The organism is Balneola sp., from assembly GCA_002694685.1.
In the GTDB taxonomy this organism is placed as follows: domain Bacteria; phylum Bacteroidota; class Rhodothermia; order Balneolales; family Balneolaceae; genus Gracilimonas.
This window is the reverse complement of sequence record NZMW01000004.1, coordinates 590,471-648,141: the sequence shown is the minus strand read 5'-3', so window position 1 is coordinate 648,141 and position 57,671 is coordinate 590,471. Positions and strand designations below refer to the sequence as shown.

General features: G+C 40.6%; 50 protein-coding genes, 1 pseudogene and 1 riboswitch (2 of these 52 running past the window's edge). Of the genes and pseudogenes, 27 read left to right on the top strand and 24 right to left on the bottom strand.

Annotated features, from left to right (window positions below; genetic code table 11):
* The 3 genes from CL667_08270 to CL667_08260 form a co-directional block, all read right to left on the bottom strand.
* Positions 1–756, bottom strand: the 5' portion of a protein-coding gene (locus CL667_08270) for a hypothetical protein (protein ID MAL17693.1). It extends 417 nt beyond the left edge of the window; the window shows 756 of its 1,173 coding nt (coding positions 1–756); it begins with the start codon at positions 754–756; its stop codon lies off the left edge, out of view.
* A gap of 102 nt (positions 757–858) precedes the next feature.
* The gene (gene pgk / locus CL667_08265; protein MAL17692.1) at positions 859–2,052 is read right to left on the bottom strand and encodes a phosphoglycerate kinase; all 1,194 of its coding nucleotides are present in this window, start codon (positions 2,050–2,052) and stop codon (positions 859–861) included.
* 115 nt (positions 2,053–2,167) lie between these two features.
* Positions 2,168–3,367: a hypothetical protein gene (locus CL667_08260; GenBank protein MAL17691.1), complete on the bottom strand. Its 1,200-nt coding sequence runs from the start codon at positions 3,365–3,367 to the stop codon at positions 2,168–2,170.
* Positions 3,368–3,567: 200 nt separating this feature from the next.
* On the opposite strand from CL667_08260, the gene CL667_08255 reads away from it, so the two are divergent.
* The 4 genes from CL667_08255 to CL667_08240 all read left to right on the top strand — a co-directional run bounded on the left by CL667_08255 (position 3,568) and on the right by CL667_08240 (position 6,417).
* Positions 3,568–4,728, top strand: coding sequence for a cysteine desulfurase NifS (locus CL667_08255; protein ID MAL17690.1), 1,161 nt, complete (start codon positions 3,568–3,570; stop codon positions 4,726–4,728).
* A complete protein-coding gene (locus CL667_08250) occupies positions 4,728–5,282 on the top strand; it encodes a TIGR00730 family Rossman fold protein (protein ID MAL17689.1) in 555 nt (184 codons plus the stop codon). Before CL667_08255 ends, CL667_08250 begins: the two co-directional genes overlap by 1 nt.
* Before the next feature lie 28 nt (positions 5,283–5,310).
* Positions 5,311–5,670, top strand: coding sequence for a hypothetical protein (locus tag CL667_08245; protein ID MAL17688.1), 360 nt, complete (start codon positions 5,311–5,313; stop codon positions 5,668–5,670).
* Positions 5,671–5,976: 306 nt separating this feature from the next.
* Complete coding sequence (locus CL667_08240; protein MAL17687.1) at positions 5,977–6,417, top strand: cytochrome B; 441 nt, start codon at positions 5,977–5,979, stop codon at positions 6,415–6,417.
* 50 nt (positions 6,418–6,467) lie between these two features.
* Here the strand turns inward: CL667_08240 and CL667_08235 are convergent, their stop codons facing one another.
* Together CL667_08235 and CL667_08230 are read right to left on the bottom strand one after the other, a co-directional pair.
* Entirely contained in the window at positions 6,468–8,234 is a 1,767-nt protein-coding gene (locus CL667_08235) for a cation acetate symporter (protein MAL17686.1), read from the bottom strand.
* 2 nt (positions 8,235–8,236) lie between these two features.
* A complete protein-coding gene (locus CL667_08230) occupies positions 8,237–8,494 on the bottom strand; it encodes a hypothetical protein (protein ID MAL17685.1) in 258 nt (85 codons plus the stop codon).
* A 360-nt stretch (positions 8,495–8,854) separates the two neighbouring features.
* On the opposite strand from CL667_08230, the gene CL667_08225 reads away from it, so the two are divergent.
* From CL667_08225 to CL667_08210, 4 genes are all read left to right on the top strand, one after another.
* Entirely contained in the window at positions 8,855–9,742 is an 888-nt protein-coding gene (locus tag CL667_08225; protein MAL17684.1) for an oxidoreductase, read from the top strand.
* Between the two features lie 180 nt (positions 9,743–9,922).
* Complete coding sequence (locus tag CL667_08220; protein MAL17683.1) at positions 9,923–11,188, top strand: oxidoreductase; 1,266 nt, start codon at positions 9,923–9,925, stop codon at positions 11,186–11,188.
* Positions 11,189–11,199: 11 nt separating this feature from the next.
* Positions 11,200–11,517, top strand: a complete 318-nt coding sequence (locus tag CL667_08215; protein MAL17682.1) for a sulfur relay protein DsrC — start codon at positions 11,200–11,202, stop codon at positions 11,515–11,517.
* Positions 11,518–11,532: 15 nt separating this feature from the next.
* The gene (locus CL667_08210) at positions 11,533–12,045 is read left to right on the top strand and encodes a hypothetical protein (GenBank protein ID MAL17681.1); all 513 of its coding nucleotides are present in this window, start codon (positions 11,533–11,535) and stop codon (positions 12,043–12,045) included.
* An 86-nt stretch (positions 12,046–12,131) separates the two neighbouring features.
* On the opposite strand, the gene CL667_08205 is transcribed toward CL667_08210, so the two are convergent.
* Together CL667_08205 and CL667_08200 are read right to left on the bottom strand one after the other, a co-directional pair.
* On the bottom strand, positions 12,132–12,338 hold the full coding sequence (locus CL667_08205; GenBank protein ID MAL17680.1) for a transcriptional regulator: 207 nt from the start codon (positions 12,336–12,338) through the stop codon (positions 12,132–12,134).
* A 3-nt stretch (positions 12,339–12,341) separates the two neighbouring features.
* The gene (locus CL667_08200) at positions 12,342–12,785 is read right to left on the bottom strand and encodes a hypothetical protein (GenBank protein MAL17679.1); all 444 of its coding nucleotides are present in this window, start codon (positions 12,783–12,785) and stop codon (positions 12,342–12,344) included.
* Positions 12,786–12,923: 138 nt separating this feature from the next.
* Here CL667_08200 and CL667_08195 point away from each other — a divergent pair, with 138 nt between their 5' ends.
* Both CL667_08195 and CL667_08190 read left to right on the top strand, forming a co-directional pair.
* Positions 12,924–14,075, top strand: a complete 1,152-nt coding sequence (locus CL667_08195) for a hypothetical protein (GenBank protein ID MAL17678.1) — start codon at positions 12,924–12,926, stop codon at positions 14,073–14,075.
* A gap of 61 nt (positions 14,076–14,136) precedes the next feature.
* Positions 14,137–14,865: a phenylalanine 4-monooxygenase gene (locus tag CL667_08190; GenBank protein MAL17677.1), complete on the top strand. Its 729-nt coding sequence runs from the start codon at positions 14,137–14,139 to the stop codon at positions 14,863–14,865.
* Here the strand turns inward: CL667_08190 and CL667_08185 are convergent.
* From CL667_08185 to CL667_08170, 4 genes are all read right to left on the bottom strand, one after another.
* Positions 14,862–15,848: a cation diffusion facilitator family transporter gene (locus CL667_08185; GenBank protein ID MAL17676.1), complete on the bottom strand. Its 987-nt coding sequence runs from the start codon at positions 15,846–15,848 to the stop codon at positions 14,862–14,864. The two genes, CL667_08190 and CL667_08185, sit on opposite strands and share 4 nt — an antisense overlap.
* A gap of 59 nt (positions 15,849–15,907) precedes the next feature.
* Complete coding sequence (locus CL667_08180) at positions 15,908–16,522, bottom strand: inorganic pyrophosphatase (GenBank protein MAL17675.1); 615 nt, start codon at positions 16,520–16,522, stop codon at positions 15,908–15,910.
* Positions 16,523–16,847: 325 nt separating this feature from the next.
* Positions 16,848–20,504 carry a ribonucleoside-diphosphate reductase, adenosylcobalamin-dependent gene (locus CL667_08175; protein ID MAL17674.1) on the bottom strand — a complete coding sequence of 1,219 codons (3,657 nt, stop codon included), beginning with the start codon at positions 20,502–20,504 and terminating at the stop codon, positions 16,848–16,850.
* Positions 20,505–21,125: 621 nt separating this feature from the next.
* On the bottom strand, positions 21,126–22,982 hold the full coding sequence (locus tag CL667_08170) for a hypothetical protein (protein ID MAL17673.1): 1,857 nt from the start codon (positions 22,980–22,982) through the stop codon (positions 21,126–21,128).
* A 161-nt stretch (positions 22,983–23,143) separates the two neighbouring features.
* Positions 23,144–23,355, bottom strand: a riboswitch (cobalamin riboswitch).
* Between the two features lie 77 nt (positions 23,356–23,432).
* Here CL667_08170 and CL667_08165 point away from each other — a divergent pair.
* The gene (locus CL667_08165) at positions 23,433–24,218 is read left to right on the top strand and encodes a hypothetical protein (protein ID MAL17672.1); all 786 of its coding nucleotides are present in this window, start codon (positions 23,433–23,435) and stop codon (positions 24,216–24,218) included.
* 4 nt (positions 24,219–24,222) lie between these two features.
* Here CL667_08165 and CL667_08160 read toward each other — a convergent pair whose 3' ends face one another.
* On the bottom strand, positions 24,223–26,196 hold the full coding sequence (locus CL667_08160; GenBank protein ID MAL17671.1) for a hypothetical protein: 1,974 nt from the start codon (positions 26,194–26,196) through the stop codon (positions 24,223–24,225).
* A 223-nt stretch (positions 26,197–26,419) separates the two neighbouring features.
* Between CL667_08160 and CL667_08155 the strand changes: the two genes are divergently transcribed.
* Positions 26,420–28,090: an amidase gene (locus CL667_08155; GenBank protein MAL17670.1), complete on the top strand. Its 1,671-nt coding sequence runs from the start codon at positions 26,420–26,422 to the stop codon at positions 28,088–28,090.
* A 135-nt stretch (positions 28,091–28,225) separates the two neighbouring features.
* The gene (locus CL667_08150) at positions 28,226–28,705 is read left to right on the top strand and encodes a hypothetical protein (GenBank protein MAL17669.1); all 480 of its coding nucleotides are present in this window, start codon (positions 28,226–28,228) and stop codon (positions 28,703–28,705) included.
* 9 nt (positions 28,706–28,714) lie between these two features.
* On the opposite strand, the gene CL667_08145 is transcribed toward CL667_08150, so the two are convergent.
* Positions 28,715–29,815 (bottom strand): glucose-fructose oxidoreductase, encoded by a 1,101-nt coding sequence (locus CL667_08145; GenBank protein MAL17668.1) that lies wholly within the window; start codon positions 29,813–29,815, stop codon positions 28,715–28,717.
* A 99-nt stretch (positions 29,816–29,914) separates the two neighbouring features.
* Complete coding sequence (locus tag CL667_08140) at positions 29,915–32,254, bottom strand: hypothetical protein (GenBank protein ID MAL17667.1); 2,340 nt, start codon at positions 32,252–32,254, stop codon at positions 29,915–29,917.
* Positions 32,255–32,388: 134 nt separating this feature from the next.
* Between CL667_08140 and CL667_08135 the strand changes: the two genes are divergently transcribed.
* From CL667_08135 to CL667_08120, 4 genes are all read left to right on the top strand, one after another.
* Positions 32,389–32,880 carry a glyoxalase gene (locus CL667_08135; protein MAL17666.1) on the top strand — a complete coding sequence of 164 codons (492 nt, stop codon included), beginning with the start codon at positions 32,389–32,391 and terminating at the stop codon, positions 32,878–32,880.
* A 91-nt stretch (positions 32,881–32,971) separates the two neighbouring features.
* Entirely contained in the window at positions 32,972–33,751 is a 780-nt protein-coding gene (locus tag CL667_08130) for a S1/P1 Nuclease (protein MAL17665.1), read from the top strand.
* 290 nt (positions 33,752–34,041) lie between these two features.
* The gene (locus CL667_08125) at positions 34,042–34,251 is read left to right on the top strand and encodes a cold-shock protein (GenBank protein ID MAL17664.1); all 210 of its coding nucleotides are present in this window, start codon (positions 34,042–34,044) and stop codon (positions 34,249–34,251) included.
* Between the two features lie 127 nt (positions 34,252–34,378).
* On the top strand, positions 34,379–34,777 hold the full coding sequence (locus CL667_08120; protein MAL17663.1) for a hypothetical protein: 399 nt from the start codon (positions 34,379–34,381) through the stop codon (positions 34,775–34,777).
* Between the two features lie 56 nt (positions 34,778–34,833).
* On the opposite strand, the gene CL667_08115 is transcribed toward CL667_08120, so the two are convergent.
* The 7 genes and pseudogenes from CL667_08115 to CL667_08085 form a co-directional block, all read right to left on the bottom strand.
* Complete coding sequence (locus CL667_08115; protein ID MAL17662.1) at positions 34,834–35,220, bottom strand: hypothetical protein; 387 nt, start codon at positions 35,218–35,220, stop codon at positions 34,834–34,836.
* A gap of 65 nt (positions 35,221–35,285) precedes the next feature.
* A complete protein-coding gene (locus CL667_08110; protein ID MAL17661.1) occupies positions 35,286–35,780 on the bottom strand; it encodes a cupin in 495 nt (164 codons plus the stop codon).
* A gap of 44 nt (positions 35,781–35,824) precedes the next feature.
* Positions 35,825–36,271: a DUF4440 domain-containing protein gene (locus CL667_08105; protein MAL17660.1), complete on the bottom strand. Its 447-nt coding sequence runs from the start codon at positions 36,269–36,271 to the stop codon at positions 35,825–35,827.
* 35 nt (positions 36,272–36,306) lie between these two features.
* Positions 36,307–36,789: a DUF4440 domain-containing protein gene (locus tag CL667_08100; GenBank protein ID MAL17659.1), complete on the bottom strand. Its 483-nt coding sequence runs from the start codon at positions 36,787–36,789 to the stop codon at positions 36,307–36,309.
* Between the two features lie 418 nt (positions 36,790–37,207).
* A pseudogene (locus CL667_08095) lies at positions 37,208–38,500 on the bottom strand (sorbosone dehydrogenase).
* Between the two features lie 83 nt (positions 38,501–38,583).
* A complete protein-coding gene (locus tag CL667_08090; GenBank protein MAL17658.1) occupies positions 38,584–39,579 on the bottom strand; it encodes a gluconolaconase in 996 nt (331 codons plus the stop codon).
* Positions 39,580–39,652: 73 nt separating this feature from the next.
* Positions 39,653–40,381: a carboxymuconolactone decarboxylase gene (locus CL667_08085; protein ID MAL17657.1), complete on the bottom strand. Its 729-nt coding sequence runs from the start codon at positions 40,379–40,381 to the stop codon at positions 39,653–39,655.
* Positions 40,382–40,572: 191 nt separating this feature from the next.
* Between CL667_08085 and CL667_08080 the strand changes: the two genes are divergently transcribed.
* The gene (locus CL667_08080) at positions 40,573–41,469 is read left to right on the top strand and encodes an AraC family transcriptional regulator (GenBank protein ID MAL17656.1); all 897 of its coding nucleotides are present in this window, start codon (positions 40,573–40,575) and stop codon (positions 41,467–41,469) included.
* Positions 41,470–41,616: 147 nt separating this feature from the next.
* On the opposite strand, the gene CL667_08075 is transcribed toward CL667_08080, so the two are convergent.
* The gene (locus tag CL667_08075; GenBank protein ID MAL17655.1) at positions 41,617–43,065 is read right to left on the bottom strand and encodes a carboxypeptidase; all 1,449 of its coding nucleotides are present in this window, start codon (positions 43,063–43,065) and stop codon (positions 41,617–41,619) included.
* Between the two features lie 413 nt (positions 43,066–43,478).
* Between CL667_08075 and CL667_08070 the strand changes: the two genes are divergently transcribed.
* From CL667_08070 to CL667_08050, 5 genes are all read left to right on the top strand, one after another.
* Positions 43,479–43,688, top strand: a complete 210-nt coding sequence (locus tag CL667_08070; protein ID MAL17654.1) for a cold-shock protein — start codon at positions 43,479–43,481, stop codon at positions 43,686–43,688.
* Positions 43,689–43,766: 78 nt separating this feature from the next.
* Complete coding sequence (locus CL667_08065; protein ID MAL17653.1) at positions 43,767–44,942, top strand: hypothetical protein; 1,176 nt, start codon at positions 43,767–43,769, stop codon at positions 44,940–44,942.
* 65 nt (positions 44,943–45,007) lie between these two features.
* Positions 45,008–46,117 (top strand): acyl-CoA desaturase, encoded by a 1,110-nt coding sequence (locus tag CL667_08060; protein ID MAL17652.1) that lies wholly within the window; start codon positions 45,008–45,010, stop codon positions 46,115–46,117.
* A 73-nt stretch (positions 46,118–46,190) separates the two neighbouring features.
* Positions 46,191–48,563 (top strand): ATPase, encoded by a 2,373-nt coding sequence (locus CL667_08055; GenBank protein MAL17651.1) that lies wholly within the window; start codon positions 46,191–46,193, stop codon positions 48,561–48,563.
* Between the two features lie 101 nt (positions 48,564–48,664).
* Complete coding sequence (locus CL667_08050) at positions 48,665–49,975, top strand: hypothetical protein (protein MAL17650.1); 1,311 nt, start codon at positions 48,665–48,667, stop codon at positions 49,973–49,975.
* On the opposite strand, the gene CL667_08045 is transcribed toward CL667_08050, so the two are convergent.
* Together CL667_08045 and CL667_08040 are read right to left on the bottom strand one after the other, a co-directional pair.
* Positions 49,965–51,011: an agmatine deiminase gene (locus CL667_08045; GenBank protein MAL17649.1), complete on the bottom strand. Its 1,047-nt coding sequence runs from the start codon at positions 51,009–51,011 to the stop codon at positions 49,965–49,967. The genes CL667_08050 and CL667_08045 overlap by 11 nt on opposite strands.
* On the bottom strand, positions 51,008–51,883 hold the full coding sequence (locus CL667_08040; protein ID MAL17648.1) for an acyltransferase: 876 nt from the start codon (positions 51,881–51,883) through the stop codon (positions 51,008–51,010). The genes CL667_08045 and CL667_08040 overlap by 4 nt, the downstream gene beginning before the upstream one ends.
* A gap of 323 nt (positions 51,884–52,206) precedes the next feature.
* On the opposite strand from CL667_08040, the gene CL667_08035 reads away from it, so the two are divergent.
* From CL667_08035 to CL667_08020, 4 genes are all read left to right on the top strand, one after another.
* Positions 52,207–52,785, top strand: coding sequence for an RNA polymerase subunit sigma-70 (locus tag CL667_08035; GenBank protein MAL17647.1), 579 nt, complete (start codon positions 52,207–52,209; stop codon positions 52,783–52,785).
* 62 nt (positions 52,786–52,847) lie between these two features.
* On the top strand, positions 52,848–55,355 hold the full coding sequence (locus CL667_08030; protein MAL17646.1) for a hypothetical protein: 2,508 nt from the start codon (positions 52,848–52,850) through the stop codon (positions 55,353–55,355).
* 312 nt (positions 55,356–55,667) lie between these two features.
* Complete coding sequence (locus tag CL667_08025) at positions 55,668–57,260, top strand: phosphoenolpyruvate carboxykinase (ATP) (protein MAL17645.1); 1,593 nt, start codon at positions 55,668–55,670, stop codon at positions 57,258–57,260.
* A 53-nt stretch (positions 57,261–57,313) separates the two neighbouring features.
* Positions 57,314–57,671 carry the 5' end (the start) of a carbohydrate-binding family 9-like protein gene (locus CL667_08020; protein MAL17644.1) on the top strand. It continues 746 nt past the right edge of the window, so 358 of the gene's 1,104 nt are visible here — the first part of the coding sequence; its start codon is at positions 57,314–57,316; its stop codon lies beyond the right edge, outside the window.

Genomic DNA, 57,671 nt, shown 5'->3' with positions numbered 1-57,671 from the left:
GACATTTTGTAGGACTCTTATTTCAAAAATATTTCGATCATTTCTTTTCTGAGAAGAAATGAAGGTGAGCCCGGCACCAGCTTGTAACCTGGTGGGTAAAGGTGAAGTTGAGCTACCGCCATAATAATTGACACCTTTCCCAAAATTTGTGAGTGCTAATCCGAAACTGGGTTTCAACATCCCAACCTCAGCTTCTCGAGAAAACTCATATTGCAATCCTAAATCAAAACTCCATGAATGAACAGGATCTACATTTTGAGCTGAAATTAATGTCCCCCCGGACTCTCCACTAAATAAATGATTTATTGAAGCTCCAATCTTTAAATTACTATTTAACTCGTAGGAATAAGCGACTTTAGTAATCAATTCAGTATTTCTAAATTTGTAATTCATTCTTTCAGAAAAATAAATTGTTTTTAACTGACCACCTGTCCTAAATCCTTGTATTGAAATCCCAATCTTGGATTTGTTTAAATCATAGGTACCTGCCAATTGATAGTTATTGTAGGCAATCGCATAAGGGTGTCGAAGAGAATTAAAATCGGGTGAGACCTGAAATACACCGTCCTTACCAATACCTGCTGGATTTATAAACATACTGCCGTATCCATCTTCTAAAGAAACTGTAGCTGAACCTAAAGAGAGGCTTTTAGTGTCAACGTTTTGCGAAGACAATGAAAAGCCTGTTATCACCTGCTGAGAAAATACGGATGTTGATCCTTTCAACATCAAAAACACCATTAAGATTACTTTCATGAGAAAGGATTAGTTGAATGTAATCGTAACGGTAAATCTATAGAATGGATTGAATTGAGATTAAAAGCAGATCAGGCTTGTCCCGATCTGCTCTGTAATAAACTACTTATCTGTCAGTGAAGCAACACCGGGAAGTTCTTTTCCTTCCAGATATTCCAGACTTGCTCCTCCACCGGTAGAGACGTGAGATACATCATCACTCAGTCCGGCTTTTTTAATGGCAGCTGCTGAATCTCCACCACCAATAATGGTTGTGGCGCCAAATTTAGTAGCTTCGGCAAGAGCTTCTGCTACTGAAAACGTGCCATCCGCAAAATTCTCCATTTCAAAAACACCCATTGGGCCATTCCAAAGAACGGTTTTAGCGGCCTTGATCTGATTTCCAAAAGAGATTGATGACTGTGGCCCAATATCGAGTCCCATCCAGCCGTCTTCGATACCGTCTTCATCCACTACTTTGTGCTCGGCATCATTACTAAACTCTTTAGCTACTACGGAGTCTAACGGAAGCATGAATTTCACTCCTTTTTCTTCTGCTTTCTCCAGCAGCTCTTTTGCCAAATCCACTTTGTCTTCCTCAACTAAAGAAGTTCCAATAGACCAGCCTTTAGCTTTATAAAAAGTGTAGGTCATTCCCCCACCGATAATGATAGTATCTACTTTTGAAAGCAGATTTTCGATCACACCAATTTTGTCGGAAACTTTTGCTCCACCTAAAATAGCTACAAAAGGACGATCCGGATCGTTAATGCTTTCTTCCAAATACTTAATTTCTTTTTCTAGCAGATATCCGGAAACAGCAGGCTGAAGATAACGCGTAACTCCTGCTACAGAAGCGTGTGCCCGGTGGCTACTTCCAAAAGCATCGTTCACAAACAGATCGCCATGAGCAGCCAGTTTTTTACTGAACTCTTCGTCGTTTTTCTTTTCTTCGGCATGAAAACGAACGTTTTCTAAAACAACAATATCACCAAATTCAGCTTTTTCAATAGCAGAATCAGCTTTTTCGCCAATACAGTCATCAGCAAAATGAACTTCCGCATCAACCAAAGTGGCTAAATGCTCGGCTGCTGGTTTTAGTGAAAATTCAGAGTCATACTCCCCGGCTGGGCGGCCAAGGTGACTAGTTAGGATCAATAACCCTCCCGACTCCACTACATGTTTGATGGAAGGCAACGCCTGCACAATTCGGTTGTCATCAGTTATAGTACCGTCTTCGATAGGCACGTTGAAGTCCACGCGCATCAGTACTTTTTTTCCTTTTACTTCTACATCGTTGAGAGTGAGTTTAGCCATGAGTTAAGTAAATGATTGATTAAAATATTTCGCTGTAAAGTACCAAGATCTCTACACGAAATGAAGTTTTTATGAATAGTAATACACTGTTAACTTTTATATCTGCTTCTCAGAATCAAAGGTCTTCGAACAAAGAAAAAGGAATATTTACCTTGAATTGCATAGACGAAGTTCCCGAAAACGGATGATCGGCATCGTTGATATCTATTTCACAATAATCCAGTGTGAAGTATTTGTAATGCACCCCAATCCCAAAAGTACTGTAAGAACGAGCTCCATTTTCGGGATGTTCATAGTAATGACCGAATCGCAAACTCAACGTTTCTAAGTAAATAAGTTCGAGTCCTGTTTGTGTTTGAAGCTGATCTAGTAAGCTTAGCTCTACATAGTCCTGACCATTAAATCTTTGATAAGGTCCCCAGGATTTGAATAGCACTTCCCATGGTCCCATTGGTTCAAATTGGGTATTACCTGCTGCAACTTCCGTTTTGTACCGGGCCATTGTTTTACTGAGTGAGGCATAGCCGCCAATACTAAATGCTGTTCGATCCCATATACGCTCTTTCGTCTCCATTTTCAATCCCAGCCCTCCCCGCATCATCATCGGTAAAGGATTTTTTCCTTGTTCCCTCACATAACCAATAGGTTTCCCAAAATCGGTCAGTGACCAACCTAGCGAAGGAGTAATCAACATCTCTTTGTAGTCATAGGTGTGATCAGCATAAATTCCTACATCCACAGTAGTGAAGGTGGGTGATTTTATCTGCTGTCCATTTATAGATTGGCCAGACGATAATTTACTCTTACCAAAATTTAAACCTGCTCCGACAAATAGATCATTGGTAATTTGGTAAGAGGCTGAAAAGGTATGTACCTCCTCAAAAGAATTAAAGCTATCTTTAGGGGTGGGGCTGCTATCTCCAGTGATAAACTGTTCTCCCAGATTAAGATAGGTGTACTGATATCCCAGCGAAAACTTATCAAACCCGAATATAATCCCCGGATTCTGTAAGTATAAATCTGATGCTCCAAAACCGGGTAGCCAAGGTTTTCGAAATATTTCTCTACCATTGTTGAACGAAACAGGGCTATAAAACTCAATGGTATTCTTTCTCCCAATCGTAGCCGGATTTACATGAATACCTCCCGGACTATTAAGCATGGCCACAGTCGCTTCACCCAGGCCCCTGCTTCTTGTATCCGTGTTTATTTGCAGGAAGGGAACCGCCGTAATGGCAACTTGTGAAAGTGCGGTAATAGAAACCAAGAAAGATAGCAGAAGTGATAGACTAGTAATTCTGAAAGTAGATTTCATGAACAGCTGATATAATTAACTCTTTCTCTCGCCCATTAAATTCGCGAAAATTCACAACAAAACAATAACTTAATTGTAGATCTACTTGTAAACAATCTTTTAGGTACCGTTTTAGATTGTGTTAAAAGCTACCTCATTTCCCTGACTTTCACACTCTATTTCAGTATTTTTGGCGAGCCAACTCCGAATAAAAAATACCTATGAAAACAGTTTACTTAGATCACGCAGCAACCACTCCCCTGGATGATCGCGTACTGGAAGCCATGCTTCCATATCTTAAGAACAATTACGGTAATGCCAACTCTCCCCACCACTTAGGGCAAAAGTCGAAAGTAGTTGTTGAAGACGCTCGTGAAAAAGTGGCTGCCTTAATTGGAGCTGATCCTTCAGAAATTATTTTTACCAGTGGCGGTACTGAAAGTGATAATGCTGTCATCAAAGGTGTGCTTGCCATATCGGGTGATAAGAAAGAGGTTATTACTTCGGAGCTTGAGCATCACGCAGTTTTACACACGGTTGAGCTTGCAAAAATGCAGGGCGTTAAACCTGTCTTCGCCAAGTCTAAAGATTGCGGAACCATTACTGCTGATGCCGTTAAAGAGGTCATCACCGAAAACACTGCGCTTGTCACCATAATGCAGGTGAACAACGAAATTGGCACCATCAACCCGCTTAAAGAAATTGCTGAAGTTTGTGCAGAACACGGAGTACCGGTTCATTCAGATACCGTTCAAAGTTTGGGTAAAATTCCATTGAACGTGAAAGACCTTGGGATCAACTTTCTTAGCGGAAGTGCCCATAAAATATACGGCCCGAAAGGAACGGGTATCATGTACGTGAAAAACGGCTCGCGTTGGATTCCATGGATGAATGGCGGATCACAAGAACGCCGACGCCGTGGCGGGACTTTGAATGTCCCCGGAATTGTAGGATTTGCTAAAGCGCTGGAACTGGCTGTGGATGAAATGGATGATCATAGAAAGCACTTTGAAAATCTTCGCACCCTCCTGCTTAATGAAATGGATGAAAAACTCGATTTCAGCTACAATGTAAATGGACCGAAAGGAAACGGAGTGCCTCATATCTTAAACTTATCCTTCAGCGATAACGACGGAAAATATATTGATGGAGAAATGTTACTTCTCAACTTAGATATTGAAGGGATTTGTGTTTCCAATGGTTCTGCCTGCACTTCCGGAGCTGTTGAGCCATCACATGTTTTAAATGGAATTGGAATGGATGAAGGATTAGCGAAATCAAGTATCCGCGTTAGCTTTGGTAAACAGAATACAGAAGAAGACGTCCACTATTTTGTAGAGAAATTAGACACTGTACTCAAAAGAATGTTTTCCCTGGCTTGATGAAGAAAAATATATGTGTGTATTGCGGTTCCCGAAAAAGTAATAACCCTCGCTTTCCAGAATTAGCCCAACAAGCCGGACGTGAATTTGCTCACCGAAATTGGGGCATTGTTTATGGTGGCGGTAAAGTGGGTATGATGGGTAAATTAGCTGATGCCGCTCTTGATAAAGAAGGAGAAGTTTTTGGTGTGATCCCAACCCGGCTCAAGAAAGAAGAAGTTGCCCACATGCAGCTTACGGATCTCCACGAAACACAGGATATGCATACCCGAAAAGCTCTAATGGAATCTCTTTCGGATGCTTTTCTAATTCTCCCAGGGGGATTTGGAACCCTGGATGAGTTTTTTGAAATCCTGACCTGGCGACAATTAGGCATTCACAACAAACCCATCTTTCTCCTTAACAGTGAAGGCTATTTTGATGGTCTTGTTAAGTTCACAGAGAATGCCATTCAGCACGACTTCATCCAAAAAAGCAGTCTTGAACTCTTCAACGTCTGCTCGGATTTGGACTCATGTATTGATTCTTTGGAACGTTTTTTTGCTGAGGATTGATTCTTCTGCCGTAACCAAGATTTGATTTATGACTTCAAGCAAAGTGAAACACCCACTTCCACCCTGCCCAAAAACTCCGAACTGTATCCGTACTTCAGAAACCTTTGAAGCTGGCCTTGAAAAGGTATATGAGTCTTTTACCCATGTATTTGACGAAGAAGCCCATGAGTGGGAAGTGATTGATCCTAAGCGGATTGAATTGCATGCGGTTTATCGCATCCCTGTATTTGGCTGGAAGGATGATGTGGATGTAATCATGGAAGAATCAGGTGGAAGTACTACGGTGTACATCCGGAGTGCAAGCCGCGAAGGTGCTTACGATTTAGGTGTGAATAAGCGCAGAGCAAATCGCATTTTGAAGAAGGTTACAGAGGCCATTTCAGAATAAGACCATCTATCAGTTAAAAAGTTATTCCTGCGGAGGCAGGGATCTGGATGACTTTTATTTTTTCTATTTGCCAGACCTTTAGTCATTCTGAGGGTACTCCCGAAGAATCTTCACAAGATATTCTAACTCCCGTTCTTTTTCATACATGTGAGAGAAAGTTATAACCCTAAAGTAGTTCCACATACCGGACATTCGCCCCGGAATGACAACTAATTATTCAGTTAAAGATTACCAAACACCTATTAAGATTAAGAACAATTAGTTCGGTATATTCAAAATCAATCAAAGAAATTAAGTTATTAGATTATGTATCAAGGTTTATTACACGCACACTCCGGTCTCCGATGGGTTGTTTTAGTTTTAATTGTATGGGCTCTTTATAAGTCCATCACCGGCTGGGTTGGTAAAAAGGAATATCAAAAATCAGATCGCCTTTCAGCTTTACTGGCTCTGATTTTTACGCACATCCAGCTGCTTATTGGATTGGGACTTTACTTCATCAGCCCAAAGGTATCGTTTGAGCCCGGAGTCATGGAAAATGCTCTTTTACGCTTTTATACCGTAGAACATATGTCGATGATGATAGTAGCCATCATACTTATCACCATTGGTTTTAGCACAGCCAAACGACTTGAAGATGCAGTCGCTAAGCATAAACGAGTTGCCATCATGTACGGCATTGGGCTAGTCATTATTATTGCTTCCATCCCATGGCCATTCCGCGAATTAGGTGCCGGCTGGTTTTAGATTGAATTACCATGTGTAGGGACATTTTATGAAATGTCCCTACATATAATCTAATTCGGATACCTGATACTCTCTACCATTTCCTGTACATCTTCCGGAGGTTCTGGAAAAATCATTCCGACTGCAAAAGCGACCAGCAGATTTAATATCATGCCAAGCGTTCCTATCCCTTCCGGTGATATTCCAAACCACCAGTATTCCGGTGAGTTAAATTCGGGAAAGGCAATCTTGAAGAAGATCACATAAGCGAGCGTGAATAGAAGTCCGGCAATCATTCCGGCAATGGCTCCCTGCTTGTTCATCTTCTTGTAAAAGATCCCCAAAATGATAGCCGGGAAGAAAGATGCTGCAGCCAAACCAAAGGCTATAGCAACCACCTCCGCTACAAAGCCCGGGGGATTAATACCAAAGTATCCGGCAACAACAATCGCGCCTGCTGCTGAGATTCGGGCCCATAGCAGTTCTGCTTTATCTGAGATATCTGTTTTAATTTGTTTTTTGATCAGGTCATGCGATACCGCTGTAGAGATCACCAGCAATAAGCCTGCAGCCGTAGAAAGGGCAGCTGCCAATCCACCTGCAGCAACCAAGCCCGCAACCCAGGCCGGAAGATTGGCAATTTCGGGATTCGCTAATACCATAATATCCCGATCTACATACAGTTCATTGGAGGTTTCTGTGATCGTATTATTGACCTGTACTTCTCCAAATGGACCTCTTAAAATTTCTCCCTCGGCATTTCGCTGAATATCCGGCAACCCTTCGATGGCTTCTCCGGGTGCATAGGTAATTATTCCGTCATCATTTTTATCGACCCAGGCAAGCAGTCCCGTTTCTTCCCATGTACCAAACCATGCGGGCATTTCGGTGTACTCTTCTTCACTCACTGTTTCCATAAGATTATACTTGGCAAAAACAGCGATAGCCGGAGCTGTGGTGTACAAAATAGCAATGAAAATCAGCGCATAACCTACCGATATTCGAGCATCTTTTACTTTAGGTACGGTGAAAAAACGGACGATTACGTGTGGAAGACCGGCCGTACCAATCATCAGCGCAGCGGTTATAAAAAAGACATCCTGCATACTTTTGGTACCACTGGTGTATGCGGCGAATCCTAATTCGGTATGAAGTTGATCCAGCTTATCTAAAAGATAGGTACCGGATCCATCCGCCAAAGTTGAACCAAAACCGAGCTGAGGAATCGGGTTTCCGGTTAGTTGAAAAGAGATAAAAAAGGCCGGCACCATGAATGCAAAAATGAGCACACAATACTGGGCTACCTGTGTGTAGGTTATTCCTTTCATACCTCCTAATACGGCGTAGAAAAAGACAATCCCCATTCCAATCAAAACACCGATGTCGATGTTTACTTCCAGGAATTTGGAAAAAACCAAACCCACACCACGCATCTGCCCGGCTACATAAGTGAAGGAAACAATAAGGGCACAAACCACGGCAATGGTTCGGGCAAAGTTTGAGTAGTAGCGGTCACCAATAAAATCCGGAATGGTAAATTTACCGAACTTCCGCAGATACGGAGCCAGCAATAAAGCCAGCAGTACATAACCGCCCGTCCAGCCCATCAGATAAACAGAACCGTCATAGCCCATAAAAGAAATGAGCCCGGCCATGGATAGAAATGAAGCAGCCGACATCCAATCGGCAGCCGTAGCCATCCCGTTTGTTAGAGGACTCACATGAGATCCGGCTACATAAAAATCACTCGTAGAAGCTGCCCGGGACCAAATCGCTATCCCGATATAAATTGCAAAGGTTACTCCAACTAAAATATAGGTCCAAACTTGAACATCCATGATTAGTCCTCTTGTACATTAAATTCATTGTCCAATTTATTCATCAGGTACACGTACACAAAAATGAGGATCACGAACGTATAAATAGAGCCCTGCTGGGCAAACCAAAATCCGAGTTTAAAGCCAGCTACTCTTATTTCATTAAGAGCCGGAGCCAATAAAATTCCAAACACATAGGATACGACGAACCAAATACTGAGTAGAATCCCGAGATATTTCAGATTCTTTTTCCAGTACCCTTTTAAGTCCCGTTCTGCCATAAGATTAGACCTCCATAGTTTTATTTCGGCTTAGTATGCGGTATTTGAGGGAATGAATCAAATGACATAAAGCATTTTATAGCAAAGACTTTCCGGCTATTTAATTTCAACAGTATAATTTTACAAGGCCGATTCAACTTATTGAGCATTCCATTTTCTGGTATAAACCAACAGTCGATATTTCAGGCTATAGGTTTTTAGATTTAAGCAGTCAGCTGGTATCCTTAGCTGGGCAAAAGCAAGCAAGTACATCATCCCAGATTAGCTATAATTACTATGCTTAGGATTGTATATTTCATGACCTGCTTGAAGCATTCAAATTTGGCTAAATCAGATTAACATTTATTTAACGCAGCTTTTATGAAGTATAACACACTTGGAAAATCAGATATAGAAGTCAGTGAAATCAGTTTTGGTTGTATGTCTTTAGAGCTGGAAAAAGGTCAGCAGGCAGCAACTTCTCTTATCCGAAAGGCCTATGATTCAGGAATTAACTTTTTTGATACAGCAGATTTATATGATCAGGGATTGAATGAAGAGATGGTTGGCACAGCTTTAAATCCAATCCGCAGTGAAGTTAAAATTGCTACTAAAGTGGGGAATGTGTGGAAAGATGATGGTTCGGGATGGGACTGGAATCCAACCAAAGAACACATTTTAACCGAAGTGAACGAAAGTCTTCGGCGGCTCCAAACTGATTACATAGATTTGTATATGCTTCATGGCGGCACTATCGAAGATCCTATTGATGATATTATAGAAGCATTTGAAAAGCTTAAAAAGCATGGGAAAATCAGAGCTTATGGAATTTCATCGATTCGCCCCAACACCATTCGGGAATATGTGGAGCGGTCAAATATGGATGTGGTAATGATGCAATATAGCCTGCTGGATCGCCGATCTGAGGAAGAAAGCCTGGATTTGCTTTCTGAGAATGATATCAGCGTGATTACCAGAGGAACGTTAGCAAAAGGGTTGCTGATTGATAAGGAGCCTGCAGAATATCTTGATTACTCCAAAGAAGATGTTCATTCTATTCAGAAAGCTGCCAATGAAACAGAGAATGCTATTTCTGCATCTGTTCAGTTTGTTTTAGAACATCCTGCGGTAGCCTCATCAGTGTTAGGAATTCGAACAGAACAGCAGCTCGATGAGATTTTGAAAGCCCATAAAACCAGTATCTCCAGTAAAGAGATCGAGTCTGTTAAGCAAGTATTGGCTCCCAACAAATATACTAACCATCTATAGTATTAAAGAATAGCACTATCTACCCCTACTCCCTTTCTATACGACAGATGGGGTCACTACTTTTGTACACCCCTCCCTCAGTATTTTTGTGAAAGAAATTCATCATTACTTCACAGTTTTTGATTAAGGTATATCAGCAGGCTTCTACTACCCTCAATCTCAAATTATGGGGTAAATACCATGAAAGAGTTATTAATTCTTGGTGCCGGTACCGCAGGCACAATGATGTTGAATAAGCTGTCGAAAGCTCTGAGCCCTGAAGAGTGGCATCTCACAATAGTTGACAAGCACGAAACTCATTACTATCAGCCCGGCTTCCTTTTCATACCATTCGGGATGTACAGTAAAGAAGATGTTATAAAGCCGAAAAATAAATTTTTTCCTAAAAATTCGAATGTTATTTTTTCTGACATTGATCAGATAAAACCGCATGAGAACACGGTCTTATTAAGTAATGGAAAAGTTCTGAAGTATGATCTATTAATCATTGCGACAGGGACCGAAATCAGGCCGGATGAAATCGAAGGAATGGATGGCCCGTTATGGCACAAATCAATTTTTGATTTCTATACTATTGAGGGCGCAGTAGCTCTTGCAGATTTCCTTGAAACCTGGGAAGGCGGAAAACTGGTTCTGAATATTGCAGAGATGCCTATCAAATGTCCGGTAGCCCCCCTTGAGTTTATATTCCTTGCCGACGATTATTTCCGTAAAAAAGGAATGCGTGACAAGGTAGATTTAACACTGGTCACTCCTTTGGATGGTGCATTTACAAAACCCATTGCTTCACAAGAGCTTGGTGGATTTGTGAAAGAAAAGGGTATTAACCTGGTTACCGAATTCAACATCGGTCGTGTTGATAATGAGGAGAAAAAAATCGTTTCCTGGGACGAACGGGAAGTCGACTTCGATCTGCTGGTAAGTATCCCGACTAATATGGGAATTGAAGCCATTGAAAGAAGTGGTATGGGAGATGAACTTAATTTCATTCCTACAGATAAACACACGCTTCAATCCGAAAACTGGGAGAACATCTTTGTGATCGGTGATGCCACTGATATACCTGCTTCAAAAGCCGGTTCTGTAGCTCATTTTGCTTCAGAAATCCTCTTCGAAAACATTCTCTCTTATATTAAAGAAGAGCCCCTGACAGCCAGCTTTGATGGCCATGCGAACTGCTTTATTGAATCCGGTGATGGAAAAGGCTTACTCATCGATTTCAATTATGATACCGAGCCACTTCCAGGAAAATTTCCTATCCCCGGAATAGGTCCGTTCTCATTACTGAAAGAATCAAAAATGAATCATTTCGGTAAAATGGGATTCAAATGGATTTACTGGAATATGCTCATTAAAGGAAAAGAGCTGCCAATGGAACCCCAAATGAGTATGAAGGGAAAATATATTCCTGAGGCAGAGGAAAAAGAATTGCAAGATGTAGAATGATAAACCAAAAGATGAGGAAAGTAATGCCTGAACTAATAACACTTGAACTCGACAAAGACGGTCACCTGGCTAATCTGGACGACTGGTCACCTGAACTTGCTCAGGATCTTTCTAATCAGGAAGGTGTAGGTGAACTAAATGATCGGCACTGGGTGGTGATTAACTATATCCGTGACCAATTCCTGGAAAAAGGTGATGCTCCATCTATCCGCAAACTCACTAAACAAAGTGGAGTATCAACTAAAGAGCTGTACCAGCTATTTCCTAAGGGACCGGCTAAAAAAGCCGCAAAAATAGCCGGCTTACCTAAACCAAAAGGATGTATTTAAACAAAAGAGGCTCATATGAAAACGCACGAAACCCAAACATTAGAACGCCCTGAAGAGAAAGCTCCAGAACCTATTGAAAAAGTATCCATTATCATATCCAAGGGGTCTTTGGAAGGGGTTTATCCGGGCCTTATTATGGCAAACGGTGCTCGCATGGAAGGTATTGAAGCAACACTCTTCTTCACATTCTTCGGACTGGAAACCGTAATCGATAAACGTATGGATGACCTCAAAGTAGCAACAGTTGGTAATCCAGCTATGCATATTCCAACTATGATTGGTGGTCTGCCCGGCATGTCTTCTTTCGCTACTAAGAAAATGCAGGCCGAAATGGAAAAATTGGATATTCCTCCAGTTCGCGAATTTATAGAAATGATCCACGATACAGGAGCTGAAATCTATGTCTGCAAAGCAACGGTTGATATGTTCCACTTAGAAGAAGAAGACTTCTGTGAACAGGTTGATGGTGTGATAACAGTAGGCGAATTTTACGAAAAATCTGCCGGTGCTGAGATCATCTTTACTTAGTAATTGTCTTTGATATAAAAGCAGGTACAGATTTCCAAGCTTGGTCAGTCAGGAATATTATGTTCTTATTTGGCTTGAAGTATAGGTCAGTCCCAGTCCTCTTCCTCAAGCTCAAACAGCTCGGAAACCTCTACCTTTAGAATTTTGGCAAGTTTGAATGCTAACACGGTGGATGGAATAAACCGCTTAGTTTCTATAGCGTAAATGGTCTGCCGGGTCACTCCCACTTTTTCTGCCAAATCTGATTGTGACAAGCTATTCCGGGCCCGTTCTACTTTGATCGTATTATTCATCAATTACTCCTCACCCGGAAGTGACCACAGCTTCTTAGCTTTGTTAATTATTAAAAACAAAACAAGCTGATATTCAATAAGTCCCAAGGCACTCACTTTGAAAGAGGAATTAAAAACCATCATCACAAACATAAAGAGTGCCGTTAAAATAAATGTAAGTTGAACAGCTTCCAGTCGAAGCTTGGTTAAGAATTCATCCATCATTCTATCTTTGGAGAACAAATAGATCAATAAGCCAATTACACCAATAATTGACATCAAGTTATAAATAGGCTCGGTAATCATCACTCCAAAAACAGTGAATGCCTCGAAGGTTTCCGGGGCTGATATTCCTTCAGAAGCATTCCAGCCATCAATGAAGCCTCTTTTCATCGCGGGAATACCAGCAGCTACGAAAATGAATAGTCCAATTTTTTTGAAAACATTTGGTAAAAACTGAAATGTCATAGTTAGTACATGATGATTAAAATTCAAAACTAATGTAAAGTATAGTTTACATAATGACAACTATAATTAGATGTTCAATTTCAGTATTTACGCTTCATTCTTAATACATTAGCTTAAACACAGAATTGATCTATTTGCATGGCTATTCACTACATCGCGGAACAGGAAGAACTCGAACAACTAACAGAAGATCTCCGGCATAAAGCTGAAATTGCTATAGATCTTGAGTTCGACCGAAATCGCTATCGTTACGGCTTTAATATGTGCCTGATGCAGATTTATGATGGAGCCGACTGCTTTCTGGTTGACCCTCTAAGTGATAACCTGAATATCGAAACGATCTTCCCTCCTATTGAAAACCCGGATATTCAAAAAGTGGTTTTTGCTTTTGGGGAAGACCTCAGGCTCTTTCATTCCATGGGTTGCTTTCCCAAAAATTTATACGATTTAGATATAGCTACAAGTCTGCTAAATTTTGAACCCGCTTCGCTTACAAACCTGATTGAAGAAGTACTGGATGTAGTCGTAAACAGTTCTTCTCAGCAGAGTAACTGGTACAGGCGCCCGTTAACCGATCAGCAAAAAGAATATGCTGCTGATGATGTGCTATACCTTTTGGATTTTAAAGAAGCCGTTGAAAAACAGGCTCGGGAAAGAGCCTTAACCGAATGGATAGAGCAAGAGAATGCCGTATTTAATCACCTCGACTACAGTGATGAAGACCACAATAATCTGATTAAAGATAAAGACAAAAATGACATGACTATGTTTGAGTGGTTTGTCTATTGTCGCCTTATTGAGTTCTTTGATGAAGTTGCCCAAAGTTACAACAAGCCCGTTTATCAGTTAGTAAGTAAGAAATTGGTGAGTGATTTAGCCCAAAATCCCCACAAAGTACACCAGTGGGAAGATACCAGAGGTGTTTTTAGACAGATTAAAACAGCTGACTTCCGGTCTCAGCTTCAGTCAACACTGGATATCAGTATCAATGAAGCGGAATCTCGTGGACTTTCAAAAAGCAAGAAAGCCAGCGAGACCATGACCAAGTCTGAATATCAAGCGATGAGAAAAGAACAGCACCGAATCAATAATCTTACCAACAAGCTGCTCTCTCCTATCCAGGACCGCCTGATTCATGACTATGGCAAACATACAAAAGCTTTCATTCTGCCTAACCGCCTTACCAAAGAAATTATTTCCGGGGATACCGAACTTATGCCCGACTACAAAGTTAAGCTTTTCCGAAAATATGCCGATGAATTAGACCTTGATTTAAGTGAGTTTATTTAAGGAATTTTATCTGTTTTCCAGCCGTTAGGAAAGCTTTATTAAACTATTCATCAATTTAGAAATGCAACAACAGTATCAGAAGTATACCCAGGAAGATCAGGAAGTTTGGAATATTCTAGCTGCAAGGCAGTTGAATAATTTACCCGGAAAAGCACATCCCACCTATCTCAATTGCTTAGAAGAACTCGAAGATGTTTTGAACCCTAATTCAATCCCAAAATTTGAAGAGCTAAATTCAGTTTTAATGGATAAGCAGGGCTGGTCTATTACTGTGGTTCCCGGATTGATTCCAGTTGAACAATTTTTTGAGCTTCTAAAAAACAGAAAGTTTAGCGCTTCTACTTGGTTAAGAAATAAAAGCCAGCTTAATTATCTGGAAGAGCCTGATATGTTTCACGATATATTTGGTCACATACCCATGCTCATGAACGAGCCCTATGCTGACTTTGCCCAAAAGCTTGGAGAACTGGGAGTAAAATATATTGACGACAAAAAAACGGTAACCCAGTTACAGCGGCTTTACTGGTTTACTATTGAATTTGGGCTCATTCAATCTGGAAACGAACATTTGATATATGGAGCCGGCATTATTTCATCTTCGGGAGAAACGGATCATGTGATGAACGATGATGTGGAAGTGGTGCCCTATGATATTTTTAAAATCATTGAGCAAGATTTTATCACTTCCGAGATACAAACAAAGTACTTCTCTCAAAATGATTTTGATCAGCTTTATACCTCAATTGAAAACCTTGAGAAAGTGCTAAGCGAAGTAAACGAAACCGCTTAAGTTAGTCGATGCTTTTCGTTGGAGGCAACGTTTTCTACCGTCCATTCCAGCCGTTCCTGGAATGGATGCTTCCTCACTTCACAATTACTGACTTTACATAGTGAACAGGAAAATTCCATGCAGTAATCGGTATGCACAAACAGCTCAATACGGTTCCCGAACTTATTAGCAATTAGTTCTTCCAGACGATCTACCTCGGCATGCGCTTCTCTTACATCGAGATACCAAGGTAAGGTCAGGTGGCAATCCACATGCAACACACGGCCATATTTGATGATGCGGAGATTATGCAGATCTACCCATTTTTCTTCCCGGTTTTTTTGAAGATAGGCTACCAACTCTTCCAGTAACTGCTCATCCGACTCATCCATAATACCAGCAACAGCTGCCCGTAAAATCTTTATTCCCATTTTGATAATAAGCAGTGCAAATAGGATCGCTACAGCTCCATCCAGCCAGAGGATGTTGGTAAATCGAATCAGCAGCAAACCGCCGATAATACCAATTGTAGTGTAGGTATCGGTTTGAAGGTGTTTCCCGCTTGCCTGTAAAGCCAGAGAGTCGTTCCTCTTTCCGGTTTGATAAGCCCAGTACCCAAATCCGTAGTTGATAGCTGCTGATATCCCGATCAACACGATACCAACATCTAAGCTATTTAACGGTTCAGGGTTTATAAAACTTTGAATAGCCTCAACCACGATAAATAACCCGGCCAGAGTAATCAGCGTACCTTCAATTCCCGCAGAAATAAATTCTACTTTACCATGACCATAGGGGTGATTAGCATCACGGGGGCGAGCTGAAAGGTACAGGCTGTACAAGCCAACAAATCCACTCAGAACATTGACGATACTTTCGAGCCCATCGGTTAAAACGGCAACTGAATTGGTGAGATACCAGGCCGTCATTTTGATGGCAAATAGAAGAACAGCTACCAGTACGATAAACTTTTGTACCCGGATATTCTCTTTGCTCTTACTCAAATTGCTATCGCTAAAATTTCACCTTTGATGTTCAATCTTCTTTGTTTGGAGTTCTTCCCCTATTCCCCAAACATTTCCTCATAATCTTTTTGAGACGCCTCGATTACTTTATAAGCATGTTCCGTATCAAAAATCCCCTCCACATATACATCATTCTGATTTTTACCGGGGATAAGTTTATAAGTCCCGAAATAGTGACGAAGGCGTTCAATCAATACCGGAGGAAGGTCATTCACACTTTGGATGTCAGAATAATACGTATCGTTATCTAGCACTGAAATGATTTTGTCATCAGCTTCATCGTGATCAACCATATGCAAACCACCAATGACACGAGCACTCAAAATTACCTCATTACGGTCAATAGGGCGTTCACTCAGAACACAAATATCCAACGGATCTTCGTCTCCTTTCACATCACCATTAGAAAGCTCACCTACATGGTTCCCACAATACGTTCTGGGAATGAAGCCATATAATGATGGAGGAAGTGATGAACTTCGCTGTGGGCGATCAACCCGCATATAGCCGGTTTTCTTATCTACTTCGTATTTGATGGTATCAAACGGGGTGAGTTCAATAAAGGCATTTACTACTTGGGGAGCATCATCTCCAACTTCCAGCCCATGCCACGGATGTGGCCTCCACCGGAAAAAAGGATTGGGAAATTTCATAGTTCGATGGTGAGTGTTAGAACTTTGATGAATAGGAATTTAAAGCTATTCCTTACATCGTACAAGAAAAGCCATGTTTAATATGAACTGCATTTCCTAAGAATAGAAAACCCTGATTAATTACTAGCGCAAGCGTCCGCTTGTGAGATGTTAAATCACTTTGTAATGCCACACCTTGTCCAAGCGGACGCTTGAACTAGCTATGCATTTATCTTCCTTTAATAAAAAACCCTGATTAGCACTTCAGCCAATCAGGGTTTTATCCTGTTTTCCATGAAAATCGTAAGTGCGTATCGCAATACGCCCCAACGGTATAATTAATTAATTAAGAGCAACCAGTAGTAGAACCACAGGTGATACACTTCATACAGGTTCCGTTACGAACCATCGTCATGCTTCCGCATTCCGGGCAGGCTTCGCCGGTGTATCCCATTTGTTTGGCTTTGTCGTACTCACTTTCGTAGCTGTCGCTTTTTACGGCTTGAGTTTGTTGCTCTTCAACCGCTGTCTGGCTGGTATCTACAGCCGCAGGTGCCGGTTCTTTTTTAGGAGCCGGTTGTTGTTTCGCAACCGCATCAGCTGATCTTTCAAACTCAGAGCTGTCTACGTCAGGATTCGCATCCTGAGTAGGACGTAAGTTTCTGGTTTCGATCTGATCGGCCGGTACGTGAGCTAAGTCTTCTCTTCCGAGGTAAGTCACAGCCAGTTCACGGAAGATGTAATCAATTACAGATGTACTCATCTTCACGTGTGGGTTTCCGTTTACCATACCGCTTGGCTCAAACTTGGTGAATGTAAATGCATCCACAAATTCTTCCAGAGGTACACCATGCTGCAATCCAAGTGAAATGGAAATTGCAAAACAGTTCAGCAAGCTTCGGAAAGCAGCACCTTCACGATGCATATCGATGAAAATCTCACCAAGCTGACCGTTCTCATATTCCCCTGTTCTCAGGTAAACACTTTGTCCGCCAATTTTAACTTTCTGGGTATAACCTTCACGTCGGAATGGAAGTCGCTGACGACGAGCTACATATTTATGAATGATTCGCTCTGCTACTTCAAGGACTTTATCCTGAGCCATTGTGGTTTCCGCATCGGCAGGAGCTTCTTCATCTTCATCCACAATCTCTTCAAGCACATCGGCCATAGAGTTCAGTGGCTGACTTAATTTAGATCCGTCACGATACAGCGCATTCGCTTTCAACATCATCTCCCAGGAATCCATGTAAGCGTCCTTCATATCTTCGATAGTCGCTTCGTTTGGCAGGTTGATGGTTTTTGAAATAGCGCCGGAAAGGAAAGGCTGAGCTGCAGCCATCATTCGGATATGTCCTTTAGCTGAGATGAACCGGGTTCCGATTCGACCACAACGGTTAGCACAGTCAAATACGGCATAATCTTCTTCTTTCAGATGCGGAGCACCTTCAACCGTCATGGTACCACAAACATAATCGTTGGCATCCTGAACTTGTTCCTGGCTAAATCCGAGGAAGCGGAGCATGTCAAAGTTCATGTCATTGAGTTGCTCATCAGAAATCTCGAGCACTTCTTTACAGAAGTCTTCACCGAGCGTCCACTGATTGAAGGCAAACTTGATATCAAAACTTCCAGGCAGTGCTTCATTAACGGCATCAATCTGCTTTTTGGTGAAGCCTTTCTCACCCAGAGTATCCGCATTAATATGAGGACAACCTTCGAGAGAACCGGTTCCTTTAGCGTAGTTGATAATATCCTGAGATTCCTTAGCAGAATAACCAAGGTTCTTAAGCGCTTTAGGGACGGCTTGATTAATAATCTTGAAGTATCCGCCACCGGCTAATTTCTTGAATTTCACTAGTGCGAAATCAGGCTCAACACCGGTTGTATCACAATCCATCACCAAACCAATGGTTCCGGTCGGTGCCAATACGGTCACCTGTGCATTACGATATCCGTGCTTTTTACCAAGCTTAACGGCTTTATCAGATGCTTTTTTAGCGGCTTTCACTAAATAATCCGGACAGATAGAAGCGTCGATTCCCATCGGCTTCACGGTCAGTCCTTCGTACTCTTCAGGGTCAGCATTGTAAGCTGCACGTTTGTGGTTGCGAAGTACTTTGAGCATATGCTCTTTGTTTCGCTCATAACCTTCAAACGATCCTAACTCCTTCGCCATTTCGGCAGAAGTTGCATAGGAGGTCATGTGCATAGTTGCGGTAATTGCCCCTGCAACAGCAGCACCTTCTTCACTGTCGTATGGAAGTCCTTGTACCATCAGTGCAGCACCAATGTTGGCATATCCAAGACCGAGCGTACGGAATTTGTAAGACAGGTCTGCAATTTCCTTAGATGGAAACTGAGCCATGAGTACAGAAATTTCCAGTACTACTGTCCAGATTCGGGACGCATATTCCAGCGATTCAATATCGAATTCTTTATAGTCGCCATCCCCTTTGAAATATTTCATCAGGTTGAGGGAAGCCAGGTTACATGCGGTATTGTCGAGGAACATGTACTCAGAGCAAGGGTTACTTGCATTGATCGGACCATCTTCGGGGCATGTATGCCATTCGTTGATGGTGTCATGATACTGTGTTCCCGGATCGGCGCAAGACCAAGCTGCATAAGCAATGTCATCCCAAAGCTCACGAGCTTTCATCGTTTTCATTGGTTTTGGATCACGCCCTTCTTCTTCGGCATCATCCAATTCCACACGACCATATAAGTGCCAGTCTTTATCTTCCTTCACTGCTTTCATAAAGGAGTTCGGCACGCGAACCGAGTTATTTGAATTCTGACCGCTTACTGTAGAGTACGCTTCAGAATTCCAATCGGTATCATAGGTATCAAATTCTAAATCAGTGAAGCCTTGTGCAGCAAGCTGAATTACACGCTCGATATAATTAAGAGGTACTTGCTCTCTTTTAGCTTTACGGATTTGGTTAGCCAGTTCTTTGTTTTTCAGCGGATCACGGCTCATAGCTCCGTTGAAAGTACGGCCTTCAATCTCTACCGGTGTATGGCAAAGGTTGATAATTTTCTTAAGGTGCTTCTGCACATTTTTAGATCCGGCTACAAGAGCTGCAACTTTCTGCTCTTCACGAACTTTCCAGTTGATGTACTCTTCAATATCCGGGTGATCCAGATCAAGCGTTACCATTTTGGCAGCCCGACGTGTTGTACCGCCTGACTTGATAGCGCCGGCAGCACGGTCACCTATTTTCAGGAAGCTCATTAAACCGGAGCTTCTTCCTCCGCCGCTAAGTGGCTCTTCAGATCCACGGATTTTAGAGAAGTTACTTCCTGTACCTGAGCCATATTTAAACAAGCGAGCTTCACGAACCCAAAGATCCATGATACCGCCTTCATTTACTAAATCATCATCTACACTCTGGATAAAGCACGCATGGGGTTGTGGATGGGTGTATGCATCTTCAGACTTTTTCAATTCGCCTGTTTTACCATCCACATAATAATGCCCTTGTGCCGGGCCATTAATTCCGTATGCCCAATGTAATCCGGTATTGAACCACTGTGGACTGTTTGGTGCTGCCATCTGATTGGCAAGCATGTTTGCCAGCTCGCTGTAAAATACTTTCGCATCATCTTCACTGTCAAAGTAGTCATGTTTCCAGCCCCAGTAAGTCCAACATCCCGCCAAACGATGGAAAACCTGCTTGCTGTCTATCTCATGCGTATATCTTTCTTCTTCCGGAAGTTCTTGTAAAGCTTTCTCATCAGCTTCAGATCGCTGAAGCCATTTCGGCACGCCTTTCTCTTTAACCTTTTTCAATTTCGCCGGTACTCCCGCCTTACGGAAATATTTTTGAGCGATTACATCTGTTGATACCTGCGACCAGCTTTCAGGAACAACCACATTTTCCATATGGAATACCTGGGAACCGTCGGGGTTTTTAATTTCAGAGGTGCGTGTTGCGAATTCGATAGCGTCAAATGGAGTCTTCCACTCAGACTTAGTATAGAAGCGAGTAAATTTCATTGGCGTACTTCGTTAGTGTATTAATGTTGTGTTGAAACCTTCGTAGATGAGAGACAATATTATTCGTAATCCCGATACCTTATCTCCTAAAGAAGTACGAATTAATATAGACGAGACAAGGTGTTTGGGCAAGAAAAAAATCAATTACTTTTCCACAATATTTAGGACTTATCCACATCTGTTAAATCACAATTTGAAAGCATGCATGATTAAGCAATATTATTATATTAATTATTATAAATAATCATATATACTAGATTAACAGAAAATAAGCTTGTGCTTATAAGCATTCATAAAAATACATATGAGCATATTTGTTCTGGTTTTATATTTGACTCCCTCTGAATAGTTATCCACATCTGGAATTCCAGAAAAACCCATTATTCTAGATTTTTATAAATATTTTTATCCTTTAATTAGTAATTAATTTATTAATTATAAGGAACATCTTTTATGTAATTTACCTTACTAAAAAACATATATCTCTAATTACAATTTTAGAGAGACATTGTAAAAACCATTGCGGGCTAATGCCTAGAGGGGTATAGCAAAACCAATCAAAAATTTACCGGGTGTCTTTCTTAACTGACAACACCCGGTAAAAGAGAAAAGCTGAATTATTTAGAAATTGAACTTTACACCACCTTTAAATTGAAAACCGGGAGTATTAAAACCGTAAACTTCGGTGTAATCTGCGTCCAATAAATTGTCCAGTGATACAAAAACAGTGAGCTGATCCTGAAGCAGTTTGTACTGAGCATTTGCATTCAGCAATACATAACTATCCAGTTCAACTTCCTCCGTAACAAAAGTGGCATTGTTGAAAAAGAGGTCCGCTCTTGCCCCTACAAATTGACCGCTCACATTGAAGAATAGTTTTGGACTTAATTGCTGTGTGATATTAGCTCCAAAATTATGGTCAGGTCGACGAATGAGGTTATCCGTTTCTTCCCCGCCTTCAGTAATAGCACCATCCAGGTAGTTATAAAAGAACCCTAAGGTTGTTTGGTAGAAACGGTATGAAGCAGACAGTTCCACTCCAGAATCATTCTGCTCATTCACGTTGATATATCCGAGTGTTCCGTCGTAAGAGATCAAATCATCTATGGTTCGCTGGAAATAAATTACCGAGGCAGATAAGCTTCCATCCAAAGATCGATACTCAATACCGGCGTCAAGGGTAAGGCTTTGCTGGGGCTTCAGGTCAGTATTGGCACCAAATGGTCCAAACAGTTCGTTAAGTGTTGGGGCCTTAAAGCCTGAACTAACTGATGCCAGTAGTTTAACCTGGCTGTTTACATTATAAACCGGAGCCACATTGTAGGTCCAGTTACTTCCATATTCTGAGTGATTATTGAGACGCAAACCCAACTCTCCATTTAAGCCAAATCCGGATTTCAAGAATACGGTGGCGTATGGACTGAGGATCTGTGAACCTTCATCAATTCCATCAAGCTGGAAGTCGAGATTTTGAATATTAAAACCAGCAAGAAATCGAACGTTATCAAATTTGTTGTAGGTGGCATACAAATCAGAATCGAACAAACTCGCTTCAGGGTTAAAGACCCCAAAAGCATCAGTAAATTTTCGTTCTGTTTGAGTCAATGTAGCCGACTCTTTAATTTCAAAATCACCTTTTCTAAACGTCAGGCGTGCACCCGTATTCAAGAGAGTCGCTTCGTACCGGTTATCGGCATCTGAGAAAGCACCTCCGTCATAATCTCCATCATATTCGGAGTAATTCAGAAACGGAGTGACCGTCAAACCTTCCAGCGGTTTCAACGAAACCTGACTGTTAACAGCATTACGTTCGAAACCATCCTTAGTGAAAATATTTCCCTGGGTTGGTTCAGCTTCAGAAATTCCATCTGTTTGTATCCTGCTTAGGCTTACGGAATAATCTACCAAGGCTGAACTTCCATTCACCCCTACACCCCACTCATTGGTTTTAAAAGAGCCATAAGATATTTTTCCTGTTGTATTGAAAGATCCTTGCTCACTTTTTTTAGTGATGATATTAACCACTCCAGCTATGGCATCAGAGCCATAAAGGGTACTCATACTTCCTTTCACAATTTCGATACGCTCTACACTCTCCAGAGGCAGGAGCCTTAAATCGAAAGCCCCGCCTTCCCCGGAAGGATCGGTGACCGGAAAGCCATCTATCAGAATAAGAGTAAACTGCGTAGATGCCCCCCTTAAATACACCGATTTATCTTTACCTGGATTTGAATTGGCCCCATTTATGATAATCCCATTTTGCTGGTTCAGTAATTCTGAAATTGAAGAGCCGGCATGCCTCTCTATTTCTTCACGGTCAATAACGGTTACCGGCTTTGTTGTTTCGCGGGCCGGAGTCGGGGTTTTAGATGCAGTAACTACAACTTCTCCTAAATTTAAAGTGTCTGCTACCTGCGCAAAACTTGTTTGGGATGCCGCCAGGATAATAATAACTGATAGTGTGGATAAGAACTTCATGTGTTGTTTCTTTTCTTTGGTTTTGAATATGATTAGGCGGGTAAAGCTTTTGAGAACCAAATACAGTCATTCCACAGAATAGCAAATCATGAAATAAAACCAAGGTATAGTTCAGTGCTAAAAGCATAAATCTTAACTGCACATCTTTTTACCCGAAAGAGGCGCGTCGGTTAAATGATGGCAGGTCTCCTGGCTTATCCGGGGGCAGCGCCTTCCCGTCCCATTAGGAACAGTGGCAAAGGTGAGGCTGCATTCATTCGCAAATCGCGAATTCGGATTACAGTTGCGGGAACAGCTCTCGTATTTCACGAGATTCCCTTTTAACTCTGGTTGATGATATAATCAAACCGAGACCATCATTAATTCGTAACAAAAGTAACGAGTTTATCTTAAAATACAAACGAACTTATAGTTTTATAAGTTATTCATAGCCAATCAATTATTTCATCCATGATTTTCTTAAAGCAAGTATTTCATCTACTCCTCCCACTACTTTTAGTAGTGGGACTAAGCTTAACTCAGCATTCGGATGTGATTGCACAAAACACAAAATCTGAAAGCTCTGTCATAACCATTCCTGTTTCAAAAGTTGACCCCTCTTCTGTTAAAGCAGAACCTGCTGATGGGGAAAATTGGCGGCTATTTACACTTCCAAAGAAAGACCACACAAAGTACGAGCCTGTTACCGAAGACGGTGAAACTTTTATCAAGTCAACCAGCAATAACAGTGCATCAGGCCTGCTCTATATGACAGATATCGATCCAAAACAGTACCCGATAATGGAATGGACCTGGAAAACTGATGGGGTTCTGGAGAATGGAAATATGTCTAAGAAAGGCGGTGATGATTATTCGGCAAGAATCTACGTAACCTTTAAATACGATAAAGCTGACCTTCCCCTGGGTGAAAGAATTAAATATGGAACCCTCAAAACATTTACGAGTTTCGAAATCCCCCTCCGTTCGTTGAATTACGTATGGGCCAACACGCAGCCTGTCGGCACATTCCAGGAGAATGTATTCACTAACTGGGTTTATATGATAGCCGTGGAATCAGGAAATGAGAAAGCCGGGCAGTGGGTTACTTCCAGAGTCAATATTTATGAAGACTACAAAAAAGCCTTCGGTGAAGAGCCAAAGAATATTGAGAGTATTACCATTATGACAGATTCAGATAATACCGAAGGCTCAGCAAACGGGTATTTCAAAAACATTTATTTTAAGGAGAGTAAATAAATTGTCAAACTTCAGCCTCATTTAGTGGCAGAAGAACAATAAATTCACTTCCACTACCTTCTTCCGACTGTACTTTAATTGTACCTCCGTGTAATTCTATTAACTCATTGCATAGTATCAGTCCAAGTCCGGTTCCTTTCTCTTTACTTGTTCCCAACCTTTTTGGGCGATATGATTTGTTAAATAAGTTCTCGATAACATCAGCACTCATACCTATTCCAAAATCTTTGATACGGAATTCAGCAGTATTGGAATCTATTTTTTTGCCCTTTATTACTATCTGACTTTCAGTTCTTGAAAACTTAACGGCATTGGAGATCAAGTTTCTAAAAACAGTTCCCAGCATATCCTGATCGCCATGAACTTCTATGTCACCCACTTCATTTACAATCTCAATATTCTTTTTTATCAATGATGGCTTTACAAAAGACTCACAATCCACTATTAGACTGCTAATATTTACCAACTTATTATTACTGGGCATGAAGGTGTTTTGTGCTTTAATCCACTTCAATAGATTTTCCATAAGCTGATTTGCATTTCTTGCAGAGTTAATGGCCAATTTCAGCTTATACCAATATTCTTCCTCCAAATCTAAAGACTCAAAATCTTCCTTTAAAACCTCAAGTAATCCAATAATACCATTAAATCCACCCCTCAGGTCGTGCGCTATTATTGAGTACAGCTTTTCTTTTTCCTCATCGTTCTTCTCTAACCTCTTATTCTGTTCAATGATCTTTTGCTCAGCTTCAACTTGTTTGGTAATATCCTGAAAGGTTCCCCTAAGTTTTTTGACTTTACCATCTACCAAAGACGCATATCCGATAGCTCTCACCCATTTCTTTACACCTTTAGCTGAAGTAAACCTCAACTGGAGATCGTAGCTCTCTCCTGTTTCAATAGTTTTTTGCAGTGCCTTTTCTACTAACGCTTTAGACTCTCCTTCAAAGTAACTCAAGCCTTCATCTACCATTATCTCCGCACCTATTTCTTTATCATGGATTCGGTAGACCTCCTCTGTCCAATACAATTTCCCAGAATCTACATCAAACTCCCAGCCTCCCACAGATGCCATTTTCTGAGATTCATTTAACATAAACTCCGTTCTCTTACTTTCTGTGATGTCCCTTGAAGTCGTCTGAATTGCAGTGACTTCTCCCATAGAGTTAATTACGGGTTCCGCTGAGGCGTGTACCCAAATATAGTCTCCATTTTTTTGCCTCATCCTATATTCAATATCTCCAACAGGGGTTCCTTCCATTACTTTTTTATGATTGAGCTGTGCCCTTTGTTCAATATCATCAGGATGAATCAAGTCGTATGGAGAAGTATTAATAAGCTCATCAGCGCTGTACCCCAAAATTTCTATAGAAGACTCCGAAACAAAAGTATAGGTGCCATCAGGCTTGTGAAGGCAGATTAATTCTGAAGAATTTTTTGATAAAACCTCATAGGCCTCTTTTTCTGAAATCAGATTTTCTTCCAAATTCTTACGGTAAATAACACCGCCAGCCCACTCACCTAAAAGGATAATTAAATCGTGATCAGCTTTACTAAATCCCTCTTTTTTTGGTTTAGAACTCGAGAAATTTATGGTTCCATATAATTTCCCATCAACCATAATTGGCACTCCAATGTATGCCTCAAGCTGAAAAGCATTGTAACAGGGGTGCATGTTATATTCGCTTTTCTTCATATTAGCCACAGAAAAAACACCCTCTGACTCTAAAGTTATACTGCAGTAGGTATTCCCCAGTTCAAAATTTTGCCCTTTATATAAATCTACTCCTTCGGGACTAAAGTGTTCAACGATGTACTTATTGGCCCAAATACTGCTAATAATTCCTATTTCTAACCCAAGCAATTCACAGGTTGACTCTAACGCGTAATATAATTGTTCATCAAGCTTCTTATTGTTTTGTGATACGATGTCAATAAGTAGCTTGGTTCTCTTTTCACCATAATGCTTATCTAGCATATTTTCTGGTCTTTAAATAAAAATTATCTACTCTTTCCTCTAAACTTCGATTAATATAGTATTAAATAAGGCCTGATAGAATTGTAGCGTAATTGAAGCCCAATCTTTTAATATTCTTATCTACTTAGAAAAAATATTTAAACGTTGACTAACTGTCAGTTTCTGTTAATAATGCACTACTTTAAAATAAGGCAGTATTATTCATTTAGGTTAGAAAAACATCATGAAAAAGATAAATAAAATCATGCTCTTTGGCGGGGGCATAGTCTTGGGATTTGTGTTGGCGTTCACGCTCATTCAGGATAAAGAGGCACCCATCACTTCCACAATGGTTCAGGATGCAGCTTCCATTATTGGGCTTGAATTTACACAAGCCGAAAGAGACACCATGATTGATGAGCTTGAGGATACCCGGGAGAATCTGCAAACTATCCGAAATATGAAGCTGAATAATTCGATTCCTCCTGCTTTAACTTTTAATCCAATTCCGGTTGGTAAAAGATTTAATTTCCAACAAAAATCCCAAGTTTGGGACCTGCCTGGTGATGTAGTTCTTCCCGAAAATAAAGATGAACTTGCCTTCTATACCATTGGCGAGTTAGCCTCCCTCATCAAAGACAGAAAAATTACTTCTGTAGAACTTACTGAGTTTTTCCTGAATCGCATCGAAGAGTATGATGATGAGTTAGAAGCCATCGTAACTGTAACCAGAGAAAGAGCATTACAACAGGCTCAACAAATGGATGTAGAGCTGGAGCAGGGAGTTTACCGAGGCCCTTTGCATGGAATTCCCTATGGAGCTAAAGATCTATTAGCAGTAGAAGGATATAAGACAACCTGGGGCGCTACTCCTTATAAAGATCAAATGATAAATGAGACCGCTACGGTCGTACAAAAGCTGGATGCTGCCGGAGCCGTACTCATTGCCAAAACAACTCTTGGCGCTTTAGCCTACGGTGATATTTGGTTCGGTGGCCGCACGAACAATCCATGGGACTTAGAACAAGGCTCAAGTGGCTCTTCTGCGGGATCTGCTTCAGGTACGGCTGCAGGATTATTCCCTTTCGCTATCGGCACTGAAACCCTTGGCTCTATTGTATCTCCATCTACCAGAAATGGCACAACAGGCCTCCGCCCTACCTACGGCCGGGTAAGCCGAACCGGGGCTATGGCTTTGAGCTGGACGATGGATAAAATCGGCCCTATTACCCGTAGTGTAGAAGATGCTGCCCTAGTGTTCAATGCTATTTATGGTCCAGACGGAAAGGACCAGACCATTATCGACCTCCCCTTTAATTACAATGCTGATCTTGATATCAAGACGCTTAAAATTGGTTATCTAAAATCTACTTTCGAACGTGACTATTGGAACAAAGAACGGGACAGCCTTGTACTTGCAACAATGAGAGACCTTGGCGTAGAGCTCATCCCTTTTGAACTTCCGGAATTTAATGCCGGAGCGCTGAGTCTGATTTTAACTGCTGAAGGCGCAGCTGCTTTTGATCAACTTACCCTTTCAAATCAGGATGATTTAATGAAATGGCAGGAACCTAATGCGTGGCCAAATTCTTTCAGAGCGGCTCATTTCATTCCAGCTACTGAGTACATTAATGCCAACCGGGCTCGTTATGAGTTAATCCAAAAAATGGATTCGGTTATGCAAAAGGTTGACGTGTACATATCTCCTTCATTTGGTGGAGGAAACTTATTGGTTACTAATTTAACAGGTCACCCAAGTGTTGTACTTCCTAATGGTTTTACCGATGATATGCACCCAACCAGTATCACATTTATGGGAGACTTGTTTAAAGAAGCGGAAGTGCTTTCAGTAGCCAAAGCTTATCAGGATGCGACAGATCACCACAAAAAACACCCCCCTTTATTCTCAAACTAATTAAGAATGAAACACTATACTTAAGCTGAATATTTTACGCTAAGTTATTATAATTAAGTAAAATACTTTTAATTACTTTGTGTTTTAAGTAATTCTTTCAGAGATTAAAAGCACTTGCTAAGTCAATCGGGTAGAATGGGTAACAGATTTATTGTTTTAAAACCAAATAGTCTGGTAAAAGCAGGTTATTACATTACAGCGCCTTTTTTCATTGCCGTTTCTATCTATCTGTTATACTCTTTCTTTTCGCGTGGAATCGGAACCAGCTCTCTCTTAATCCTTGACCTCTCTCTCGTTATTGCTTCTTTCCTAACGCTTTTAAGTTATGCACTTTCTTTGCCAGTCTTTCACCGTTTTCAGATTGTATTTCAGGATGACAAAGTTCAACAAACGGCACTCCTTAATAAGTCAATTCCTTATAGTGATATTAAAGTCATAATTGTAGGTAACGGAGGGATTGAAATTCATGGGAAAAATTTCTTCGACAAAATATCGATCGGTGACCTTTACCTGAACTTTGAAGAGGCAAGAGATTTCCTTTCAGAAAAAGTGAAGGATGAGAAAAACATTCGTTACAAGGGGAATTCAAGATATATTCAAGAATTCAAAAGCTGATTGTGATAATCACAGATCAATCCACTCCCCTCCTCTTTTGGATGATTCCATAATTGCTTCCACTATTCGTATATCCCGCAATCCATCCTCACCCGGCACCAATGGTTTGCTGTTTTCTTTGATACCTAAAGCATCATTATCCATCTGCCGAGCTTGCTGATGATTTGGATCAGCGGGCAACTTAATCCCGTCACTAGTTTCTCCCCGAACACCGCTATAGCTTTGCATTGGTCTGAGTTTATACCATCCTTCTTCGGCATCTACATCCAAGTAATTAGTCGACTTACCAAAGCTCGTTTCTCCGAATGCTGTAACTCCCTCAGGGAACCTCAGCTCAAATTCCGTAAACTCATCTACTTCACTATACATTTCTTCACGCTCTGACCATTGTTTTCCCCTAACAGCAATCGGCTCCATATTTGTGGCATATCGAGCTCCATTGATTGCGTAGACACCCATATCATAGAGAGCACCACCTCCAAGTTCTGCGCTTGCACGCCAGTTACCCGGCCCGTGACCACCACTGTAGCCCGCACCTGCTTTCACTTCCTTTACAGCACCGTAGGTTTTCTCCTTACCGTACTTAATAATGGTCTGTGTATTTGGCTCATGCTGCATTCGGTAGCCAATTGTAAGCTGCACCTTACTTTTGTTCGCGGCATTAATTAGTGCTTGGCAATCATCCACCGTTTTTGTCATTGGTTTTTCGCACCAAACATGCTTACCTGCTTCAGCCCCTATAATGGCATATTTGGCGTGAAGGCCGGTCGGAAGCACAATATAAATCACATCAATTTCATCGTTATTTGCCACTTCATGCATGTTTTGATAGTTATAAACATTGCCATCTGCTATACCGTAGCGCTCTTGCCAGCGTGGAATTTTATGCGGGGATCCAGTAACAATTCCTTTAAGCTCGCAGTGCTGTGTCATCTGCAAGCCCGGTGCTAATAATCCGGAAGCATAACTCCCTAAACCAACTAAAGCCACGCCTAGCTTGTCCTTTTTTCGTGGAATAATAATATTTGGAAAGCCGGCAACCAGAGAAGCACCGGCAATAAGCGAACCTGTCTTTTTAAAAAAATCTTTCCTTGAATATCGATTCGACATAACTAAAGTGTTTTGAGTAAGCGATTTAATAAGACCTAAAGAAGCAAACAGCTGAACATATTCAAATGTTCATTTTATCAAAAGAATCAAATATGGGAGCTATAATGCGCTGCTTGATCCTTTTACTTTATCTTTTCTAAAGGCAATTTTATACGTAACTCCATTTGTCCCATCCATAGTCCAATCCGCATCAATCTGACTTAGTAAGGCATGGATTAACGTCATACCAAGTGAAGAAGGCTTTTCAGCTTTATCATTTTCAGAAAACCCAATTCCATTATCAGAAATTGTACTGTGAATTACGTTTCCTTTTTCTTTAAGCTCTACTCTCAACTTCCCATTCTTAACACCTACAAAAGCATGCTCAAGAGCATTTGATAGTATTTCATTGAGGGAAAGAGCAAAAGGGATGGCCTGATTGATATTCAGTTCGATAGGTTCAATATGGGTTTCAATTTCAACTTTTGAACTGCCATAAGTAATACTGCTTTCTATTTGGTTGATTAGGTCATCAATATATTCAAGTACGGGAATTTGGCTCAGGTTCTGAGACTGGTATAACTTTTCATGAATCATCGCCATAGTTTGAATACGCATTTGGCTTTCCATAATCATCCGTTTGAGATTTGCATCTTCATACTCATATGCTTGCAACTCCAGCAAACCTGAAATAACAGCAAGATTATTTTTCACCCGGTGATGAATTTCCTGCAGCAGTACTTCCTTTTCATTTAATGTAGCCCGCAGTTCCGTTTCCCTTTGTTTTAAATCACTTATATCCTGCCCAGTGCCTATGATAAAAGTTTGGCGATCACGCTCGAAAAGAGCAGCGTTCACATTTCTTGATAAAACTTCGCCGTTCTTAGTAATTGGGTTTGACTCCAGACTCACTTTACCTTTTTTAAAAAGCTCCCTCCTTTTATTGAGTATAAGCTCTTTACTCTCCTCGGAGTACAAATTTGTTATAGAATTGTTCAACAAATCATCGATCGAAAACCCAAGATCATGAGCAAAGTTTTTATTCGCTCTTACCAAATTCAACTCTTCATCTAGCATAAAAAATGTGCCCGGCAAACCATCAATAATCGCATCTGCAAACCTTTTCTCTTCTATAAGAGCCTTCTCCATTTCTTTTTGCTTGCTGATGTTCATCCCAATTAAAAGAAATACCTCATCCCCATTCATTTCAATAGTACTACCCCTCCAAAAATAAGGGGAAATCTTCCCTCTCTTATGCTGAAGACTAATTTCTTCACCCGCAGGCTTATTTGCCAGAATCTTCTTTATAGCATCAGTGAGGGACTTGTAGCTTTCTTTGGGTATAAAATCAAAAGCTGACATTTTTATCAGCTCTTCGGAGGAATAGCCCGTCAGTTTTTCACCGGTTTTATTCCATAACAGCAGATTCATTCTTTTATCAACCACCGTCACAATACTGGGGAGGTTGTCAAGTATTTGCTGAGTGAAATTTCGTTGCTCAATGAGCGACTCCTTCATCGACAGCCTTTTTAGAAAATTTCCTATTATTTCAACAGTAGTTTTCAGTGTAAGCAGCTCATAATTTTCCCATGAACGCACTTCATTCGTAGAGTCAAAACCGATAAGCCCAAACCAATCTTCTCCCTGAAAAATGGGAAGTAATAACGCCGATGATATACCTTGAGCCTCCATAAGTTCCTTCTCAGGAGAAGGCAGCTCAGCAGTAGGGGAATTAACTATAAGGCCTGATGAGAGTCTCTGATGAAAAAAGGGAAATTCTTTATAAGGAATATTCTGTAAGTCCGGATTATCAATTTGGGGGTCTACCCCTTCGGCACATGCTTCGAACTGTTGACTAATTAATAATTCTCCTTCTTTGTTAATCTTGTTTGTAAAGAAGTAGATACGATCAGTTTTTGTTGCCCCCTGTAGAATGTGCAGCACTTTATCAAAAACAGAGATATCCGTGGCATCTACCAACAGATTTGAGCATTCTGCCAGTGCGTGTTGATATGAAAGTCTGTTTCTTAATTCATTTTCCGTCTCGCGTTGAGACTCCAGTTCGGAGATTTTCCGATCAGTAATTTCAAAAGAAGTACCTAAAATTGCGGACGGATTTCCTGACTCATCGTACTGTATCGTAATTTCGTCACGAAGCCAGATTTCTTGCCCATCTTGCCGCTTGAATCTGTATTCATTTATTGCCGACCCACCATCTTTCATTATTTGATGGAATCTACTGGCCACTTTTTCTTTGTCATCTTCGTGAATACGCTCAGCCCAGGGGAAATCACTTTCTAAAAAGTACTCTACAGAGAACCCGAGAATATCTTTGACATTTGGGCTGACAAAAGTAATTGGATAACTGTTCGTAGGTTCACACTTAAAAACAATAATGGAGCCGCTATTAAAGAGCTGTTCGGCATCATTACCGGTAAGTTTTTTCCCTTTATCTATCATTTAATTCTTTTACCTAAGTACTACAAATCCTTTCATATTATAAATATTTTTTCCTCTAATTACGTATTCTCTTAGAGATATTAAATATTCCGAAATGTATTATCGGATCAACTAAAAATATTATAAGTGCATATATGTCAGAGGATTACAAAATACCATCTAAAACTAGAATCGGCCATATACACCTAAAAGTCTCTGATCTGGATCGTTCACTTGAGTTCTACTGCGGTTTATTGGGTTTCGAGCTTATAACCACTTACGGCGATCAGGCTGCATTTATTTCTGCCGGAGGGTACCACCATCACATTGGCCTAAATACCTGGCAAAGTAAAGATGCCCCACCTGCACCAAAAAGCAGCACCGGATTGTTCCATACAGCTATTTTATATCCTACCCGGAAAGACTTAGCTGAAATATTGCAGCGGCTAATTGATGCCGACTATCCACTTTCAGGAGCTTCAGATCATGGCGTTTCTGAGGCACTTTATCTTGATGATCCGGATGAGAATGGAGTTGAACTATATTATGATCGCCCCAAAGACCAATGGCCCACAAAAGAAGATGGAAGCATTAAAATGTTTACCCGCCCTTTAGATTTGAAGGATCTGTTAAATGAACTGACTTAGAAAGTAATTTCAATCCAATAAAAGTTTTACTGAATCGTAATCTTAGCGCCCTTATCTTAGGGCAAAATCAATTCAACAATCATACTAACTCATGAAGAAGCTCTTTACTCTCTTATCCATTTTTGCTTTAGGTTTTACATCAACCGCAAATGAAGCGCTGCGCTGGGGGCAAATTGGTCACCGCACTACAGGTCATGTTGCTGAACAGTATCTCACAGAAAAGGCAGCTACTGAAGTGGAACGCGTTTTAGGAAATGAGTCGCTTGCTGAAGTAAGTACATGGATGGATGAAGTTCGCTCTGATGATAACTATGATTTCATGTCGCCATGGCATTATGTAACCATCCCTCCGGGTGAAACTTACGAGTCAGTAGAAAAAGCTGAAGGTGGAGATATTATTTGGGCTCTTGAAAAAGTAGTTCGTGAATTGAAAGAAGGCGGACTTTCAGCTCAGCAGGAAGAAGAAAATCTTAAAGTATTGGTTCACTTAGTTGGTGACCTTCACCAGCCTCTTCATGTTGGAAATGGTGATGACCGAGGCGGTAACGACGTTCGGCTGCAGTGGTTTTGGAGCAACTCTAACCTACACCGGGTTTGGGATAGCGAGATGATTGATGACAAACAGTTAAGTTATACGGAATTAGCTGACTACGTTAATCACCCAACCGATCAGCAAATAACAGAATGGCAAAGTACCTCAGTACGAGACTGGGCTTATGAATCTCAAGACATTCTTCCTCAGGTATATGATATTCCCGAAGACAAAGAGCTTAGCTATGAGTATTCTTTCAAAAACTGGGATACCGTTGAGCAACGCTTGGTTAAAGCAGGTGTACGAATGGCTGGTTTGATTAATGAGATTTATAAATGATCAACTTGTTTGCCAAACACCAATTTATTTTCACAAGACCACTCTATCTTAATTTTAATATAGAGTGTAAAAGCTGAGATAAAGTTTGGTATTGGTCAGAATTCGGGAGATCTTTGAAACACAAATTAAAGGAACATCGGTATTTATAAATTTAGTACAGTATAATTTTCCCTTCTATAGTTTGTATAACTAACAATCAATTATCACAGCCGATTTAAGAAATGAAGTATGCTTGTTTTTAAGTATACAAGACACTGTGCCTGTGAAACAACACTTATATATTTATTATTATGGAATACGGTAAAGTAAAATGGTTCGATGCACAAAAAGGATTCGGCTTTATTCAGCCTGACAATGGCGAAAAAGACGTTTTTGTACACCGAAACAACATTGAGAACCTCGGATTTAACGAAGGTATCAATGACGGAGAAGAAGTTGAATTTTCTATCGAGGAAACTGACAAAGGCCTAAGCGCTACTGAAGTTTATATTCTCGAATAATCAACTTTTTTGATTTTTAAAGTCCCGTGCTTTTTAAGTACGGGACTTTTTTTATGCCTTTCTGTTTTTCTTGACTCCTCCCTTTGAATCTGCTACACTTTTCTAAACACCAATAAGGGAGACTTCTATGATTCTTTACAAAAAACGTCGCCACTACAAATATACCCTGGTCGATTCCTTTTCACGGAAGATTGAAATCGAACCTGATCAAAAACTAGGTAATGATTTTCTTTATCTGGATGAAAATGGAATCCTGTTTATCTCTAAAGGTTATTCCTGGGATGGGCCAAGCGGACCTACCATTGACACTAAAAACTTTATGCAGGGTTCACTGGTGCATGATGCTCTCTATCAACTGATGAGAGAAAAGTACCTGGATTTGAAATACAGAGAATATGCTGATGAGCTTCTCCGGACCATGTGTATTGAAGATAGCATGAGCAAACTAAGAGCTCGATTTGTGTATTGGGGCGTGCGCATTTTTGGGAAGTCTTCTGCCATACCTGATACTCAAGAAGCTCCGTAAATAAAAACCCCGAACCTCTTTACAGAAGCCGTGGTCTACTATTCAATCAAAAAAAATTAAGCAGATTGAAACACAATTTTCTCCGGTTGAAAAGCTTCATCTAGCGGAGTATCCACAATATGATTGGTGTAATTGCTGATGGTTTTCAGAGTGGTGATGAGGTTAATTTCCAACATATTTTGTTTGATATAACCTGCATCAATAAATGACTGAATATCATCATAAGAAACATGCCCTTGTTTTTCTACTACAGTGCGAGCATAGGTAACCAATGCATTCAGTTTAGCATCTGGCAATGTTTTACCATTTCGAACAGCATTTACAATAGATTCATCTGTTTTTAATTGGTTTTTCAAAATAGTAAAATGAATAGCTGAACAGTAATGGCATTCATTTTCGATACTCACTGCTAATTTGACCAATTGTTGCTGTTGACCGAAAATTTGGAGTTAGTCGGGCTTGGGTGTCTAAGGTTTTGAGTTAGTAGTATTTGCTCAATATGCTACAATCAGTCCTCAGCCGTAGAGTTATACTCCTCATCCGTCACCGGCTCTAACCATTTTGTAGAACCATGTTCACTACTTGAAATAGCAAGCTGTACGAACTCATTATCAGGACTAGCCCCGTGCCAATGTGGTAAATTAGGTGGACACTTAACAGAATCTCCTTTTCTAAGAATCTTCTTTGGGCTTCCTTTTTCCTGATAATACCCTACACCATCCGTAACTAAAATAATCTGACCAGCTGGATGGGAATGCCAATTTGTTCTTGCTCCCGGTTCAAATGTAACATTGCCAACGTATGTTTGATTAAGGCTGTCAGGCGGAATCAAGAAACTCACCCATGCCGTACCGGTAAAATTGTCACTTTCTAATTTCTCACCTTTTGGAAAGATAGTTTCCGATTTCAATGTTTTATTTTCAGTTTGTGCTACAACCTGAGAAGTAAGCAGAAGAGAGAAACATATCGAAAGTATGGAAGCGTAAGTTTTGAAGGTAGTCATGGTTATTTAATAGTTTTACCTAATTTAGATTACTTAATTCGAGACTAATCATCTCCGCCTGAAAACAAACGCGTAAAGGACAAGGAGGCTAATTTCCAGTCTTCATTTTGCTTGACATAGACTTCGGTTACTTCAAAAGGATTTGTAACTTCATTTCCGCCGACTTCAGCCAAAAGAGTAATTCTATTCAAAAGAATTGCGGTATCATCAATGATATTTACGGAAACCTCATGAATATCTGCTTTTTTATACCAGATCCCTCCGCCCTCTATAATATTGAGTTCTCTTTCTTTTCCCCATGATCCCCCCATGTGTATAAATACAGACTTGTCGTGGAATAGGTCATCAAGCTTTTCTACATCTTTATCTGCCATCCACGTCCATTTATCACCAGAGAGTTCGATAATCTCCTGATTTAAAGATGTTTCCTGAGCTGTTGTAAGCTGAACGTTTACGATTATTAAAAGTAGGCTGAGTATGATTGTCTTCATATTGTTAACTTTTTTTAGTTTTTGGTTCAGGGTGGTCATTTTTCAATACTATGAATGTCGCGCACGCTGCTAAATGTAAGATCAAGCAACTTCCAGTCACTCTCATATTTCTTGTAAATCTCAGTAACCGTGAATTCATTGGAGACCTCATGTCCCCGAACTACAGCAAGTAGTGTAATGCGGTTCCAAAGGATGGCTGTCTCGTCAAAGACCTCAACTACCACATCATGAACTTCTGCATTTTTGTACCAAATACTCCCGGTTTCAATGATTTCGAGTTCCCTGTCTTTATTCCAGGTTCCACTCATATGTACGAATTTCGATTTCTCGTGAAATAAAGAATCAAGCTTGTTCACGTTTTTATCTGCCATCCAAGTCCATTTTTGTTCTGAGAGATCGGCAATCTCCTGTACGGTAGTTGCACTTTGTGCGTATACCAATTGAGTAGCCGACATGATTAAAAACAATATCAAAGAGGATGCTTGAAATGTCTTATTTATAGCTTTTGGTTTGATCATAATACCTGTTGTTTAATGGGTTATAAATTCGTGCCTGTAATTACGAAAGTGATTTTATGTAGGATAACAGAAGATCTACCTCTTCCTCTGTAAGTTGACTTTCGTAGTTAGGCATTACCGGCATATATCCTTCCACAACTTTAGCATTTGCATTCAGGATCGACTCTCGTATATATTCGTCATCTGCTGTTACTGTACTACCACCTTGAAGAGTCACTTCACTTCCGTAATAGTCATACAAAGCAGGTGCCGTAGAAGAGGTTCCGTCATCGGGGTTCACTGCATGACAAGTATGGCATGTCAACTGTTGAAAAAGTTCTTCACCGCTGAGTGATGAGTTCGCATTTGTATTTTCTGCGACGGCCTGACTTGTGTCTTCCTGGACCGAATCAGACGTTTCGGCTTCCGCTGTTTCTTTTCCGGTATAGACCACTCTCCATATTTTCCCTTTTTTAGAATCAGAAATGAATAATGCGCCATCTGGTCCTATCGCTAAACCCATAGGGCGATATTCTGCTGCTCCCCGGTCAGGAATGGGCTCAGTACCAGCAAATCCATCTGCAAAGGTCTCATAATCTCCGGTCGGAGTGCCTTCTTCAAAGGGAGTGAACGTGACTTTATACCCTTGTTGTGGTAATGGCGCACGATTCCATGAGCCATGAAAAGCAACAAAAGCGCCTCCCTGATAACGTTCTGGAAAATGCTCTCCGGCATAAAACAGAAGTCCGTTTGGAGCCCAATGTCCGGGAAAAGCGGCTACGGGATCAAGGAACTCAGAACAACGCCCAACCATCTGTCCATCACCACCGTACTCAGGTGCGAGAACTTTCTTTTCCTGTTGCCAGTCATAATAGCAATAGGGCCATCCGGCATCGGCACCCTCAGACAAACGATACATTTCCTCAGCGGGCAGCTCGGCATTCTCCTCCTCAGTATAGAGATCAGGCCAAAGCGTATTAAGCTGGTCACGACCATGTTGCATCACATAGAGTGCCTCTACTTCTGAGTTCCAGTCAAGTCCGACGACATTTCTGAGTCCGGTAGCATATCTGGCCTCCGGACTAAATGTTTGACCTGTTTCTTTGGCTGAAAATCGCCAAATACCGGCATGTTGTTCCAATTGTGGGCACGGATCAATTCCAGAAGAGCCGGGTGTGCGTGGATCTTGCTGGCAATTATTCGAAGGAGAACCTACGTTTACATACAGGTTCCCTTTGCCATCAAATTCAATAGATTTTGAAGCGTGTGCCCATTGGTCAGGGAAGCCACTTACAATAATTTCAGGCTCTCCTTCAGGAACGAGGGCACCATTTTGGGGCATTTCCCAACGATAGACCTCCTGCTTATTCGAAGCCCAGATATAACCATTGTGGATAGCCATTCCTGTTTCCCAAACTATTCCCTGACTCATTTCCGTCATATCACTGAAATACTCAATGATGTCGGCCTGAAAATCTCCAGTGGTATCCCGCAAGGTGATCACACCACCTTTTTCACTGCGTGTTTTCACATAGATATCACCATTATCAGCCACTGCCATATGGCGTGCAGGACCTATACTATCCACTACAACACTTGCACAGAATCCATCCGGAAGCGTGATGCCACCGTTGTCAGAATCACACACGATCTTTGCAGTCGGCTCATTGTCTTGGCTTGATTCAGCACATCCGGAAATTAGCAGAACCATGAAAAGAGATAACACAGACATAACTTGTGTTACCTTCTCAAAGTTGGGTAATCTTTTATTGGTATCCATAATGTTATTGGTTTTGAAGTTGATTTATCTTTTGATCAGTCAAGAGGAATGAAAGCAAGCGTATTTTGAGAAGTCATAGGAATGACCAGTTGATTCGCGTCTGAATCATAGCACATGGAAGCAGCACTTGGGATATTCTCAGCGATGAGCTCTACTGAACCATCTGCATCAATTCGGGAAACGCCTCCTTCAAATACACTGCTTATATACTTAGTCCCATCCTCCATGATTTCTATTCCGTCTCCTCTGCTTTGCACAGCTTGTTCAGTTTTTAATAGTTCCCCGTCTGGAGAAAAAGTCAGTACATTTGGATTGCCAAAATTGACTACCACTATATTCCCTTCTTGATCTATTGCTATACCATTAGGAACGTTTATTGGATTACCTACCACAAATTCTGAAATATCACCATCAGTAGAAATTTTCCAGACTTTCCATGTTTGTGGATCTGGGTTCTGGCCCAAATCACCAGATTGAGTGGTGTAAATAGTTCCATCCTCAGCTACTGCAATGTCATTGATCCAAGGAGAATCTTCGATTCTTATTTCTTCTAACGGCGCTCCTGTTTCTAAATCAAATCGGCGAATTACAGCAACCGTAGGATCATCCTGGTCTGCACCTCCATCACGATCGGCCAAATACAGAATACCATCGGCGATCGTACTACCCAGTGGGTCGTTGATTACAAGAGGTGGAGATAGGCTACTGCGCCTGTTGGAATTCTGTACACCTATCCATTTTGTGGTATGAACCGATCCGTCATGATTGATAAGTGAAATCCAGCCGTCATTGGGCTGTACATTTTGAGATTGACCACGATTTGGAACCACAATAAGTCCTCGATCAGCGTCATAGGTGCAGCTTTCAGCAGAATAAATAGCCCCATAGACTTTCACATTTGAAGAAATGGGCTGAAACTCACCGTTTGAATTCAGACCCAGTGGACTCCCAACGGGATATGAATCTGTTTGCTGTGCTTTTGCTGTTTGAACAGATATTCCAATGACCAATATGAGTGCAAAGGCAATCATATTGTATTTCAGATTAAACATTCGCGGTTTCCTTTCTTTCATAGCTATTTTATTAATGAGTTCATTGTTTGTTTTAGTTATTCATCTGAATCAAAATTTCTCTTCCGGTTTCTGCCTCAGCCTCACCAATATTTTCTTCAATGATGGAGAATAATTGTTCAAGCTGAGATTCTGACAGACCAAGATTCATACCTATTCTCATGTGACTTCCTAGCATTGGTTCTACCCCTCGAATACTGCTGAGTGCAGAGATTGTCACCAGTTCCCTCTCCAAATACGTTAATACATCTCGTTCAAACAAGTCGGTAAAAAGATGCTCTTTCAGGAACCGGTCAATGACAGGAGCAAAAGCGCCATAGCCTGATTCGGGATGCCCCCATTCTCTGCCGGTCAGTTCATACAGAGTTTCTACGCCACGCTCGTATTTACTTCTTTCATCGTTTATGGGGGTGGCTTCCGGACCCATTTCATCTTCTATTCCTTTAGCTTCCCGTTCATCCAATACATCCATAAAGGTGTTCAAGCCGCGGATGCTTCGAGGAAATCCTACATACGCATATAGATGAACAATGACTTCATTGATCTCATTTACAGTAAGATCCGCTTCTAAACCTTCCTTCAAAGCATCATTCAAATTTTCGAGATTTCCGGTAGCTGTATAAGCGGATATGAGTACAATAGCTTGTTGCTCCTCATTTAAGTTTTGAGTTTCATCTGCAATATTTTGAGCTTTTGTTTCACTCGATATTGTCCACAGTGAGATGGCCAAAAGGATCATTGCATGAATTGTAGCTTTTCTCATATTGACATAGATTTAATAGTAATCTTCATTCTTAATTTTCCTGTTTTTAGAACAAATCAATGTAGTATAATTCTTTAGGCTGCTCGTTATACCGATTACGGAATTACCAACCATTATTACTGATTGAATCCCCAGAGCTATTAATAAGGGATGAGAATGGCTACATTTGCATCAACAAAACAATATAAGATATGTCACAGTTATACAGGTTTAATACCGTCAGCGACTACAATGATTTTAACAATCATGATACTCCTCATCCTTTAGTGAATGTGATCGATTTCTCTAAAGCGGAAGTACGAACCGGTAAAAAAATGTACTTTGGGCTTTATTGCATCGTGCTGAAAGATGTGGAGTGTGGAAATCTTACGTATGGCCGAAACACGTACGACTATCAAAAGGGAACGCTGGTTTTTATATCACCGGGGCAGGTCATTGATGTGCAAAATAAGACCGAGCCATACCAGCCTATGGGCCACGGATTAGTTTTTCATCCAGATCTGATACATGGTACTTCTCTTGGAAAGAATCTAAGTGAATATAGCTTTTTCAGCTATAACACAAGTGAAGCCTTACACCTGTCTGAAAATGAAAGAAAGACCATATTAGACTGCTTTTCCAAGATTAATTTCGAGTTGCAGCAATCCATAGACAAGCATAGCAAGAGACTCATAGCTTCCAACATCGAACTCTTTCTGAATTACTGCGAACGGTTTTATGATCGCCAGTTCATTACAAGAGAAAATGCCAACCAGGGAATTTTAGAAAAGTTTGAAGACTTGTTAAATGACTACTTTGTTTCTGAGAAACCCCAAAGTATCGGCTTACCATCTGTTGCCTATTTTGCTGAAAACTGTCATTTGTCTGCCAACTATTTTGGAGATCTGATCAAAAAGGAAACCGGCAAATCGGCACAAGAGTACATCCAGCTGAAAGTGATCAATATTGCCAAAGAGCGGTTATTTGATCCTGACAAATCAATAAGTCAGATTGCTTATGAACTGGGTTTTAACTATCCCCAGCATTTCAGCCGGATGTTTAAAGAACAGGTAGGATCTTCTCCGAGCGAATATAGAAGAGTGAATTAAAAAGCCTGTCCCGTTTATGAGAATCAGGCTATTGCTACCCGGAAGTAGCAAACTTGCGAGTTTTGTTCTCCCTAAAATGGCCTCTTAGGGCAATTAAAAAAAGGCGCCCAATGGGCGCCTTTAATTTTCAAATTAATCTAACCTGTTTTAGTACTTAGCAGGCATTCCTTCTGCAGGAATTGATTCAAGAATGAATTCGCGAATATCTTCATTTGAAGTCACCAAGTCATCAGCACGGAGATACATCATATGTCCACTACGATATCCTTTAAATGACATACGATCTCTAAGTTTACCGCTTGGGTCCATATTCCACATAGTGTACTTGGCGTCGAAATAGTTGGTGCCTCCATCATAATAACCCGCTTGGATCATAACGTGTAAAAATGGGTTTTCAGCCATTGCCGTCCTTAAGTCTTCACCGGTGTTATCTCCACTTCGATCCCAAGGGCGCACGGGACCAAAAGTCCAATATTGTAAATCGGTATCATAACCCAGTTCAGATCGCAGATAGTGATTAATAGCGGGTGTGAAAGCATGGTTCCATGAACTCAGCGCAGGATCATAATCATAACGGTCTCCAGCATTTTCACGATCAATCCCTCGATAACGAGAATCAAGTCGACCTACGGTTAATTCTTGGTCACGAAGTAGCTCTTTCCAGAAAAATGATGATGAAATCCGAAGGTTATGATCAAGAATAACATCTTTATCAATGCCTGAATACTCTGCCACTTTGCTGGCAATCATATCCTTCTCAGCTTCACTGATAAAACCACCTTTCGCAAGGGCCGGTATGTATTCATTGATTGTGAATTCTTCAACTTCAGGTAGAATATCATCCAAATCCTTGTTCTGCAATTCGCTCCCTAATGCGTCGTGATACCAAGCGGTTGCTGCATAGTAAGGCAATGGAGTAGCATCTCCGACAGGTCCGTCACGCTCAACTCCCATTCCGGTCGGGGAAACTAAAATCACCCCATTAAGAAACATCCAGTGCGAAGACTGTAATCTGTTTGCCAATCCTGATACTCTCGTTGTACCATAGCTTTCTCCAATTAGATACTTGGGTGAAGGCCATCGATTCTGTCGAGATACAAAAGTATTAATCCAATCGGCCAGATAACTAACATCTGCATTCACACCAAAAAAGGTACTTCTGTCAACTTCCGGATCTAAAATCCTTGAAAAAGCTACGTTAACAGGATTCACAAAAATTATGTCGGCTACATCTATAATAGATTCAGGATTATCAGTGACTCCGTAGGGTTGAGTCGGAAACCCTTCACTGTCAATGTTCAGTTTTTTAGGTCCTGTATAACCAATATGCATCCAAACTGAAGCCGATCCCGGTCCTCCATTAAATGAAATAACTAAGGGCCGTCGGGATTTATCTTTCACATCAGAACGCTCATAATAGGTGTAAAATAAAGAAGCGATTGGTTTGCCGGAGTCATCCCAAACAGGTTGATTACCTATTGTAGTGGTATAAGGAACTTTTTTTCCTTTAACGGTTACCTGATGTTCTGTGGTTTTTTGCCAATCAACTTTTGAAGTTCGTTCATTAGATTCCTGAGCCATAACTAAACCCGGCATCAAAGAAATCAATAATAATAGTGCGCTAATCGTGATAGTATAGGTGTTTCGCATAATGTAATTTATTTCGTTTACTGGAAGGACAGTAGTTAGTGATTCTGGAGCTGAATTTCTTGTCAAATTCAGTAAATCTTTATTGTTTTTCATGAAGACCACGGTCCAAATTTTAGCATGAATGAAGTCATTTACGGCTGTATTAAATTAAGTATGCTTTATTTGGAGTTAATTATAATAAAGAAGATATTAATGGCGATGCAAATGTATGGTAAGAATCAGTATTAGTAACATTAGTTTAGTATTTGTTTCCCCTCTATAGTTTGTACAACTAACAATAAACAAGCAGCTGTTCTCAGTTTTGATTAATAAAATTAACCAACACTCTTCAGCTGCAATCAATACAACACAACACGATTATGGAATACGGTAAAATTAAATGGTTTGATGCTCAGAAAGGTTTCGGATTCATCGAACCAGAGAATGGTGGAAAGGATATCTTTGTACACCGCAACAACATTCAAAACCTTGGATTTGAAGAGGGGCTTGCTGATGGTGAGGAAGTAGAATATGACGTAGAAGAAACACCTAAAGGCCTTAGTGCTGTAGAAGTTTCTCGAGTTAGCTAATTTTAGCTAATCAAATTTAAAACCCGGTTCTGTTTACAGGCCGGGTTTTTTTGTACCTATGAATTTCATCTTATTATCATGTCCGATAAATCCTTCGACCTCATTCTTTTTGGCGCAACTGGCTTTACGGGTCAAAGAGCCGCCAAGTATTTAAACGATAATGCCCCAGATTCACTTAAATGGGGCATCGCAGCCAGAAACCCGAGCAAAGTTTCTCGGATTGCTGAAACGATAGCCCTACCCAAAGATCGTCAGTTTATCGTAGATACCACTATAAAAGAACAAGTTGAAACGGTAGTACAGCAGGCCAAGATTGTAATTACTACAGTTGGGCCATTCTCCTTGTACGGTGAAGAAATTATTGCCGCCTGTGCTAAGTTCGGAACTCACTATCTGGATATAACTGGTGAAGTAGGCTTCATAAGAAAAATGAAGGACCTATATGAAGAAGACGCAATAAAAAGCGGTGCTCTGCTTATCCCCTTTTCTGGTTTTGATTCTGTACCGGCCGATCTGGCTGCCTTACTTATTTCAGAGAAGTTCAGTGAGCCAAAAAAACTCAGCATTAAATCCTACTACTCTATAAGCGGTGGATTTAATGGTGGTACCATTGCCACTATGCTCAATAAGTTTGAAACTGGTGAGTACAAAGAAATGAGCGATCCCAGATTATTGATAAGCAATGGTTCTCAAAAAATTCATAAACCTGATCGCGCACAATTTTTCGGGTTTGATGCTGCTATCAAGAGATGGTCTGCCCCTTTTATCATGGGAGCCATCAATTCCAAAGTGGTCTATAAAAGTTCCGAAGATAATAGTTATGCAGAAAGTATTGCTTACAGCGAGCACTCCTCATTAGGAAAATGGTACAACCCTATTCCATTTTTCGTGGTTTCATTTATTGTATTAGCGATAGCCATTTTCGGACCAAAAGAATGGTTCAGAAGCTTATTGAAAAAAATCATGCCTGCCCCTGGTGAAGGTCCTTCTGAAGAACAAATTGAAAACGGTTATTTCAAATTATTAGCGATTGCAAAAGATGAGACTGATAAAACGGTATCACTTAAAATGTCATATCCTGGTGATCCCGGAAACAAAGCTACTGTGTTTTTCTTGTGTGAATCCGCTTTATGTTTGTTTGAATCTTTGGATACAATAAAGTTAGCTGGATTTAAAACTCCTGCAACCGCATTCGGCACTCAACTAGCTGATCGGCTTACTTCACGGGGCTTGAATATTAAAGTGTTAGAATGAATTATTTCCCGTCATTTTTACTTACTTTAAAGTGGCAATAAAAATCTAAATGGCAGGGGCTTTTTGTGAGTGTCGAGAAAGTTACATTTAACAACAAGATTGACAAGGAATTTAGCAAGACCGTTAAAACAAGGGTGAAGGAGTATTTCAAAGAAAATAATCTTTCCGAACACGCTAATGCTTCTATGGTTTTCAAAACCATAATTCTTCTTACTCTTTATTTTGGAGCCTATGCACTCCTCATATCCGGACAGTTTTCGCTTGGAATAATGTGGCTATTGTGCGTGGCTATGGGAGTTGGAATGGCTGGTATTGGCTTTTCTGTAGCCCATGATGCCCTACACGGTTCTTATTCTTCTAATAATAAGGTCAATTATGTATTAGGCCTTACTTTTGATTTGATGGGCGCTAACGGTTACATCTGGAAGATCACTCACAACATCATTCACCACACTTACACGAATATTCATGGCCACGATGAAGATCTCGAAGTGGCTGCCTTTATACGCCTTTCCCCTCATTCTGAGTATAAAGCCGTTCACCGCCTTCAGCATATTTTAGCATTCTTTGCCTACAGCTTTGCTACTTTTTTCTGGGTTTTCGTGAAAGACTACTGGTATTTCTTTAAAAGTCCATTAGGGCCTTACGAAAATAAAAACCACCCGCTCAAAGAATGGGTTACGCTGATTGTAACTAAAGTATTGTATTATGGTTACACCATTGTATTACCAATAATTCTTTTGGATATAACTTGGTATCACTGGCTAATAGGTTTTATGAGCCTTCACCTGACTGCAGGGTTTATTCTTGGGGTAATTTTCCAACTTGCTCACGTGGTTGAAGAGACTATGCATCCCGAACCCAATGAAGACAACGTTATTGAAAATCACTGGGCTATCCACGAGATGATTACCACTAATAACTTTGCAAGGGCTAACAAACCCCTCTCATGGTTTATCGGTGGACTGAATTATCAAATCGAACATCACCTTTTCCCAAAAGTCTGCAGTATTCACTATCCGGAAATCAGCCTGATTGTCGAAAAAACAGCAAAAGAATTCGGAATCCCCTACAATCACCATGAAACCTTTAGGGAAGCTGTTGCTTCTCACTACCGAACCCTAAAAAACTTCGGGGATCCTAACTTTACCTGGGAAGGCGCTAAACAGGCTTAAGTTCTAATATTACAAAGCCCTATTTTATAATAGCTTTTCCTACATTCCTGCTTAGTTAAAAAAGCCAGGAGAAATGCTTCGAGTAATTTATTACCTATGGAACTGTATCGGTATACTGATTCTTTTGTCATTACCATTAGAAGAGGTACGTGCCCAACCCATAGCTTCTGAAGGGGTTATTGACCTCTCCTCATTTCAAATTGAATCTCAAAACTCTTTAGAGCTTAATGGTGAATGGGGGTTCTACTGGAATGAATTACTGGCCCCTTCTGCAACTCAGACTTCTGAAAAAAAGACCTATGTAGAGTTTCCACATCTATGGAGGGACTCCGATCTCCCCTCTTTTGGATATGCAACATACACGCTACAGATCATAAAGCCTCAAAGTCACCCTCCCCTGGCTTTAACTATTCCTGACCTCTACACCGCTTACACTTTGTTTATCAATGGCACTGAGGTTTCCAGAAATGGCGAAGTTGCCACAAATCCCGAAGATTATACTCCCTTCTGGCTGCCTAAAACCGTCTCAATAAATCAATTCGATTCTGATACACTTAACCTTGTGCTTCAGGTTTCTAACTTTAAGCACAGTAAAGGCGGTATCCGGCTCCCCATTATTTTAGGGAGTGCAAAACACCTTGAACGAGAGCGAACTATTGAAATTGGCTATACCCTTCTTTTAACCGGATGCCTCTTTATGATCGGTCTCTTCTTTCTGGGACTATATCTATTTGGGCGCCACGAAGAGCCCATGATATATTTTGCAGCTGTTTGTTTCTTTTTCAGCTACCGTGTTTTTGGCACTGAACTCTACCCTCTTCATTATTTATTTCCAGAGATCCCTTGGATATTGACCATCAAAGCCGAGTATTTCTCACTTTATTTTACCGCCTTTCTGTTTTGCGCTTTTGTAAAGAAATTATACCCAGTCGAAGTAAATAAGTATATACTCTACGCTTTTAGTGGAGTTTTTGGCACGCTCTCGGCGATTACTCTTTTCTTTCCTGCCTTCTACTTTACCAGCCTGATTAACTTGTTTTTTGGAGTCCTTCCCTTACTCATTGCTTATATAACATGGGTATACATTAAGGCAACCATCAATAAAAGAGAGGGTTCAGGTTTTGCTCTAGCGAGTACGGTCATGGTATTCGTTGTATTCAGTCATAACCTACTGGAGTATTTCACCCTTCTTGACGAGAACCTGCTGCTGAACTTCATTGGGTTCTTTTCATTTTTCTTTTTGCAGTCTTTGATACTTTCTTACCGTTTTACAAATTCTTTGAGCAAAGCACGCATAAAAGCTGAAGAAGCTGCAAAAGCTAAAAGTCAGTTTCTCTCTACGATGAGTCATGAAATTCGGACCCCGTTAAATGCAGTTATTGGGCTTTCCGAGCTGTTGCTGGATACTGATTCCGAAGATGAAAAACAGGACTTTGCTATTCACATCAAGAAGAGCGGGGAAAACCTGCTGGAGATTTTGAATAACATTCTGGATTATTCAAAATTTGAGTCTACCGGTATAGATAAGGAATTGAAGCCTGTCAATGTTAGTAAAGTGGTTCACGAAATCGTGAATATGCTAACTCCTCTTTCAACTAATAAAAGGTTAAGTATTGAAACCAAGGTCAGTCACGACATTCCTGATTTGGTTATGACGGATGAAACTCACCTCAAACAGATCCTAATCAACTTAATTGGAAATGCCGTTAAGTTTACTCATGAAGGAAGTGTTGTCGTATCGGTTGATAAAATTTCAAATACCCATTCAAATAGAAAAGGAAATCTAAAATTCTCTATCAAGGATTCGGGTGATGGGATTTCTAAGAAAGACATGAACCGTTTATTCAAGAGCTTTACCCAGCTAGATTCCAGCAGAACCCGAAAACATGGCGGTACCGGTTTAGGACTCGTTATCAGTAAGAAGTTGGTTGAATCTTTAGGAGGTGAAATTTGGTTTGAAAGCGAGGTTGATAAAGGTTCTCAATTCTATTTCACTATAGAAGCCAAAGAGACAAAAGCTACGGAAACAGCTGTAGAAAGCACCGAAATTCACTCCGATAAATCGGTTCACGAAAATAAGCATGTTAAGGTACTTGTGGTTGAAGACAACATCCTTAATCAAAAAGTTATTGAAAAAATTCTTGAGAAAAGTGACCTCAAAGTCGACATTGCTAATAATGGAAAAGAGGCCCTGGAGATGTTAGAACTCACTGATTACAACCTCATTTTCATGGATATGGAAATGCCCATTATGGATGGCATTGAAGCAACTCGACTGATTCGAAAAAACTTAGCCCAAGAAAAACAGCCCATCATTATCGCTATGACCGCCAATGCTTTCCTGGAAGACAGAGAGCGATGCCTTGAGGCAGGAATGAATGACTTTATCTCAAAACCTGTGTCTGTAGATAAAGTTAAAGCCATGCTGAATCACTGGATTAAATAATTTTACAGAGCTTTACTCAGGATATCATTTTTTTTCAAATAAGTATCTAAATGATGCTTAAGATTGGTTCCATTAATAATGCATTTATCAGCAAAAAAAATATGTTGAACCGTTACCTATCGACATTATTATTTGTAACAATTTTAGGCCTATCCTTCACCTCCTGCGAGGTAAAGCCGGAAGTGTCTGAACATAATGTTGAGCGTATTATAAAAGATTTAAGCGCAAACTCGATGAAAGGGCGTCACGCTTTTGGAGATGAGATCTCTATAGCTGCTGATTATATTTCAAATGAGTTTTCTGACATTGGACTAACTACCGTTTCTGGACAAGATAATTTCCGCCAGAACTTTACTCTTTACTCTATCAAACCCGCCGATGTTTCCGTTTCTGTAAACAACAAAGCTCTGGATGATCAGCATTACTTTGGCTTAGTTTATGAAGAGGAGATAAGTTGGAAAAATGATGCAGAGATTCACAGAATTGATCAGAGCGATGACTATCGAAACCAATTCAGAAAGTACTCTTCTGACGAAAAATCTTCTCTCATTGTTGTTGATGAAGCACATAAAATGCTCTTCCATCGATACCGCTCATATTTCAGCCGCTCTATTAGGACTATGGAGCTCGGCTCAAAGCCAAACGACGTATTTATCCTGTCAAATGAGAACGTAAATTCATTTGATATACAGATTAAAAACAATGTTACACCAATAGACCTCTATAATGTAGCCGGTAAAATTGAAGGCGAAAGAGACGATGAGATTGTTCTCATCTCCGCTCACTACGATCATATTGGCGTTGTTTCACCCGTTGATGAAGACTCTGTTGCCAATGGCGCCAATGATAATGCCTCCGGGGTTTCTGCTGTCATAGAACTTGCCCGCTATTTCAAGGAAATGCCAAAACCCGAGCGCACCATTTACTTTGTCACTTTTACAGCAGAAGAAGTTGGTGGATATGGCTCGAAATATTTTTCGAGTCAGGTAAATCCGGATGAAATCACCGCTATGTTTAATATTGAAATGATTGGAAAACCTGCTGTCGAGGGACCAAACACCGCCTGGATCACCGGCTTCGAGAAATCAACCTTTGGCGAAATTTTGCAAAACAGCGTTTCTGATTCGAGCTTTACTTTTTATCCCGATCCTTACCCGAGTCAGAATCTCTTTTATAGATCAGACAACGCCCCCCTTGCTGAGTTAGGGGTTCCGGCTCATAGTATAAGCACAACTCCAATTGATGTTGATCAGGATTACCATCGTATTACTGATGAGTTTAAAACACTAAATATCCCTCACACTACCAATACAATCACTGCCATTGCAAAAGCTGCATGGGTCATCATCTCAGGTGAAGAGACTCCTACTCGCATTAAAAATGAAGACGAGAATCTCACTTCTAATGATTAATACCATACCACTGTTGGGTAATACAGTGGATAGAACCTTGCCCCCAAACTAAATCAGCACAGTCTATTCCAATTACTTTTCGCGTCGGGAAGTATTTCCTCAACAGCTCAAGCGCCTGTCCATCATACCGCTTGTCATAAGTAGGTACCAACACAACTCCATTAGCTATATAGAAATTAGCATAACTTGCGGGTACATATTCTGAACCGTCTACCGTGGTTCCTTCAATTTTTGTTTGTGGTAACGGTAGCGTCTCAATGTTAAGTGGCTTTCCATTCTTAAGAGTTACCGACCGCAAGATTTCCAGATTCTCCTGAAGTGAATCGAAATTGACATCATTTTCATCATCGCAAACCATGGTCATAACCGTATCCTTATTAAGGAAGCGTGTGATATCATCAATATGTCCATCGGTATCGTCTCCAGCTAATCCCCTCTTCAGCCAAATTATTTGCTCTACCCCGAGATAACGCTGAAGTCTTTTCTCAATCTCTTCTTTTGATAAATTCGGATTCCGGTTTTCATTCAACAGTACCGATTCCGTTGTCAATAAAGCTCCATCTCCATTCACATCAATTGAGCCACCCTCTAAAATCATCTCAGGGACTATACGATCTATGCTGAATTTATTGGCAATGTATTGAGGTAAACTGTTGTCATCTTCCCAAGGTGGATATTTCTCTCCCCAGGCGTTGTATCCCCAATCGGTGATTGCAAATCCTTCTTCAGTTTTAACAAAAATAGGACCGCAATCCCTAGCCCACACATCATTAATTTTTCGTTGATGGATGATAATGCGATCTAAATCAACAGCCTTAAGTGATAACTTTTGCATCACCCTGTTTCGGATCTCAAGGCTTTCAACAAACAAATGAATGGGTTCAAAAAAATGCAGCTCTTCAATAATCCGGCAATAGACTTCTTCCACCCTTTCTAGCCGTTCTCCCGGCCAGGTTTCTCTATTTGAAGGCCAGTGAAGTTGTGTAGCGGCATGGCGTGACCATTCCGGTGGCATTTTAAATTGCTTATGGCTCACTGGTCATCCATTCTTTTGAGGATGGGCTTATATAATTCAATCCGCCGGTCTCTAAAAAACGGCCAGGTTTTGCGCTGTTGCTCAATTTCAGATAAATCGATTTCGGTCACAAGGATCTCTTCCTTACTTCCGGCTTTATTGAGCACTTGCCCAAAAGGTCCGGCTACAAAAGAACCACCCCAAAATTTAGATCCGGATTCTTTTCCAACACGATTTACGGAAGCCACAAAACAGCCATTCGCAATGGCATGGCTACGCTGAATCGTCTCCCATGCATCCTGATATTCCTTTTTCTCCTTTTTCCCTTCTGTAGGAAGCGTTCCAATAGCAGTCGGATAGAATAGGATATCAGCGCCTTTCAAAGCGGTTATTCTTGCTGCCTCGGGATACCACTGATCCCAACAAATAAGTGTACCTATTTTTCCAAATTTGGTATCGAACACCTTAAATCCAGTCTCTTCATCTCCGGGAGTGAAGTAATATTTTTCATAGAATCCCGGATCATCAGGAATATGCGTTTTGCGGTAATTGCCTAAAACCTGTCCGTCTACATCAATTACAACCAATGAATTATGATAGATGCCTTTGGCTCGTTTCTCAAAAAATGGAGCAACAATCACGACCTCCAATTCTTTGGCTAAATCCGATAAACTTATTACCAACTCTCCATCAATGGGTTCTGCCCAGTCAAAATAATCGTCGTTATAATCCACACAAAAATACAGCGTATTAAAGAGTTCTTGCAGACAAATAATTTGAGCGCCTTGTTCTGCAGCCTCTCGTATTAAACCCATTTGAGTGTACAGATTGTCCTTCGGGTTCGATGTACAGGATGTTTGAATCAGACCAATGCTGACTTTTTCTTCTTTCATAGCAGATCACTTAGTTGAGTCCCTAAATTATGGAAACTGAGTGCCAAAAGAATGCATAAAAAATCGGGAAGCCTTAAAACTTCCCGATTAGTTTGTACCCCGAAAAACCGATGAATTGAGCAAGAGTGTCTGCTCACTTATATATGCGTAATAAAACGTTCATATGGTTCATTTATCTCAGTAATTAAAAATAATTTTCAATTATTATGGTTCACAAAATCTCACAAATCATTTATAGACAATACTTTAGTTGAAATAACTTCCAACTTTGTTTATATACTCCATTATTAGAGAACAATAAGTAATAGTGCTCTGTCTTATCGATGAAAAAAACTGAAGTAACGCAGCTGCTTGCGCGGTTAAAATCCGGTGATAATGAAGTTTATGATGAGCTTTATCCCCTCATTTATGAAGAGCTTCGCCAGTTGGCTCATCAACATATGAATAAGCAAAGGCATGATCATACTCTCTCCAAAACAGAGTTGGTTCATGAAGCATATCTTAAGATGACAGATCAATCTGAAATGAATGTCTCTGATAAAAATCATTTCCTCGCCATTTCTTCCAGGTGCATGCGCCAAATTCTTATTGATTATGCACGCAAAAAAAGTGCTGACAAACGGGGTGGGAAAAAGAAAGACCTTACTTACATAGACGAAATTTTCAGTCGCCAAAACAAAAAAGCAGAGGAACTGATCGTTATTGACCGTGCACTTAATGAACTAGAAAAGTTGAATGAGCGACTGGTTAAAATAGTAGAAATGAGGTTCTTCGGTGAGATGACAATCGAAAACACTGCCGAAGCACTGGATATTTCAAAAAGCACAGTTAAAAGAGATTGGGCAAAAGCTCGAGGATGGCTACACAAAGAACTAAAGGGGAAATTTGGCTCTCCAGACTAATCCTTCTGCAATATTAGCTAAATAAAAACTGGTTTTAATCCTTACTAAATAACTGATTCGAAATGGCCGACTACAGCTGGACCGAAGTTGAAAAAATAATTGACGAAGTTTTAGAATTACCGGAAGATGAACGCGAAGAATTCATCGAAAATAAATGTGCGGGTAATAAAAAACTGGCCAAAGAAGTACGGCAATTATTAAACTCAATTACTGATTCAGAAGGCTGGCTCGAAAACCCTCAAGATTATAAAGAAGGGTTATTTGAGGGGGTTTCTGATGATTTATCTTCACTACCAAAGAGCCACAATCTGATTGGCAACAAAATTGGTTCCTATATCATTAAAGAGAAAATTGGTGAAGGTGGAATGGGCTCTGTGTTTCGGGCAGAAAGAGCCGATGAAGACTTTACCCATGTCGTTGCTCTTAAGATCATCCAAAAGCACCGAGCTACCGAAGAAAATATTCAGCGTTTCAGAAAAGAACAGCAAATCCTGGCAAGTCTTAATCACCCGGGAATAGCACAATTCTATGATGGTGGGGTTACAGATGGAGGATTTCCATTTATCATCATGGAGTATGTACATGGAATGCCTATCACTGAGTATTGCAAGAAAATGAACTGCTCAACCACTCAAAAAATTGAGCTTTTCTCGAAAGTATTGGAAGCTGTGCAGTATGCCCATGAGAACCTGACTATCCATAGAGATCTTAAACCAGAAAACATTCTTGTTGACCAAAACGGAAATGTTAAGATCCTGGATTTTGGAATATCAAAACTGTTGGATGAAGAAGACTTTGGGCTTACCCGTACAGATGCTCAGGTTTTAACACTTCGTTATGCTTCTCCTGAGCAGATTAAGGGCGGAAATATCACTACCGCTTCAGATTTCTATTCGCTTGGTATCATACTATACAAATTACTTACGGATAAGGAACCGTTTGATCTAGATGACCTGACCCGCTATCAGGTTGAAAAAGTAATCGTCGAAAATGATCCTGAACTACCAAGTTCTGTTGCAGACACCGGCTTGAGGAAAAAACTCAAAGGTGATCTCGATGCCATAGTGATGAAGTCTATCCGTAAAGAGCCCGAGTCACGTTACAGAGCGGCCAGTGAATTCTTAAGCGACTTGGACCACTATTTTAACGGACTCCCTGTCTCGGCTCGTGATGGCTCATTTCAGTATCGATCAAAAAAGTTTATTCGACGACATCGACAGGGTATTGGCATCGCTGCCGGCATTGTTTTTTTAATAGCCGTCTTAGTGGGATTTTATACCTGGCGAATAACACAAGAAAAAAACCTGGCTCAGCTGGAAGCTCAGAAATCAGAAGAGATTACCTCATTTGTGATTAACCTTCTGGAAGAAAATTATCCTCAGAATTCTCAGGGAGATACCGTCACCGTTCGGCAGATACTTGACAAAAGTACCACAGAGATTCCTATGCTTGATAAATCTTCTGAAATTCAAGCTAAGCTTCTGCAGGTTATTGGGCATGCTTATAATTCTGTTGGGGAGCCTAAAAAAGCACGCCCTTTATTAGCCCGATCGATTTTTATTTTAGATTCTCTAAACGTCTCAAATACTGAGTTAGCTCATACTTATAACGTTGCCGGTATCATATATCGTGATTTGGGTAAACTCGATTCGGCAGAAATTCAGCTGCGAAATGCAGTAAAGATGTTTCAGGAACTTGATAAAAGAAGATTACCTGAATACCCAAAAGCACTAAAGAATTTAGCTTATGTCTTAAGGGTACAATCAGCGTATGAGGAAGCCTCCAAACTGATTGAGGAGGCATTAGAGATTGAATATCAAATTTATGAAGCTCCGGATGTCAACGTTGCAGAAAGCATTTATATTCTTGCATCCATAAACAGATATCTGGGCAAATACGAAGTTGCCCTGGAATACCAGCAAGAATCACTGCAAATGATTAAGGCAATCACAGAAGGCCCACATCCGGGTATTGTAGCCAATCTTTCAAACATTGCTGTCCTTCATCAAATTTTGGGTGATACTTTGGCTTCAAAAACAAATTTCCTGCAGGCAATGGAGATGGCCGAAACGCTTTTTGGTTATGAACATCGGGAAGTTGCCAATCTTTCTTCTAGTATATCAAGTATTTACGTTCGGGAAGGAAAATTCGATTCAGCTAAAATTTATATAGAGCGTTCACTGGATATAACCCGGAAGACTTCAGGCACAGATAATCCGCTTTATGGGCATTTTATCAACGCTTATGGGGAATTCTATTTTGAACAGAATAAATTCTCAAAAGCTGATTCCATGCATTTGGAAGCTTTAAAAGTCTTCAAAAATAATTTAAAACCCAATCACCCTACCATTGCACTAACCATTCGAAATCGAGCTGATATAGCCATGAAAGAAGAAAATTTACCAAAAGCTCGACTTTTACTGGAAGAATCTCTCTCGATGTTAAATTCGAATTACGAGAATACACACCCTGAAGTTCAGAAAGGGACAAAGCTGTTACAAAGCGTTTATCATGATTTAGATGAAATGGGAAAAGCCGATTCACTCGGGCAATATGTCACAGCACCATGACCTAATAAAACTCCTTGTTGCTAAACTTCACAGGCAAATTTGATTTAATATTCGCAGGCAAATAAGAAAAATTAAAAAAACTTCTGAACACACTTCTCTTTTTACTTTATTAATTCAAGCAACAAAGTACCTAATCATTGTTATTTAAGTAAAATTAACACGAGGACATAATTTAAGAAAAGCGCTTCCATGAATATCCTAAAATCCTCTTAAAAGTCCCTAAATATACGCTTCAGGGTTAATATTCAGTACTTATATCCTTACCTTTGAGACTCTCAAAAAATCAAAAAATTATATATGAGTGAAGATACTATGACTCCTCCAAAAAGCACCCACAGCCTCGACTATATCGGACTGGGCGAAAACGAAAATGTCTTTTGGAATCTCTCACCTGCTGAACTGTATGAACAAGCTATTTTAAGAAATGAGGCTGTTCTCACCAAGGATTATGCCCTGCGTGTATTGACCGGAAAATTCACTGGCCGTTCTCCTCAGGATAAGTTCATTGTAGATCAACCTTCTATACACGACGACATTGACTGGGGAGATGTAAATCAACCTATTTCTGAAGAAGTATTTGATAACCTCTACGAGAAAGTTGTCAATTATCTGAATACTAAAGATCTCTTCGTGAAAGACCTCTTTTGCGGAGCTGATGAGAACAATCGCCTTAATGTTCGTGTGGTTAGTGAAGCCGCGTATCATGGTTTGTTTGCTCATAATATGTTTATTCGTCCAACAGCCGAAGAGCTCGAAAACCATGAGCCGGAATTTACGGTTCTTGCGGCTCCTCACTTGAAAGCAGACCCTGAAAAAGACGGTACTCGAACCAGTACTTTTATCCTTTGTAATTTTGATAAGAAAATCATTCTTATCGGTGGCACTCTCTATTCAGGTGAAGTTAAGAAAGGTATCTTCTCTGTTATGAATTACCTCCTTCCAAAAAAAGGAGTCATGGCTATGCACTGCTCTGCCAACCATGATGAGAATGGAAAAACAGCAGTGTTCTTTGGATTATCTGGAACTGGAAAAACTACTCTTTCCGCTGATCCGGATAAAACTTTGATTGGTGATGATGAGCACGGCTGGAGCAATGAAGGCACTTTCAATTTTGAAGGTGGTTGCTATGCTAAGACTATCAATCTTTCTCAAGAAAATGAGCCTCTGATTCACGCTACTACTAAAATGCCCGGAACAATTCTGGAGAATGTAGTGCTTGACGAGAACAGAGAGCCGGACTTTGATGATGTAAGTCTTACGCAAAACACACGCTGCTCATACCCACTTCATTTTATTCCAAATGCCAGTGAAACTGGAAAAGGCGGGCATCCGGAAAATATTATCTTTCTAACCTGTGATGCTTTTGGTGTCCTCCCTCCCATTTCTAAGCTGACCCCTGACCAAGCGATGTACCACTTCATAAGTGGATATACTGCAAAAGTAGCTGGTACAGAACGTGGAGTAACGGAACCGGAAGCAACTTTTTCTGCTTGTTTTGGCGCACCATTTATGCCTTTACATCCTACTGTGTATGCAGAATTGTTGGCAGAAAAGATCCGCGAACACGATGCCAATGTATGGTTGGTTAATACAGGCTGGACCGGAGGAGAATATGGTGATGGACACCGCATGAAACTTCCTCACACCCGTAAAATGTTGAGTGAAGCCCTTGCTGGAAACCTCGACAACGTCAGCTATGAAACAGACCCGGTATTTGGATTCGAAATTCCGACTTCCGTTGATGGCGTTCCATCTGACGTTCTTTTCCCAAGAAATACCTGGAGTGACAAAGACTCTTATGATGCTAAAGCCAGGACATTAGCTCAAATGTTTATCACTAATTTTGAGCAGTTTCAGGATGAAGCCAGTGATGAGTTAATGAACGCAGCTCCAAAAGCTAAGTAAGCTTTAGCACATACAATTATAATTTACTTTCCAAACCCACTCTGAATTTCAGAGTGGGTTTTTATTTTGTATCATTTACCATGAAATTTTCGAAAGCCCTAATTTGCCTCACCTTACTGCTAACCGGATGTGATTTCAGTAATCCTGAAAGTCCTGATTTAGACCTTATAATCCCCAACTCTTATACCATTTATAAAACCTCTTCCCCACTCACCATAGATGGGAAAAATGAAGAAAGTGTTTGGGATAAAGCTGAATGGACCGATCCTTTCATAGATATTCTGGGAGAAATAATGCCAAAACCCTACTATGACACTCGTGTAAAAATGCTCTGGGATGAAGAGTACATCTACTTTTACGCGGAGATGGAAGAGGAACATGTTTGGGGAGATATCACACAAAGAGATGCCG

Bases quoted from the DNA above. Each gene is read 5' to 3' on its own strand.
- CL667_08040 (MAL17648.1), bottom strand. From the start codon at position 51,883: ATGAAAGAAGAAAAAGTCAGCATTGGTCTGATTCAAACATCCTGTACA.
- CL667_08230 (MAL17685.1), bottom strand. From the start codon at position 8,494: ATGGCAGAACGGGACTTAAAAGGGTACTGGAAAAAGAATCTGAAATAT.
- CL667_08165 (MAL17672.1), top strand. From the start codon at position 23,433: ATGATTTTCTTAAAGCAAGTATTTCATCTACTCCTCCCACTACTTTTA.
- CL667_08245 (MAL17688.1), top strand. From the start codon at position 5,311: ATGACTTCAAGCAAAGTGAAACACCCACTTCCACCCTGCCCAAAAACT.
- CL667_08205 (MAL17680.1), bottom strand. From the start codon at position 12,338: ATGAATAATACGATCAAAGTAGAACGGGCCCGGAATAGCTTGTCACAA.
- CL667_08180 (MAL17675.1), bottom strand. From the start codon at position 16,522: ATGAAATTTCCCAATCCTTTTTTCCGGTGGAGGCCACATCCGTGGCAT.
- CL667_08200 (MAL17679.1), bottom strand. From the start codon at position 12,785: ATGACATTTCAGTTTTTACCAAATGTTTTCAAAAAAATTGGACTATTC.
- CL667_08065 (MAL17653.1), top strand. From the start codon at position 43,767: ATGTCCGATAAATCCTTCGACCTCATTCTTTTTGGCGCAACTGGCTTT.
- CL667_08075 (MAL17655.1), bottom strand. From the start codon at position 43,065: ATGCCGGGTTTAGTTATGGCTCAGGAATCTAATGAACGAACTTCAAAA.
- CL667_08225 (MAL17684.1), top strand. From the start codon at position 8,855: ATGAAGTATAACACACTTGGAAAATCAGATATAGAAGTCAGTGAAATC.
- CL667_08215 (MAL17682.1), top strand. From the start codon at position 11,200: ATGAGGAAAGTAATGCCTGAACTAATAACACTTGAACTCGACAAAGAC.
- CL667_08035 (MAL17647.1), top strand. From the start codon at position 52,207: ATGAAAAAAACTGAAGTAACGCAGCTGCTTGCGCGGTTAAAATCCGGT.
- CL667_08250 (MAL17689.1), top strand. From the start codon at position 4,728: ATGAAGAAAAATATATGTGTGTATTGCGGTTCCCGAAAAAGTAATAAC.
- pgk (MAL17692.1), bottom strand. From the start codon at position 2,052: ATGGCTAAACTCACTCTCAACGATGTAGAAGTAAAAGGAAAAAAAGTA.
- CL667_08025 (MAL17645.1), top strand. From the start codon at position 55,668: ATGACTCCTCCAAAAAGCACCCACAGCCTCGACTATATCGGACTGGGC.
- CL667_08105 (MAL17660.1), bottom strand. From the start codon at position 36,271: ATGAAGACAATCATACTCAGCCTACTTTTAATAATCGTAAACGTTCAG.
- CL667_08030 (MAL17646.1), top strand. From the start codon at position 52,848: ATGGCCGACTACAGCTGGACCGAAGTTGAAAAAATAATTGACGAAGTT.
- CL667_08135 (MAL17666.1), top strand. From the start codon at position 32,389: ATGTCAGAGGATTACAAAATACCATCTAAAACTAGAATCGGCCATATA.
- CL667_08145 (MAL17668.1), bottom strand. From the start codon at position 29,815: ATGTCGAATCGATATTCAAGGAAAGATTTTTTTAAAAAGACAGGTTCG.
- CL667_08085 (MAL17657.1), bottom strand. From the start codon at position 40,381: ATGAGAAAAGCTACAATTCATGCAATGATCCTTTTGGCCATCTCACTG.
- CL667_08195 (MAL17678.1), top strand. From the start codon at position 12,924: ATGGCTATTCACTACATCGCGGAACAGGAAGAACTCGAACAACTAACA.
- CL667_08210 (MAL17681.1), top strand. From the start codon at position 11,533: ATGAAAACGCACGAAACCCAAACATTAGAACGCCCTGAAGAGAAAGCT.
- CL667_08125 (MAL17664.1), top strand. From the start codon at position 34,042: ATGGAATACGGTAAAGTAAAATGGTTCGATGCACAAAAAGGATTCGGC.
- CL667_08235 (MAL17686.1), bottom strand. From the start codon at position 8,234: ATGGATGTTCAAGTTTGGACCTATATTTTAGTTGGAGTAACCTTTGCA.
- CL667_08220 (MAL17683.1), top strand. From the start codon at position 9,923: ATGAAAGAGTTATTAATTCTTGGTGCCGGTACCGCAGGCACAATGATG.
- CL667_08110 (MAL17661.1), bottom strand. From the start codon at position 35,780: ATGACTACCTTCAAAACTTACGCTTCCATACTTTCGATATGTTTCTCT.
- CL667_08170 (MAL17673.1), bottom strand. From the start codon at position 22,982: ATGAAGTTCTTATCCACACTATCAGTTATTATTATCCTGGCGGCATCC.
- CL667_08175 (MAL17674.1), bottom strand. From the start codon at position 20,504: ATGAAATTTACTCGCTTCTATACTAAGTCTGAGTGGAAGACTCCATTT.
- CL667_08090 (MAL17658.1), bottom strand. From the start codon at position 39,579: ATGATTGCCTTTGCACTCATATTGGTCATTGGAATATCTGTTCAAACA.
- CL667_08070 (MAL17654.1), top strand. From the start codon at position 43,479: ATGGAATACGGTAAAATTAAATGGTTTGATGCTCAGAAAGGTTTCGGA.
- CL667_08190 (MAL17677.1), top strand. From the start codon at position 14,137: ATGCAACAACAGTATCAGAAGTATACCCAGGAAGATCAGGAAGTTTGG.
- CL667_08240 (MAL17687.1), top strand. From the start codon at position 5,977: ATGTATCAAGGTTTATTACACGCACACTCCGGTCTCCGATGGGTTGTT.
- CL667_08160 (MAL17671.1), bottom strand. From the start codon at position 26,196: ATGCTAGATAAGCATTATGGTGAAAAGAGAACCAAGCTACTTATTGAC.
- CL667_08150 (MAL17669.1), top strand. From the start codon at position 28,226: ATGGGTAACAGATTTATTGTTTTAAAACCAAATAGTCTGGTAAAAGCA.
- CL667_08055 (MAL17651.1), top strand. From the start codon at position 46,191: ATGCTTCGAGTAATTTATTACCTATGGAACTGTATCGGTATACTGATT.
- CL667_08080 (MAL17656.1), top strand. From the start codon at position 40,573: ATGTCACAGTTATACAGGTTTAATACCGTCAGCGACTACAATGATTTT.
- CL667_08260 (MAL17691.1), bottom strand. From the start codon at position 3,367: ATGAAATCTACTTTCAGAATTACTAGTCTATCACTTCTGCTATCTTTC.
- CL667_08120 (MAL17663.1), top strand. From the start codon at position 34,379: ATGATTCTTTACAAAAAACGTCGCCACTACAAATATACCCTGGTCGAT.
- CL667_08050 (MAL17650.1), top strand. From the start codon at position 48,665: ATGTTGAACCGTTACCTATCGACATTATTATTTGTAACAATTTTAGGC.
- CL667_08255 (MAL17690.1), top strand. From the start codon at position 3,568: ATGAAAACAGTTTACTTAGATCACGCAGCAACCACTCCCCTGGATGAT.
- CL667_08130 (MAL17665.1), top strand. From the start codon at position 32,972: ATGAAGAAGCTCTTTACTCTCTTATCCATTTTTGCTTTAGGTTTTACA.
- CL667_08155 (MAL17670.1), top strand. From the start codon at position 26,420: ATGAAAAAGATAAATAAAATCATGCTCTTTGGCGGGGGCATAGTCTTG.
- CL667_08140 (MAL17667.1), bottom strand. From the start codon at position 32,254: ATGATAGATAAAGGGAAAAAACTTACCGGTAATGATGCCGAACAGCTC.
- CL667_08100 (MAL17659.1), bottom strand. From the start codon at position 36,789: ATGATCAAACCAAAAGCTATAAATAAGACATTTCAAGCATCCTCTTTG.